46 protein-coding genes and 1 rRNA gene (1 of these 47 running past the window's edge) are annotated in these 57671 nt (G+C 59.9%); 18 read left to right on the top strand and 29 right to left on the bottom strand.

Annotated features, from left to right (window positions below; translation table 11 throughout):
• The 6 genes from relA to V6F91_RS25050 form a co-directional block, all read right to left on the bottom strand.
• Nucleotides 1-2142 carry the 5' portion of a GTP diphosphokinase gene (relA, locus tag V6F91_RS25075; RefSeq protein ID WP_090285304.1) on the bottom strand. 102 nt of this gene lie to the left of the window's left edge, so 2142 of the gene's 2244 nt are visible here — the first part of the coding sequence; the start codon lies at nt 2140-2142; its stop codon lies off the left edge, out of view.
• A 101-nt stretch (nt 2143-2243) separates the two neighbouring features.
• Nucleotides 2244-3620 carry a 23S rRNA (uracil(1939)-C(5))-methyltransferase RlmD gene (gene rlmD / locus V6F91_RS25070; protein WP_332769225.1) on the bottom strand — a complete coding sequence of 459 codons (1377 nt, stop codon included), beginning with the start codon at nt 3618-3620 and terminating at the stop codon, nt 2244-2246.
• Entirely contained in the window at nt 3620-4522 is a 903-nt protein-coding gene (gene cysM / locus V6F91_RS25065; protein WP_332769272.1) for a cysteine synthase CysM, read from the bottom strand. The genes rlmD and cysM overlap by 1 nt, the downstream gene beginning before the upstream one ends.
• A 35-nt stretch (nt 4523-4557) precedes the next feature.
• On the bottom strand, nt 4558-5655 hold the full coding sequence (locus V6F91_RS25060) for a PDDEXK nuclease domain-containing protein (RefSeq protein WP_332769223.1): 1098 nt from the start codon (nt 5653-5655) through the stop codon (nt 4558-4560).
• A gap of 184 nt (nt 5656-5839) precedes the next feature.
• Nucleotides 5840-7264, bottom strand: a complete 1425-nt coding sequence (locus V6F91_RS25055) for a sensor histidine kinase (protein WP_332769221.1) — start codon at nt 7262-7264, stop codon at nt 5840-5842.
• Nucleotides 7251-7973, bottom strand: a complete 723-nt coding sequence (locus V6F91_RS25050; protein ID WP_332769219.1) for a response regulator transcription factor — start codon at nt 7971-7973, stop codon at nt 7251-7253. Before V6F91_RS25050 ends, V6F91_RS25055 begins: the two co-directional genes overlap by 14 nt.
• 219 nt (nt 7974-8192) lie before the next feature.
• On the opposite strand from V6F91_RS25050, the gene V6F91_RS25045 reads away from it, so the two are divergent.
• Together V6F91_RS25045 and V6F91_RS25040 are read left to right on the top strand one after the other, a co-directional pair.
• Complete coding sequence (locus V6F91_RS25045; protein WP_332769270.1) at nt 8193-10946, top strand: response regulator; 2754 nt, start codon at nt 8193-8195, stop codon at nt 10944-10946.
• 80 nt (nt 10947-11026) lie between these two features.
• Nucleotides 11027-12016, top strand: coding sequence for a 2-hydroxyacid dehydrogenase (locus tag V6F91_RS25040; protein WP_332769216.1), 990 nt, complete (start codon nt 11027-11029; stop codon nt 12014-12016).
• A 10-nt stretch (nt 12017-12026) separates the two neighbouring features.
• Here the strand turns inward: V6F91_RS25040 and V6F91_RS25035 are convergent, their stop codons facing one another.
• Nucleotides 12027-12467, bottom strand: a complete 441-nt coding sequence (locus V6F91_RS25035) for a hypothetical protein (RefSeq protein WP_332769214.1) — start codon at nt 12465-12467, stop codon at nt 12027-12029.
• Nucleotides 12468-12600: 133 nt separating this feature from the next.
• Here V6F91_RS25035 and V6F91_RS25030 point away from each other — a divergent pair, with 133 nt between their 5' ends.
• The gene (locus V6F91_RS25030) at nt 12601-13035 is read left to right on the top strand and encodes a hypothetical protein (protein ID WP_203419085.1); all 435 of its coding nucleotides are present in this window, start codon (nt 12601-12603) and stop codon (nt 13033-13035) included.
• Nucleotides 13035-13439: an META domain-containing protein gene (locus V6F91_RS25025; protein ID WP_332769210.1), complete on the top strand. Its 405-nt coding sequence runs from the start codon at nt 13035-13037 to the stop codon at nt 13437-13439. Before V6F91_RS25030 ends, V6F91_RS25025 begins: the two co-directional genes overlap by 1 nt.
• A 206-nt stretch (nt 13440-13645) precedes the next feature.
• On the opposite strand, the gene V6F91_RS25020 is transcribed toward V6F91_RS25025, so the two are convergent.
• Nucleotides 13646-14113: a TlpA disulfide reductase family protein gene (locus V6F91_RS25020; RefSeq protein WP_258448342.1), complete on the bottom strand. Its 468-nt coding sequence runs from the start codon at nt 14111-14113 to the stop codon at nt 13646-13648.
• 113 nt (nt 14114-14226) lie between these two features.
• On the opposite strand from V6F91_RS25020, the gene arsC reads away from it, so the two are divergent.
• The 3 genes from arsC to V6F91_RS25005 are packed head-to-tail and all read left to right on the top strand — an operon-like array spanning nt 14227 to nt 15600.
• Nucleotides 14227-14580 (top strand): arsenate reductase (glutaredoxin), encoded by a 354-nt coding sequence (gene arsC, locus V6F91_RS25015; RefSeq protein ID WP_332769206.1) that lies wholly within the window; start codon nt 14227-14229, stop codon nt 14578-14580.
• Complete coding sequence (gene wrbA / locus V6F91_RS25010) at nt 14577-15173, top strand: NAD(P)H:quinone oxidoreductase (RefSeq protein ID WP_090285324.1); 597 nt, start codon at nt 14577-14579, stop codon at nt 15171-15173. Before arsC ends, wrbA begins: the two co-directional genes overlap by 4 nt.
• 1 nt (nt 15174) lies before the next feature.
• Nucleotides 15175-15600 carry a DUF2069 domain-containing protein gene (locus V6F91_RS25005; RefSeq protein ID WP_332769203.1) on the top strand — a complete coding sequence of 142 codons (426 nt, stop codon included), beginning with the start codon at nt 15175-15177 and terminating at the stop codon, nt 15598-15600.
• Nucleotides 15601-15685: 85 nt separating this feature from the next.
• On the opposite strand, the gene V6F91_RS25000 is transcribed toward V6F91_RS25005, so the two are convergent.
• Together V6F91_RS25000 and ttcA are read right to left on the bottom strand one after the other, a co-directional pair.
• Nucleotides 15686-16360 carry a DNA-3-methyladenine glycosylase I gene (locus tag V6F91_RS25000; RefSeq protein WP_332769201.1) on the bottom strand — a complete coding sequence of 225 codons (675 nt, stop codon included), beginning with the start codon at nt 16358-16360 and terminating at the stop codon, nt 15686-15688.
• Nucleotides 16361-16488: 128 nt separating this feature from the next.
• On the bottom strand, nt 16489-17313 hold the full coding sequence (ttcA, locus tag V6F91_RS24995; protein ID WP_332769199.1) for a tRNA 2-thiocytidine(32) synthetase TtcA: 825 nt from the start codon (nt 17311-17313) through the stop codon (nt 16489-16491).
• Nucleotides 17314-17599: 286 nt separating this feature from the next.
• Here ttcA and V6F91_RS24990 point away from each other — a divergent pair, with 286 nt between their 5' ends.
• Together V6F91_RS24990 and V6F91_RS24985 are read left to right on the top strand one after the other, a co-directional pair.
• The gene (locus tag V6F91_RS24990; RefSeq protein ID WP_090285332.1) at nt 17600-18202 is read left to right on the top strand and encodes a Yip1 family protein; all 603 of its coding nucleotides are present in this window, start codon (nt 17600-17602) and stop codon (nt 18200-18202) included.
• Nucleotides 18203-18332: 130 nt separating this feature from the next.
• Nucleotides 18333-18827, top strand: a complete 495-nt coding sequence (locus V6F91_RS24985) for a SprT family zinc-dependent metalloprotease (RefSeq protein WP_090285334.1) — start codon at nt 18333-18335, stop codon at nt 18825-18827.
• Nucleotides 18828-18945: 118 nt separating this feature from the next.
• On the opposite strand, the gene V6F91_RS24980 is transcribed toward V6F91_RS24985, so the two are convergent.
• Nucleotides 18946-20127, bottom strand: coding sequence for a CaiB/BaiF CoA-transferase family protein (locus tag V6F91_RS24980; RefSeq protein WP_332769195.1), 1182 nt, complete (start codon nt 20125-20127; stop codon nt 18946-18948).
• 145 nt (nt 20128-20272) lie between these two features.
• A complete protein-coding gene (locus tag V6F91_RS24975) occupies nt 20273-21607 on the bottom strand; it encodes a dicarboxylate/amino acid:cation symporter (protein ID WP_332769193.1) in 1335 nt (444 codons plus the stop codon).
• 345 nt (nt 21608-21952) lie between these two features.
• Here V6F91_RS24975 and V6F91_RS24970 point away from each other — a divergent pair, with 345 nt between their 5' ends.
• Nucleotides 21953-22951, top strand: a complete 999-nt coding sequence (locus tag V6F91_RS24970; protein WP_332769191.1) for an AraC family transcriptional regulator — start codon at nt 21953-21955, stop codon at nt 22949-22951.
• Between the two features lie 168 nt (nt 22952-23119).
• On the opposite strand, the gene V6F91_RS24965 is transcribed toward V6F91_RS24970, so the two are convergent.
• From V6F91_RS24965 to V6F91_RS24955, 3 genes are all read right to left on the bottom strand, one after another.
• On the bottom strand, nt 23120-24466 hold the full coding sequence (locus tag V6F91_RS24965) for an ATP-binding protein (protein WP_332769189.1): 1347 nt from the start codon (nt 24464-24466) through the stop codon (nt 23120-23122).
• Nucleotides 24463-25140, bottom strand: a complete 678-nt coding sequence (locus V6F91_RS24960; protein WP_332769187.1) for a response regulator — start codon at nt 25138-25140, stop codon at nt 24463-24465. Before V6F91_RS24960 ends, V6F91_RS24965 begins: the two co-directional genes overlap by 4 nt.
• A gap of 149 nt (nt 25141-25289) precedes the next feature.
• On the bottom strand, nt 25290-25895 hold the full coding sequence (locus V6F91_RS24955) for an outer membrane beta-barrel protein (protein WP_090285344.1): 606 nt from the start codon (nt 25893-25895) through the stop codon (nt 25290-25292).
• Between the two features lie 142 nt (nt 25896-26037).
• Here V6F91_RS24955 and V6F91_RS24950 point away from each other — a divergent pair, with 142 nt between their 5' ends.
• Together V6F91_RS24950 and V6F91_RS24945 are read left to right on the top strand one after the other, a co-directional pair.
• Nucleotides 26038-26829, top strand: a complete 792-nt coding sequence (locus V6F91_RS24950) for a dienelactone hydrolase family protein (RefSeq protein WP_332769183.1) — start codon at nt 26038-26040, stop codon at nt 26827-26829.
• 143 nt (nt 26830-26972) lie between these two features.
• Nucleotides 26973-27698 carry a 4'-phosphopantetheinyl transferase family protein gene (locus tag V6F91_RS24945; RefSeq protein WP_332769181.1) on the top strand — a complete coding sequence of 242 codons (726 nt, stop codon included), beginning with the start codon at nt 26973-26975 and terminating at the stop codon, nt 27696-27698.
• A gap of 101 nt (nt 27699-27799) precedes the next feature.
• On the opposite strand, the gene V6F91_RS24940 is transcribed toward V6F91_RS24945, so the two are convergent.
• Together V6F91_RS24940 and V6F91_RS24935 are read right to left on the bottom strand one after the other, a co-directional pair.
• Nucleotides 27800-29410, bottom strand: a complete 1611-nt coding sequence (locus tag V6F91_RS24940) for an ATP-binding protein (RefSeq protein WP_332769179.1) — start codon at nt 29408-29410, stop codon at nt 27800-27802.
• Nucleotides 29407-30129, bottom strand: a complete 723-nt coding sequence (locus V6F91_RS24935) for a response regulator (RefSeq protein WP_332769268.1) — start codon at nt 30127-30129, stop codon at nt 29407-29409. Before V6F91_RS24935 ends, V6F91_RS24940 begins: the two co-directional genes overlap by 4 nt.
• A gap of 856 nt (nt 30130-30985) precedes the next feature.
• Between V6F91_RS24935 and V6F91_RS24930 the strand changes: the two genes are divergently transcribed.
• Nucleotides 30986-33880, top strand: a complete 2895-nt coding sequence (locus tag V6F91_RS24930) for a ribonucleoside-diphosphate reductase subunit alpha (RefSeq protein ID WP_208940140.1) — start codon at nt 30986-30988, stop codon at nt 33878-33880.
• Nucleotides 33881-34052: 172 nt separating this feature from the next.
• Here V6F91_RS24930 and V6F91_RS24925 read toward each other — a convergent pair whose 3' ends face one another.
• The 7 genes from V6F91_RS24925 to V6F91_RS24895 all read right to left on the bottom strand — a co-directional run bounded on the left by V6F91_RS24925 (nt 34053) and on the right by V6F91_RS24895 (nt 44792).
• Complete coding sequence (locus tag V6F91_RS24925) at nt 34053-39191, bottom strand: calcium-binding protein (protein ID WP_332769177.1); 5139 nt, start codon at nt 39189-39191, stop codon at nt 34053-34055.
• A gap of 529 nt (nt 39192-39720) precedes the next feature.
• Nucleotides 39721-41055, bottom strand: coding sequence for a flagellar hook protein FlgE (gene flgE / locus V6F91_RS24920; RefSeq protein WP_332769175.1), 1335 nt, complete (start codon nt 41053-41055; stop codon nt 39721-39723).
• Nucleotides 41056-41086: 31 nt separating this feature from the next.
• A complete protein-coding gene (gene flgD / locus V6F91_RS24915; RefSeq protein WP_203419112.1) occupies nt 41087-41812 on the bottom strand; it encodes a flagellar hook assembly protein FlgD in 726 nt (241 codons plus the stop codon).
• 15 nt (nt 41813-41827) lie between these two features.
• The gene (gene flgC / locus V6F91_RS24910) at nt 41828-42271 is read right to left on the bottom strand and encodes a flagellar basal body rod protein FlgC (RefSeq protein WP_007937507.1); all 444 of its coding nucleotides are present in this window, start codon (nt 42269-42271) and stop codon (nt 41828-41830) included.
• Between the two features lie 3 nt (nt 42272-42274).
• The gene (flgB, locus tag V6F91_RS24905; protein ID WP_332769167.1) at nt 42275-42682 is read right to left on the bottom strand and encodes a flagellar basal body rod protein FlgB; all 408 of its coding nucleotides are present in this window, start codon (nt 42680-42682) and stop codon (nt 42275-42277) included.
• Between the two features lie 303 nt (nt 42683-42985).
• Entirely contained in the window at nt 42986-43813 is an 828-nt protein-coding gene (cheR, locus tag V6F91_RS24900; protein WP_016773612.1) for a protein-glutamate O-methyltransferase CheR, read from the bottom strand.
• A 46-nt stretch (nt 43814-43859) separates the two neighbouring features.
• A complete protein-coding gene (locus V6F91_RS24895) occupies nt 43860-44792 on the bottom strand; it encodes a chemotaxis protein CheV (RefSeq protein WP_090285360.1) in 933 nt (310 codons plus the stop codon).
• 82 nt (nt 44793-44874) lie between these two features.
• Between V6F91_RS24895 and flgA the strand changes: the two genes are divergently transcribed.
• The 4 genes from flgA to V6F91_RS24875 all read left to right on the top strand — a co-directional run bounded on the left by flgA (nt 44875) and on the right by V6F91_RS24875 (nt 47475).
• Nucleotides 44875-45636, top strand: a complete 762-nt coding sequence (flgA, locus tag V6F91_RS24890) for a flagellar basal body P-ring formation chaperone FlgA (protein WP_332769164.1) — start codon at nt 44875-44877, stop codon at nt 45634-45636.
• Nucleotides 45637-45797: 161 nt separating this feature from the next.
• Nucleotides 45798-46124, top strand: a complete 327-nt coding sequence (gene flgM / locus V6F91_RS24885; protein ID WP_090285364.1) for a flagellar biosynthesis anti-sigma factor FlgM — start codon at nt 45798-45800, stop codon at nt 46122-46124.
• A gap of 48 nt (nt 46125-46172) precedes the next feature.
• The gene (locus tag V6F91_RS24880; protein WP_332769161.1) at nt 46173-46640 is read left to right on the top strand and encodes a flagella synthesis protein FlgN; all 468 of its coding nucleotides are present in this window, start codon (nt 46173-46175) and stop codon (nt 46638-46640) included.
• An 88-nt stretch (nt 46641-46728) separates the two neighbouring features.
• Nucleotides 46729-47475, top strand: a complete 747-nt coding sequence (locus V6F91_RS24875) for a flagellar brake protein (protein ID WP_332769159.1) — start codon at nt 46729-46731, stop codon at nt 47473-47475.
• A 74-nt stretch (nt 47476-47549) separates the two neighbouring features.
• Here the strand turns inward: V6F91_RS24875 and V6F91_RS24870 are convergent, their stop codons facing one another.
• The 4 genes from V6F91_RS24870 to V6F91_RS24855 all read right to left on the bottom strand — a co-directional run bounded on the left by V6F91_RS24870 (nt 47550) and on the right by V6F91_RS24855 (nt 52738).
• The gene (locus V6F91_RS24870) at nt 47550-48935 is read right to left on the bottom strand and encodes an MFS transporter (protein WP_090285370.1); all 1386 of its coding nucleotides are present in this window, start codon (nt 48933-48935) and stop codon (nt 47550-47552) included.
• Between the two features lie 68 nt (nt 48936-49003).
• Entirely contained in the window at nt 49004-50245 is a 1242-nt protein-coding gene (locus V6F91_RS24865) for a glutamine synthetase family protein (protein ID WP_332769266.1), read from the bottom strand.
• A gap of 199 nt (nt 50246-50444) precedes the next feature.
• Nucleotides 50445-51137 (bottom strand): sensor histidine kinase, encoded by a 693-nt coding sequence (locus V6F91_RS24860; protein WP_090285375.1) that lies wholly within the window; start codon nt 51135-51137, stop codon nt 50445-50447.
• Nucleotides 51134-52738 carry a response regulator gene (locus V6F91_RS24855; RefSeq protein WP_332769155.1) on the bottom strand — a complete coding sequence of 535 codons (1605 nt, stop codon included), beginning with the start codon at nt 52736-52738 and terminating at the stop codon, nt 51134-51136. Before V6F91_RS24855 ends, V6F91_RS24860 begins: the two co-directional genes overlap by 4 nt.
• 301 nt (nt 52739-53039) lie before the next feature.
• Between V6F91_RS24855 and V6F91_RS24850 the strand changes: the two genes are divergently transcribed.
• Nucleotides 53040-57176, top strand: coding sequence for a CheR family methyltransferase (locus V6F91_RS24850; RefSeq protein WP_332769264.1), 4137 nt, complete (start codon nt 53040-53042; stop codon nt 57174-57176).
• Between the two features lie 409 nt (nt 57177-57585).
• On the opposite strand, the gene rrf is transcribed toward V6F91_RS24850, so the two are convergent.
• Nucleotides 57586-57671, bottom strand: a 5S ribosomal RNA gene (rrf, locus tag V6F91_RS24845); the annotation flags it as partial.

Here is a 57671-nt window from a genome sequence, read left to right as displayed (position 1 = left end):
CGACATCAGCGCAGTGTTGTCTTCCTTGTTCGAGCGGGTGTTGACCGCCAGCACGTTGATGCGCTCGTTGAGCAGCACCTGGGAGACGTCACGCAACAGACCGGAACGGTCGTAGGCGCGGATGACGATGTCCACCGGGTAGGTGAGTACCGGCACCGGCCCCCAGCTGACCTGAATGATCCGCTCCGGCTCGCGCCCGCCCAGTTGCAGCACCGAGGCGCAGTCCTGACGGTGAATGCTCACGCCACGCCCTTGGGTGATGTAGCCGACGATCGCATCGCCCGGCAGCGGCTGGCAGCAGCCAGCCATCTGCGTCATCAGGTTGCCGACGCCCTGGATCTGAATGTCGCCGCGTTTGCCCGGCTTGTAGCCGGTGGCCTTGCGCGGAATCAGTTCCAGCTGTTCGTTGCCGCGTTCCGGTTCGACCAGTTGCTGCGCGAGATTGACCAGTTGCGCCAGGCGCAGGTCGCCGGCACCGAGGGCGGCGAACATGTCTTCGGCGGTTTTCATGTTGGCCTTGTCGGCCAGCTTGTCGAAGTCCACCGCTGGCAGGCCGAGGCGCGTCAGTTCGCGCTCGATCAGGGTCTTGCCGGCTGCGACGTTCTGGTCGCGCGCCTGCAGCTTGAACCAGTGCACGATCTTCGCCCGCGCCCGCGAGGTGGTGACGTAACCGAGGTTCGAGTTCAGCCAGTCGCGGCTCGGCGTGCCGTGCTTGCTGGTGATGATCTCGACCTGCTCACCGGTCTGCAGGCTGTAGTTGAGCGGGACGATGCGCCCGTTGATCTTCGCGCCACGGCAGTTGTGGCCGATCTCGGTGTGCACGCGATAGGCGAAGTCCAGCGGCGTCGCGCCTTTGGGCAAGTCGATGGCGTGGCCGTCGGGGGTAAAGATGTAGACCCGGTCCGGCTCGATATCGACGCGCAGCTGTTCCGCCAGACCACCGATATCGCCCAATTCCTCGTGCCACTCGAGCACCTGACGCAACCAGGAAATTTTCTCTTCGTAGTGGTTGGAGCCGGATTTGACGTCGGTGCCCTTGTAGCGCCAGTGCGCGCAGACGCCGAGTTCGGCCTCTTCGTGCATCGAGTGCGTACGGATCTGCACTTCGAGAACCTTGCCTTCCGGGCCGATTACCGCGGTGTGCAGCGAGCGATAGCCGTTCTCTTTCGGGTTGGCGATGTAGTCGTCGAATTCTTTCGGGATATGCCGCCACAAGGTGTGAACGATGCCCAGCGCGGTGTAGCAGTCGCGCATTTCCGGAACCAGCACGCGCACTGCGCGCACGTCGTAGATCTGGCTGAATTCCAGACCCTTGCGCTGCATTTTGCGCCAGATCGAATAGATGTGTTTGGCCCGCCCGCTGATGTCGGCCTCGACACCGGTGGCCTGCAATTCGTCCTTGAGCTGGGTCATCACGTCAGCGATGAAACGCTCGCGGTCCAGCCGCCGCTCGTGGAGCAACTTGGCGATCTGTTTGTATTGATCGGGCTCGAGGTAACGGAAGGACAAATCCTCCAGTTCCCACTTGATATGGCCGATGCCGAGGCGGTGCGCGAGCGGCGCATAGATGTCGAAGACTTCGCGGGCGACGCGGTTACGTTTTTCGTCGTCGGCGGTTTTCACCGCACGGATCGCGCAGGTGCGTTCGGCCAGTTTGATCAGCGCGACGCGCACGTCATCGACCATGGCCACCAGCATCTTGCGCAGGTTCTCTACCTGCCCTTGCGTGCCCATCACCATCGACTGGCGCGGGCTGAGGCTGGCGCTGATGGCGGCCATGCGCTGCACGCCGTCGATCAGTTTGGCCACCACCGGGCCGAAGCGCTGGCCGACGGCGGCGAGTTCGATCTGGCCCTCGCGTACGCCGCGATACAGCACCGCAGCGACCAGCGAATCCTGATCGAGCTTGAGGTCGGCGAGAATCTCGGCGATTTCAAGCCCGGTGCTGAAACTGCCGGAGCCCTCGGCCCACAGATTCTTTTTCGCGTTGGATTGCTGCTCCGCCTCGCGAGCGAACTCGCAGGCTTCCTTCAAGGCTTCGCGATCCAGTGCCAGATCGACACTGACCGCGTGATCGAGCCAAGCCTCGAGATTGATACTGCCGTCGGTGTTGATCGGCTGGTGTGCTCTCACCTGTACCATGTCGCTTTACCTTCCCTACGACGCAGATTCAATGCGTCAAATCGCTGATCCTCATCGCCCGGTTGCGCTCGCGGGGCTCAGGCGAGCGCGGCACGGACAGATCAGACGGATTCAGACGAGCCGTCCTGGCTCGCTTCAAATAACGCCATGGCCTCGACATGTGCCGTCTGAGGAAACATATCGAGAATCCCGGCACGTTTTAACCGGTAGCCCTGCTTGATCAATTCGACCGTGTCGCGCGCCAGAGTTGCAGGGTTGCACGACACATACACCAGCCGTTTGGCACCCAGGCTCGCCAGCTTGCGCACCACCTCGAAAGCACCGTCACGGGGTGGGTCCAAGAGTACCGCAGAAAAGCCGTTTCCGATCCACTGGGCATCGTTCAAAGGCTGGGATAAATCGGCTTGAAAAAACTTTGTGTTATGCAAATTGTTACTGGCGGCGTTCGCTGCGGCGCGCTCGACCATGGTCTGCACGCCTTCGACCGCTACCACTTCACGCACGCTTTGGGCCAACGGCAACGCGAAGTTGCCGAGACCGCAAAACAGGTCCAGTACGCGTTCCTCCGGCCTCGGCCTCAGCCAGTCCAGCGCCTGGGCGACCATCGCTTCGTTGACGCCGGCATTGACTTGAACGAAGTCGCCGGGGCGATAGGCCAGATCGAGGTTCCATTGTTCCAGCCGATAGCCCAGCGCCTGGCTGGCGTCGACCGGTTGCGGCTCGCCTTCGCCATGCAGCCACAATTGCGCCTCATGGAACTGGCAGAAATCCTTGAGGATCGTCAGGTCCGCTTCGGACAGCGGCGCCATGTGCCGCAGCAGCACGGCCAGTGACGAGCCGCTGAACAATTCGACATGCCCCAGCGCTTGCGGCTTGCTCAAGCGCCGCAGCATCTCCGGCAATCGGGTCATGATCGGTTGCAAGGGCTGTACCAGCACCGGGCATTCGCTGATCGCGACAATGTCCTGACTGCCGGCGGCGCGGAAACCCACTTCAAGTTGCTTTGCCTTCATGTCCCAGCGCACCGCAATCCGCGCGCGACGGCGATAGCCGAATTCCGGGCCGGTCAGCGGAGCGGCCCATTCTTGCGGCTCAACGCCGGCAACGCGCGACAATTGCTCGGCGAGCATGCGCTGTTTTAGGGCGAGCTGTTCGTCGTGGGGCAGGTGTTGCACGCTGCAACCGCCGCAACGACCGGCATGCGTACACGGCGCCGGGCGACGCAAGTCGCTGGCCTTGAACACACGCTCGGTACGCGCCTCGACGACTTTACCGTGGGCGCCAAGCACCCGCGCCTCGACCTCTTCGCCGGCGAGGGCGCCGAGGACGAACCAGGTTTTGCCTTCGAAAAACGCGATACCGCGACCGTCATTGGCCAAGCGCTCGATGTTCAAGCGCTGCTTTTTACCGGTCGGGATTTGCGTGGCCTTGCTGCCGCCGGTGGGCTGGAAGCGCAGGCCTCTCTCGTGCTTGGCCATCAGTTGGGCGCGTCGAAAATGCCGGTCGACAGGTAACGGTCGCCACGGTCGCAAATGATCGCGACGATCACCGCGTTTTCAACTTCTTTGGACAAGCGCAGCATTGCTGCCACCGCACCGCCCGAGGACACGCCACAGAAGATGCCTTCTTCGCGGGCCAGACGCCGAGTAACATCTTCGGCTTCGCTTTGCGCCATGTCGACGATGCGGTCGACGCGGTCGGCCTGATAGATCTTCGGCAGGTATTCCTGCGGCCAACGGCGGATGCCGGGAATGGCCGAGCCTTCCATCGGTTGCAGGCCGACGATCTGCACGCTGTCGCTCTGCTCTTTCAAGTAGCGCGAAACGCCCATGATGGTGCCGGTAGTGCCCATCGAACTGACGAAATGAGTGATGCTGCCCTGGGTCTGGCGCCAGATCTCCGGACCGGTGGTGGTGTAGTGCGCTTCAGGATTATCACCATTGGCGAACTGATCGAGCACCTTGCCGCGGCCTTCAGCCTCCATGCGCTGCGCCAGATCGCGCGCGCCTTCCATGCCTTCTTCCTGACTGACCAGAATCAGCTCGGCGCCATACGCGGTCATCGCCGCTTTACGCTCGGCGCTGGAATTGTCCGGCATGATCAGGATCATCTTGTAACCCTTGATCGCAGCAGCCATGGCCAGGGCAATCCCGGTGTTGCCGGAAGTCGCCTCGATCAGCGTATCGCCAGCGAGGATCTGCCCGCGCAACTCGGCACGGGTGATCATCGACAGCGCCGGACGGTCCTTGACCGAACCCGCCGGGTTGTTCCCTTCGAGCTTGAGCAAAAGGGTGTTGCTGGTGGCGCCGGGCAGGCGCTGCAAACGCACCAGCGGCGTGTTGCCGACGCAATCGGCGATGGTTGGGTACTGCAGGGTCATGGCGTATTCGCAATCCAGACGTGCGGGGGCGCCTATCATACCGGCAAACCCGCGCAGGCCATATCACGCAAAGTGCGGTGCTTATGGTTTATGGGAATAAGCGCACCCAAGTCGGTGTTTTCTGTATGGGCGGTATCCAGTGCGTAAAACTCATGCAACTTGGCTTGCAGCAACTGCTTATCCGGCAAACAGGTTTGATATTGCGCAATCAGCGCAGGCGAGAGGCTACGATTGAGAGCGTACTCGACCACCTCGTCTTCCTTGCTCGCACAAAGCAGCACACCGATCGCTGGGTTTTCGTGAGGCTTGCGGACATTGCGATCCAGCGCCTCCAGATAGAAATCCAGCTTGCCCAGATACTCCGGCTCGAAACGCCCGACCTTCAGCTCGATAGCGACGAGGCAATTCAGTCCTCGGTGGAAAAACAAAAGGTTCAGCGCGAAATCCCGACCACCGACCTGCAGCGGATATTCGGAACCGACAAAGCAGAAGTCCCGACCCAGCTCAATGAGGAAATCCTTCAGCCGTGTCAGCAGCCCTTGGTGCAGATCGGTTTCAGAATGAGCAGAGGGCAGATCGAGAAATTCGACCATGTAGGAATCGCGGAAGATCTCGAGCGCTGCCGGGTGGGCTTGTTCAAGTGCGGCGGAGGCTTTTGCCGGATCGGTGACGCTTCGCTCAAACAGCGCTGTTTTCAGCTGCCGCTCCAGCTCACGTCTGGACCATTGCTCTCGAACGGCCATTCGTACGTAAAACGCGCGTTCCTCGGGTCGTTTGCACTGGCTGAAGATGACCAGATTGTGCGACCAGGATAATTGTCGCACCAGTGGTGCGACTTTCTCTTCGGCGTGATAAGTCTCATAAAACTGGCGCATTCGAAACAGGTTCGAACGAGTAAAACCGCGCAACCCTGGTTGTGTCAGGGCCAAATGATCGGCCAATTGACCCACCACCGAATCCCCCCACTCCGCCCGCGCGATCTTGAGGCTGATATGCGCCCCTACCTGCCAATAAAGCTCGATCATCTGAGTATTGACCGCCTGCATGGCCTTGTGTCTGGAACTGTGAATCAGCGCGAGCACTTCATTGAAACGATCGCCATCTGAGCTGCCGGTTAGGCTGGATGCATTCATGCGCAATTCCTTGAAGGTTAGGTGAAGCACGAGCCTAAACCGTTCAGGAAGCCTGAAATGACCGCTGGTGCCGCTTGGGAAATGTCACACAGAAAAAGGAGAGCGCTCTGTCAACCCAGCGGTATTGAAGCTATGGATGGACTACATCGCGAGCGGGCTCACTCCTACAAAAGAATTATGTTGTTCACACAACCTGAGGCGACCCGAGTTCCACTGTGGGAGCGAGCCTGCTCGCGAAGGCGTCAGAACTGGCGACACCATCATCCGCCAGCAAGCGCAAATTCAACCGCAACCCCGCCCCGCTGTTCTGCGCCCAAATACTTCCGCCCTGCCGCTGCACCGCATTGCGCGCAATGCTCAAGCCCAAACCAAACCCGCCATCCCCGGGTCTCGATCCGTCCAATCGGATGAACGGCGAAAAGATTCGCTCCAGATCCGCTTCAGCCACGCCGCCGCCCTGATCCTCCAGCCACAAATGCCAATAATCGCCATCACGCCGGCCAGCGAGCCGGACGATGCCGCCCTCGGGCGAGTGCCGAATGGCATTGCGCAGAATATTCTCCAGCGCCTGCGCCAGGGTATTCAGATGGCCACGGACCCAGCACGACGCATCGACCGAACATTGCAATTGCAAGCTCGGCCAGCCGCTCTCATAACAGGCGTTGTCCGTGAGCATTTCCCAGAGGGCCTGAATCTGGATCGCTTCGTCGGGCAGTGGCGTGCGGTCAGTGTCAAGCCAGGCCAGCTGCAAAGTGTCTTCGACCAGCCGCTGCATGCCGTCGACCTCGCGACCGATGCGTTCGCGCAACTGCGGCAGCCCTTGTTCACCTTCACTGGCGACGCGCAGGCGGCTGAGCGGTGTGCGCAATTCATGAGACAAATCGCGCAGTAATTGTTGTTGCAGGGCAACGGTGGTTTGCAGGCGTTCGGACATCGAATCGAATGCGCGGGCCAGGTCACCGAGTTCGTCGGGGCGCTGGGTCATGCCACTCGACAGGCGCACATTCAATTGGTCGGCGCGCCAGGCGTTGGCCTGTTCGCGCAGGTTATTCAGGGGCACCACCAGCAAGCGGTACAGGCCCACGCACAGCAACAAGGTGAACAGACCGGGAATCACGCCATTGGTGATGACGCGCCAGAACACCCGGTACTTGCCCGGCACGAAGCGCTCCGGCAATTCGATGACGAGGATGCCAGCCGACGGCTCGTTGGGAAACGGCACACGCAGCCACGGCCGGCCCTTTTTGTGGATAGGCCAGTCGAGGCCGCGCAGAAAGGTCAGGTGCTGCACTTCCGCCTCGTTCAGCGGCTCGCTGCTCAGCGACTGCAAATTGCCACCAATCACGCCAACCCAACTGGCCTCGCGCAATTCCATGCTTTGCAGCCAGTCATCCACGCCATTGCGCCCGCCGTGTTGCCACGCCTGCTCCGCTTGGGCGGCATAGCGACTGAGCGTGCCGCGCGCTTCGTCGGAGAGGAACTGATTGCGCTCCTCCATGTAGCGACCCCACGACCAGCTCAGCCAGATCATCAACAGACAGAACGCCACCAGCAGCAGAGCCAGTTTCCAGAACAGCGAATGCCGCCCCGGCAGCTCAGAGCGTTTCATCGGCGCCACTCAATACGTAACCCTTGCCCCAAACGGTGCGCACTTCGCGCTCGGTATAACCGATGGCCTTGAGTTTGCGGCGGATCTGGCTGATGTGCATGTCGAGGCTGCGGTCGTGGGCGGCATAGCCGCGTTGCAGCACATGCTGATAAAGGAAGGCTTTGCTCAGCACCTCCTCGTCGTTGCGGTTGAGGGTGTCGAGCAAGCGGAACTCGCTACGGGTCAGCCCGGCGGCCTGCTCGCGGAAAAACACCTCGCATTGCTCATCGTCGAAACGCAGCGCACCGCTTGCCGCTGGCAGCGCAGCCGTCGCCGGACGACGATCGAGGGCGACGCGGCGCAGGATCGCTTCGATGCGCACATGCAATTCGGCCATGCTGAACGGCTTGGGTAAATAGTCATCGGCGCCGAGACGAAAGCCGCTGATGCGATCGGCTTCAGCGCCGAGGGCCGACATCAACAGCACCGGCGTCGAATGGCTCTGGCGCAATTGCGTCAGCAGCTTCAAGCCGTCCAAGCCGGGCAAAAGAATGTCCATCAGCACCACGTCGAACGGTTGGCGCTGGGCGATGCTCAGGCCTTCCTCGCCATTCTGGCACCAGGTCACCTGAAAGCCGCTGCGGCCCAGATGTTCATGCACATAGGCACCGAGTACCGGATCGTCTTCGATGGAAAGAATGCGTGGCTGGCCAACGGAAACAGGAGTCATGAGTATCTGCAAGTAATTCTCAGTTGAGCGCGATTATTCAAGATTGCCGGGCCCGCGGCAACTCAAGGATCGGCCACCAGACCAACGCGCCTGTGCGGGCGTCGCGATCGCGCACACATTTTTCCGAAGATTGCCCGCGAGCAAATCGCTACACTGCGCCCATGTCGCGTGCCGGATGCACGCATGAGTCAACAGATCAGCGGGATGCAGGAGACAGGCGTGCTCAAGAAACTGGGGATCAAAGGTCGGGTATTGTTGCTGACCTTGTTGCCGACCAGCCTGATGGCGCTGGTGCTGGGCGGGTATTTCACCTGGACGCAGCAGTCCGACCTGCAGACCCAATTGATGCAGCGCGGCGAAATGATCGCCGAGCAACTGGCGCCACTGGTCGCGCCGGCCATGGGCCACGGCAACAACGAACTGCTTGAACGCATCGCCACGCAATCGCTGGAACAACCCGACGTGCGCGCGGTGACATTCCTCGCCGCGGATCGCTCGCCACTTGCCCACGCCGGCCCGACCATGCTCAATCAGGCGCCAAGCGGCGACAGCTCGCAACTGCAACGGCGCAGCGGCAATGACGCCACACGCTATCTGATGCCGGTGTTCGGCAAACACCGCAATCTTGCTGGCGAGCTGATCCCGGAAGAGTCCGACCGCCTGCTCGGCTGGGTCGAGCTGGAGCTGTCGCACAACGGCATGTTGCTGCGCGGCTATCGCAGCCTGTTCGCCAGCTTGCTGCTGATTGCCGCCGGGCTGGTCGGCGCGGCGCTGCTGGCGTTGCGCATGGGCCGCACGATCAATCGCCCGCTCGGGCAGATCAAACAAGCTGTCGCCCAGCTCAAGGACGGTCATCTGGAAACCCGCCTGCCGCCGCTCGGCAGTCAGGAGCTGGATGAACTGGCCTCGGGCATCAACCGCATGGCCGGCACCCTGCAAAATGCCCGCGAAGAATTGCAGCACAGTGTCGATCAGGCCACCGAGGACGTGCGGCAGAATCTGGAAACCATCGAGATCCAGAACATCGAGCTGGACCTGGCGCGCAAAGAGGCGCTGGAGGCGAGTCGGATCAAATCGGAATTCCTCGCCAACATGAGCCACGAGATCCGCACGCCGCTCAACGGCATTCTCGGCTTCACTCATTTATTGCAGAAAAGCGAACTGACCCCGCGCCAGCTCGATTATCTGGGCACCATCGAAAAATCCGCCGACAGCCTGCTGGGGATCATCAACGAGATTCTCGATTTCTCGAAAATCGAGGCCGGCAAACTGGTGCTCGACCATATTCCGTTCAACCTGCGCGATCTGCTTCAGGACACCCTGACCATTCTTGCCCCGGCGGCGCACGCCAAGCAGCTGGAACTGGTCAGTCTGGTCTACCGCGACACGCCACTATCGCTGGTCGGCGATCCGCTGCGGCTCAAGCAGATCCTCACCAACCTGGTCAGCAACGCAATCAAGTTCACCCGCGAAGGCACCATCGTCGCCAGGGCCATGCTTGAGGACGAACACGAAGACAGCGTGCAACTGCGCATCAGCATTCAGGACACCGGTATCGGCTTGTCCAATCAGGACGTGCGCGCGTTGTTCCAGGCCTTCAGCCAGGCTGACAACTCGCTGTCGCGCCAACCCGGCGGGACGGGTTTGGGACTGGTGATTTCCAAACGTTTGATCGAGCAGATGGGTGGCGAGATCGGCGTCGACAGCACGCCGGGCGAAGGTTCGGAATTCTGGATCAGCCTGAGCCTGCCGAAAACCCGCGACGACGCCGAAGACATGCCCGCCGCGCCCCTGCTCGGACGTCGCGTCGCAGTGCTGGAAAACCATGAACTGGCGCGTCAGGCCCTGCAACATCAACTGGAAGATTGCGGCCTCGATGTCACCCCGTTCAATACCCTCGAAAGCCTGACCAACGGCGTCACCGGCGCGCACCAGACCGATCAGGCGATCGATCTGGCGGTCATCGGCATCACCAGCAACGACATGCTGCCCGAGCGCTTGAACCAGCATATCTGGGACCTCGAACACCTCGGCTGCAAGGTGCTGGTGCTGTGCCCGACCACCGAGCAGACCCTGTTTCATCTGTCGGTGCCGAACCCGCACAGCCAGTTGCAAGCCAAACCGGCGTGCACGCGCAAACTGCGACGGGCCTTGTCCGATCTGGTCAACCCGCGCCAGCCACGTCATGAACCGGGCGAACCGCTGTCGAGCCGGGCGCCGAAAGTGCTGTGTGTCGACGACAACCCGGCCAACCTGCTGCTGGTGCAAACGCTGCTCGAAGACATGGGCGCCAAGGTCCTTGCGGTGGAAAGCGGCTATGCGGCGGTCAAAGCGGTGCAGACTGAATCGTTCGATCTGGTGCTGATGGACGTGCAGATGCCGGGTATGGACGGTCGCCAGAGCACCGAAGCGATCCGTCAATGGGAAAGCGAGCGGCACAGCACGCCGTTGCCGATTGTCGCCCTCACCGCCCACGCCATGGCCAATGAAAAACGCGCGCTGCTGCAAAGCGGCATGGACGACTACCTGACCAAACCGATCAGCGAACGGCAACTGGCGCAGGTGGTGCTGAAATGGACCGGTCTGGCCCTGCGCAATCAAGCGCCGGAGCGCGGCAGCGACAGCGCTGCGAAGAGCAATGAATTGCCGGTGCTCGATCACGAAGAAGGTTTGCGTCTGGCCGCCGGCAAGGCCGACCTGGCTGCGGACATGCTGGCAATGCTGCTTGCCTCGCTGGAAGCCGACCGCGAAGCCATCCGCGCCGCTCGCGACAGCCACGATCAGAACGCGCTGCTTGAACGCGTGCATCGCCTGCACGGCGCCACCCGTTACTGTGGTGTGCCGCAATTGCGTGCGGCCTGCCAGCGCAGCGAAACCCTGCTCAAACAGGACGACCCGAAAGCCACTCTGGCGCTGGATGAACTGGAACGGGCGATCAACCGACTCGCGGCGCAGGCGAAGATCAGCGCCTGATCCACGGCAATACCCGGCAGCGTGGTCAGCGCTACAGTGACTGCCGATGATTCACCCTGTCGATGTTCAAGGAGGATTGCATGCGCACCATCGTTTTCAGCAGCCAGACCTACGACCGCGACAGTTTCCTTGGCGCCGACTGCCCGGCGGGGATTGAGCTGCACTTCCAGCCGGCCCGGCTGAGTCTCGACACAGTGGCACTGGCTGATACGCATGAGGTGGTTTGCGCATTCATCAATGACGACCTCAGCGCGGCGGTGCTGGAACGTTTGGCCGCCGGCGGCACACGCCTGATCGCCTTGCGTTCGGCGGGTTACAACCATGTCGACCTGATCGCTGCCAAACGCCTCGGACTGGCCGTGGTGCGAGTGCCGGCGTATTCGCCGCATGCGGTTGCCGAACATGCGGTGGCGCTGATCCTCGCCCTGAACCGACGCTTGCACCGTGCCTATAACCGCACCCGCGAAGGCGATTTCAGCTTGCATGGCCTGACCGGTTTCGATCTGGTGGGCAAAACCGTAGGGATTGTCGGCACCGGGCAGATCGGCGCGACGTTTGCGAAAATCATGCACGGCTTCGGCTGTGAATTGCTCGCTTACGACCCGTATCCGAATCCCGACGTGCTCGCTTTGGGCGCGTGTTATCTGAGCCTGCCGGAACTGCTCGCGCAGTCGCGGATCATCAGCCTGCATTGCCCGCTCAATGAGCAGAGCAAGCACCTGATCAACCATGATTCGCTGGCGCATATGCAGCCCGGCGCCATGCTGATCAATACCGGGCGCGGCGGTCTGGTCGACACACCGGCGCTGATCGACGCGCTGAAGGACGGTCAACTCGGTTATCTGGGGCTGGATGTGTATGAAGAAGAGGCGCAGCTGTTTTTCGAGGACCGCTCGGACCTGCCCTTGCAGGACGATGTGCTGGCACGCTTGCTGACGTTTCCCAACGTTATCGTCACCGCGCATCAGGCCTTTCTGACGCGCGAGGCACTGGGTGCGATTGCCTCGACAACGCTGCACAACATCGCGACCTGGGCGGCAGGCACGCCGCAGAACCAGGTCGAAGGTTAGGCCGGGCCGGTTACTTCGGCGACAGCGAAGACGCCAGGATCAGCAAGGCCAGCCAGCCGAAACCGAACAGCCGCTGTTTCGCCGAATGGCCGTTGCGCAGCAGAAACCAGACAAACACCATCGGCAGCAGAAACACCATGATCTTCAGCCAGCCTTCCACCGGGCGGCTGCCGTCAGGGTTGGCGGTCTGTTCAAGCGCTTGCTCGGCCTGCTGACGACGGCGCCGTCCGGCCGCGGCCGGCATCACCTTGGGTAACGGCTCGGGCGTCGGCGCAATCGATACTTCGGGCACGGCTTTGTTACGTGGCAGGCTGCCAAAGGAAATCGTCGAGCTGGCTGCCGGTTTCGCCTGCATGGCGGCGTGTTCGGCCATCGGCGCCCCACAATGAATGCACACCAGCGCTTCGGAACTGATGCTCCGCTTGCATTCATAACATTCGATCAGCGCCATGTTCCGTTCCTTCAGATTCGGGGCCGGCAGTTTGCCATGAGTGCTGCCTGATTTGAACCGGATCGAAGGTCGCATGCGCGCATCATTCTGCAATCGAGCCCGTGCTAGCATGTCGCGCATATTTGGAGGACCCATGGTCGAACACGATTTCCGCTACACCCTGATGAACCCGCAACACACCCTCACCGAATGCCGCGCCCTCGTACCGGGCCGCTATCAGGTCACCGGCAACGGTGGCTCGATCCGCATCGGTGATGTCCTGCTGGTGACCCTCAAAGGCAGCAAGGATTTGTCCATGCGCCTGACCGTCGACACCGTCCGCCACCTGATCAACCCGCCGGGCCAATGGACCGCGATGACCACCGGCCCGCTGTTCGGCGAACTGGCGATCCACACCTGGCAGGTCAACTGCGACAGCTGCGGCAAAGCGCTGAGTTTTGAATTCGCGGTCGACGCCAAACTCGGCAAGACCGCAGAAAAACCCGCCGCTACCGCGCGCATCGCCGAGCTGGGCTGGCAAGCCGTGGGCGACAAGCACCTGTGCCCGAAATGCCAGGAGCCCGCGTGATGAAACGCTTTGCCCTGGCCGCTCTGGTCGGTATCGGTCTGGCGGGTTGCGCCGCCGAGCCTGTGCAATTGCAACACAACCGCAGCTACATTCTGGAATGGATCGGCGAGCGCCCGCTGATGGATTACAGCCATCTGACCGTGACGCTCGGCGACGATGGCCGCGCCTACGGCAACGGCGGCTGCAACCATTGGTTCGCGCCGTACACGCTGGAGGGCGACAAGCTGTCGTTCGGCAAGATCGGCAAGACCCGCAAACTCTGCGCCCCGGCGTTGATGGAGCAGGAAAAACGGTTTTTGCAGGCGCTGGAAAAGGTCGAGCGCTGGGACATCTCGCCGATCGAGCAGATGCGTTTCTGGCCGGCCGAAGGCAAGCCGTTGCGCTGGTGGCTGGAAGAGGGTTGAGCCTCAAGACTGCCAAAGCCCTCACCCTGGCCCTCTCCCAAGGGGAGAGGGAACTGATAGGGGGATGCTCAGGATTGGCGCCGACATGAACGTTATCTGGTGAATCCATAATCGACTCGGTGTCTCAGGTCGATGTAATTCGCCAGACACCTCGGTCGGCCCCCTCTCCCCCCGGGAGAGGGCTGGGGTGAGGGGCTTCTGGCGGCTTACTTCGTCGCCTGCAACGCCTCGAGTTTGGCCATCACCCCCGCTGCCGTCTGCTCACCCAGCAACTGCTCCCGCACCTTGCCCTTGTCGTCGATGATGTAAGTCACCGGCAATGCCTCACTGCGCGGCAATTCGAACAGCTCTGCCGGATCCTGCGCCAGCACGGTGAACTTGATCCCCAGTTTTTCACTGGCCTCTTTCAGCTCCGCGCCTTGCACGTTGTCGAAGTTGACGCCAAACACCCCCACGTTCTTGCTCTTGAGTTCGTCAGCCAGGTGATTGAGTTCAGGAATCTCCGTGCGGCACGGGCCGCACCATTCGGCCCAGTAGTTGAGCACCACCCAGTGTTTGTCGAGACGCTCGGATGCGACCTTCTGGCCGTTCTGGTCGATCCCGTAGTCATTGCCGCAGCCCCCCAGCATCAACGCCCCGATTACCGTCAATGCCGCTGCCAATCGCCGTGTCATGTCGTGTTCCTTGAGAAAATTCGAAGGCGCCTGCGACCCATCGCCTCTGACGGTTCTGGATTGCGCGCTGCACAGTTAGAATAGCCGCCACTTTACGCCAGAAGCGACCCGCCATGACCGATCTGACGCTTTATCACAATCCGCGCTGCTCGAAATCCCGCGGTGCGCTGGAACTGCTCGAAGCCCGCGGCCTGACGCCAACCGTGGTGCGCTACCTCGAAACCCCGTTGAATGCGGCGCAAATCAAGGCGCTGCTCGGCAAGCTCGGGATCAGCGCACGGCATTTGCTGCGCAGTGGCGAAGATGAATACAAAATGCTTCAGCTCGCGGATGAAAGCCTCAGCGAAGCACAATTGATCGACGCCATCGCTGCGCATCCGAAACTGATGGAACGGCCGATCCTTGAGGTCGGCGACAAAGCGGTCATCGGCCGTCCACCGGAAAACATTCTGGAGTTGCTGCCGTGAGCGCACCGTACATTCTGGTTTTGTATTACAGCCGCAGCGGCTCGACCAACGAGATGGCCCGGCAGATCGCTCGCGGTGTCGAGCAGGCCGGGCTGGAGGCGCGACTGCGCACGGTGCCGGCGATTTCCACCGAGTGCGAAGCCGTGGCCCCGGACATCCCCGCAGAAGGCGCGCTCTACGCGACACTCGATGACCTGAAAAACTGCGCCGGTCTGGCATTGGGCAGCCCAACGCGATTCGGCAACATGGCCGCCCCGCTGAAATATTTTCTCGACGGCACCAGCAACCTTTGGCTGACCGGCGCTCTGGTCGGTAAACCGGCCGGCGTGTTCACCTCCACCGCCAGCCTGCATGGCGGTCAGGAAACCACCCTGCTGTCGATGATGCTGCCGCTGCTGCACCACGGCATGCTGATCACCGGCCTGCCGTACAGCGAATCGGCGCTGCTGGAAACCGAGGGCGGCGGTACGCCTTACGGTGCCAGCCATCATGCCGGCGCCGATGGCAAGAGCGGTCTCGATCAGCATGAAGTGGCGCTGTGCCGCGCCCTCGGTCTGCGTCTGGCGAAAACCGCACAGAAACTGGTGGGCTGAGATGGCGAGGAAGCCGAAGATCCTGCCCTCAATCGAGTGGCTGGAACCGCGGGTGAAGGCGATGCGGGTGCTCAGCCTGCTGAGCTTTTTCGCCCTCGCCGGCCTGCTCGCGGCGTATTACCTGTGGTTCGCCGACCTGCACGGCGCGCGACCGTGGGTGATTCTGCTGGTCGAACTGATCCCGTGGCTGGTGCTCGCTCCGGCGATGATCATGGGCAGCGCCCGTGGCCATTCATGGATGTGTTTTGTGGTGAATCTGTATTTCATCAAAGGCGCACTGGCGGCGTATGACCCGAACCGGCAGTGGTTTGGTCTGCTGGAAATGGCGGCGAGCCTGGCGCTGTTCTGCTCGGCACTGCTGTATGTGCGCTGGCGTTATCAGCTCAATCGCAAGCTGGCGGGCGAAAGCGAAATCGCCGTCGCCTGAAAAACCGCTTTCGCGAGCAGGCTCACACATTTGAAATGCATTCTCTTGTGGGAGCGAGCCTGCTCGCGAATGCAGCGACGCGGTCTTAATGGTTCACGGTGTAGGCGAGCATCATCGAAATCTGGCTCATCGGCCGCCCGCCGCTCTGTTCGTGCCACTGATTGAACGCGTTCTGCACCGTCGCCAGATCGCGCAGGCTGGTCGGTACCTTGTCGACGATCTTCTGTGCATTCAACGCCGCCACCACGTCATAGCTCGGCACAAAAGTGTCCTTGCCAACCATGCGCAAAAAACGCGGCGCCGACAGCCCGCCCAATTGATGGCCGTGCTTTTTCAGGTAGGTCCACAGGCCGACGATATCGGTCACCGGCCACTCGGCGATCAGCGCACCGAAGCTGCCCTTGTCCTGTTCCACATCGAGAATGAACTGCGCATTGCGCGGCACGCTTTTCAGCTTGCCAAGGTGGCGGATGATCCGTGCGTCCTGCATCAGGCGCTCAAGGTGCTCGGCGCTCATCAGCACGACTTTTTCCGGATCGAACTTGAAGAACACTTCTTCGAAGGCCGGCCATTTCGCGTCGACCAGACTGTGCTTGAGGCCGGCACGAAAGACCCGCAGCGCCATGGTCGAGAGGTAGCGGTCGTCGCTGATCTTGCGCAATTGTGCAGGAGTTTTCGGAACAGGCAGATGGGCTTCCAGTGCAGCCGCCGAACCGAAACGGTTCAGACAGTATTCGTGCAGCCACTTGTAATCGCGCATGCCCTCTCCCGGGAATTGAAAGAAAATCCATTGTAGGAGTGAGCCTGCTCGCGATGGCGCTGTGTCAGTCGATATCAAAATATCTGACAGACCGCTATCGCGAGCAGGCTCACTCCTACAGGTTTTAATTAAAGGTTTACGACGTTGACGAAGCGCGACGCCGCGCGCTCGTCGATCTTCAGGCTGGTGAAGTCGAACAGGTTACGGTCGGCCAGTTGCGACGGGATGACGTTCTGCAGACTGCGGAAAATGCTCTCGGTGCGCCCCGGGGTCTTGCGCTCCCAGTCCTGAAGCATTTCCTTGACCACCTGACGCTGCAGGTTTTCCTGCGAACCGCAGAGGTTGCACGGGATGATCGGGAATTGCTTTAAGTCCGAGTAGGCCTGAATGTCCTTCTCGTTGCAGTACGCCAGCGGACGAATCACCACGTTGCGCCCGTCATCGGCGCGCAGCTTCGGCGGCATGGCCTTGAGGCTGCCGTTGAAGAACATGTTGAGGAAGAACGTCTCGACGATGTCGTCGCGGTGATGACCGAGGGCCATTTTGGTCGCGCCGATTTCATCGGCAAAGGTGTACAGCGTGCCGCGACGCAGGCGCGAGCACAGCGAGCAGGTGGTCTTGCCTTCCGGAATCAGCTCCTTGACCACCGAGTAGGTGTCTTTTTCGACGACGTGGTACTCGACGCCCAGTTCTTTCAAATAGGCCGGCAGCACATGCTCGGGAAAGCCCGGCTGTTTCTGGTCCATGTTCACCGCGACGATCTCGAACTTGATCGGTGCAACCTTCTGCAGGTGCAGCAGCACGTCAAGCATGGTGTAGCTGTCCTTGCCCCCGGACAGGCAGACCATGACCTTGTCGCCGTCTTCGATCATGTTGAAATCGGCGACTGCTTCGCCGGCCAGGCGGCGCAGGCGCTTTTGCAGTTTGTTCTGGTTGACCGTAAGAGTGCCCATGACGCGAAATCCGTGAGGTGTGACGAAAGGCCGGCATTTTACGCAAAAACCCCGTCGCTGTGGGGACGGGTTGTCGGTCGCCACAGTGCACTTCACACAGACCCCGAGGCGATTATCCGCCCGGTTTACAGCGCGATTTGCTCTAAGCCCCTGATACCGGTGCGGTTCAGTCCTTTCTATACTGCGACATAAGGTCGCATACGTCTGAAGACCTGTATTTGCTCGGCCGCCTGGCCCGTAGGCGCTCCGTTGGGGGGCGATGGCAATATCAAGAGGAGTGAATGGCATGATCCATCACGTAGTGGGACTGTTTACCCACCCCGATCAGGAATGGAAGGAAATCCGTGGCGACCAAGAGGAAAGCATCAGCCACATGTACCTCACGCATACGCTGATTCTGGCGGCGATCCCCGCCGTCTCGGCGTTTATCGGCACCACCCAGGTCGGCTGGGTGATCGGCAACCGCGCGCCGGTGATGCTCACGTTTGAAAGTGCGCTGTGGATGACGATCATGTCGTACCTGGCGATGCTCGGTGGCGTTGCGGTGATGGGCGCCTTTGTCCACTGGATGGCACGCACGTATGACGCCAACCCCAGTCTGGCCCGTTGCGTGGCCTTCGCCACTTACACCGCGACGCCGCTGTTCGTCGGCGGGCTTGCAGCGCTGTATCCGCACATGTGGCTGGGGATGATCGTCGGCACGGCGGCCATCTGCTACACGGTGTACCTGCTGTATGTGGGCTTGCCGACATTCATGAACATTCCTCCGGACGAAGGTTTCCTGTTTTCCAGCTCAGTGCTGGCGGTGGGCCTGGTGGTGCTGGTGGCGATCATGGCGTTTACCGTGATCGTCTGGGGCCTGGGCGTTGGCCCGGTGTACACCAACTGACGATATTCGCCGGGTGAGCGAGGCCGCCGCAAGGCGGCCTTGCCATTTGGGCGATGACCATTCGGCAGCTCGGCGATTCGCAAGCGCCCGGGGTTGCGGCATACTCGGCGTCTCTGGAGATCCATCAAGCATGCCCGAGCAACTCAATACCCGCGTCGAAGATTGTTACCAACTCGCTGAATCCTTTTTCAAACGTTCCTTCAAACGCCCCGTCGTCAGCCTCAAGCTGCGCGGGCAGAAAGCCGGCGTCGCGCATCTGCACGAAAACAAGCTGCGCTTCAATCCACAGCTCTATCGGGAAAACACTGAACACTTCCTCAAGCAGACCGTGGCCCACGAAGTAGCGCATCTGATCGCTCATCAACTGTTCGGCGACCGCATCCAGCCCCATGGCGAAGAATGGCAATTGATCATGCGTGGCGTATACGAACTGCCGCCGGATCGCTGCCACACCTATGAAGTCAAACGCCGCAGCGTGACCCGCTACATCTATAAATGCCCGTGTCCCGAGAGCGATTTCCCGTTTACCGCGCAGCGCCATAGCCTGGTGCGACAGGGGCGACGGTATTTCTGCCGGCGCTGCCGCACCACGCTGGTGTTCAGTGGTGAGATGCGGGTGGAATGACAGTTTTGCAGTGTATCGACTGGCCCCATCGCGAGCAGGCTCGCTCCCACAGGGTTTTCGTGAATGTCGCGGATCCATTGTGGGAGCGAGCCTGCTCGCGAAAGGGCCGGCACAAACACTAGAGAATCACCTTGGCGGAACGCAGCCCCGCAATCCGCTCAGCACTAAACCCCAACTCCCTCAGCACCTCATCCGTATGCTGCCCCAGCGCCGCCCCCACATGCCGCGGCGCCGGCAACGCTGCAGAAAACTTCAACGGACAGGCCATCTGCGCCTGCGCCGTACCCTCCCCACGCGGCACTTGCGTCACCAGTTCGCGTGCTTGCAACTGCGGATGACGTACAGCCTCACCGAGGCTCAACACCGGCTCGACACACGCATCGACCCCGGAGAACAACTCGCACAACTGCGCAAAATCATGCTTTTCAAATTCAACCCGCAACGCCTCCTTCAGCGCCTGCTGTTGTTCAGCTTTGGGTGACAAGCCCTGCGCCGCCAGTTCCGGTCGGCCCAGCGCTGCACACAAGGCTTGCATGAATGCCGGCTCCAGACTGCCGACCGACATCCAGCGCCCGTCCCGCGTGCGGTAATAGTCGTAAAAGCTGCCGCCATTGAGCATCTGATCTTCGCGCCCCGGCTCATCTTCGCAGGCCAGATAACCGGCGCCGGCCATGGCGTTCAGGCTGAACGCGCAGTCGGTCATGCTCACATCGACATGCGTGCCCTGCCCGGTTTGCTGGCGGGCGATGACCGCTGCGAGCAGGCCGATCACCCCGTGCAGCGAGCCACCGGCGATATCCGCCACTTGCATGCCCAACGGCAGCGGCCCGCTGTCGGCGCGTCCGGTGTAGCTGGCCAGCCCCGCCAGCGCCAGATAATTGATGTCGTGGCCGGCGCGGTCCTTATAGGGCCCGGTCTGGCCATAACCGCTGATCGACACGTAGATCAATCGCGGATTGAGCGCTTTCAGCGCCTCATAACCCAGGCCCAGACGCTCCATCACACCGGGGCGGAACTGTTCGAGGACGATGTCGTACTCGTTCAATAACCCGCGAATGATTTCCAGCGCCGCCGGCTGTTTCAAGTCCAGCGCGAGGCTGCGCTTGTTGCGGTTCAGGTAGGCGTGGCTGGCTGACACGCCGCCATCGTGCGGCGGCAATACGCGCAGCAGATCCAGGCGCGTCGGTGATTCGATGCGCAGCACCTCGGCGCCCATGTCCGCCAGCAATAACGAGGCGAACGGCCCCGGCAGCAGCGTCGAGAAATCGAGAACCTTCAGTGAGGCCAGCGGTGCGGACATGGGTGAACTCCTTGGTCGATGCACTCAGCCTAGGCAGCGATCAGCGCTGCGGCAATCACCGAAAATGTCAGCGGGTATGACCGTTGCGCTCAAAACGCAGGCATGAAAAAACCCGCCGAAGCGGGTTTTTCCAGGCAAGCGATGCTTATTTCACACTGCTTGGGGTTGCGCCTTCAGCCACTCCCAGGTCGTCTTCAGGACGGGTATCGGCGATACCGCGACCACCCGAAGCCAGTTCGGCTTGCAGTTGGTCGGTGTCCAGCTCCTTGACCCACTTGGCAACCACGATGGTCGCTACAGCGTTACCAACCAGGTTGGTCAGTGCGCGGGCTTCGGACATGAAGCGGTCGATACCGAGGATCAGCGCCAGACCGGCCACCGGCAAGTGCCCAACTGCCGACAGAGTGGCAGCCAGCACGATGAAGCCCGAACCGGTCACACCGGCTGCGCCTTTGGAGGACAGCAGCAGTACCAGCAGCAGGGTGATCTGGTGAGTGATGTCCATGTGCGTGTCGGTCGCCTGAGCGATGAACACCGCAGCCATGGTCAGGTAGATCGAAGTACCGTCGAGGTTGAACGAGTAACCGGTCGGGATCACCAGACCGACAACCGATTTCTTCGCGCCCAGACGCTCCATCTTGATCAGCATGCGTGGCAGCGCCGATTCCGACGAGGACGTGCCCAACACAATCAACAGCTCTTCACGGATGTAACGCACCAGCTTGAACACGCTGAAACCGTGAGCACGGCAGATCGCACCCAGCACCACGACCACGAACAGCACGCAGGTGATGTAGAAGCAGATCATCAACTGGCCCAGTTGCACCAGCGAGCCGACACCGTAGGCACCGATGGTGAAGGCCATCGCACCGAAGGCACCCAGCGGTGCCAGTTTCATGATCATGTTGATGATGTTGAACATCACGTGGGCGAAGCGATCGATCATGTCCAGCAGCGGACGACCGTACGAACCCAGGCGATGCAGGGCGTAGCCGAAGATCACCGAGAACATCAGCACTTGCAGGATGTCACCGGTGGCGAAGGCGCCGACGATGGTGTTCGGGATCACGTTGAGGAGGAAGCCGACGATGCTCTGGTCTTTACTGGCCGTCACGTAGGTGGCGATTTTCGAAGCGTCGAGGGTGGTGACGTCGATGTGCATGCCGGCGCCCGGTTGCACGACGTTGACCACGACCAGACCGATCAGCAGGGCAATGGTCGAAACGATTTCGAAGTACAGCAGCGCGTAGCCGCCGGTCTTGCCCACCGATTTCATGTTCTGCATGCCGGCGATGCCGCTGACAACGGTACAGAAGATGATCGGGGCGATGACCATTTTGATCAGCTTGATGAACCCGTCACCCAGCGGCTTGAGCGCCACACCGGTCTGTGGGTAGAAGTGACCGAGCAGGATGCCGATGGCGATGGCAACGATCACCTGGAAATACAGGGATTTATACAGTGGCTGACGAGTCGTCATTGCAGTTTCCTCAAGCGTCCCGCGACAACATCCATCTGTTGGACACGAAACCTTAATTGCGAACCCTCCTGCACTGGAGGGATTTGTTGTTGGAGCGGCGTTTTCCTACGGGATAAATGCACGCTTCTGTCGCTTGTATCGCAAACGCCGTGCCAGATTGGTGCGATGGGCAGCCAGCCTTTTGATATCAGGGCTCAGGGAGATGTTCATGTCACCGAGCGGTGACCTGTGCATGGCGGATTTCCGCCAACTAGCCCACCCTCGTCCTGCAATTTGGCGGAAATCCGCCTTGTTGCGCATTGGGCTCGCCGCTACCATCGGTCGCCTGAACAGGATCTGCCGCTCATGCGTGAACGCACCATCGCCAGTCATTTCGCCCGTGCCGCCCTCGGCGGCGCGCGCCGCCAAGGCTTTGATTATTCAGGCCTGCTCGAACAGTTGGGGATCAACCCGGAACTGCTTGAAGAACCACGTGCGCGCCTCGCACCGGAACAATTCGCCCGTTTGATCCAGGGCCTGTGGCTGGCGCTGGATGACGAATACCTCGGATTTGGCAACGCACCGAGCAAGCCCGGCAGTTTCGCCATGATGTGCCACGCCTCGATTCACTGCCGCAATCTGGAGAAGGCGCTGCAGCGCGGCCTGCTGTTTTACAGCCTGTTCCCGGACGCGCCACGGCTGACGTTGAGTCGCGAAGACGAATGGGTGCGTTTGAATCTCGATGACGCGCGGTTGTGGGATCCGGATCACTTTCTCACTGAAAGCCTGCTGGTGATCTGGCATCGCCTCGGCAGTTGGTTGATCGGCCAGCGGATTCGCCTCGAACAGGCGACTTTCAGCTACCCACGCCCCGGCCATGGCGCTGAATATGACTTGCTGTTCCCTTGCCCGCAGAGCTTCGGTGCCGAATACAGCAGCCTGCTGTTTCACAGCCGCTACCTGTCGATGCCGTTGTTGCAGGACGAGCGCACGCTCAAGCATTTCCTCGAACGCTCACCGGCGGACCTGCTTTCACGCCCGGACGACGGCGACAGCCTGAGCAGTCGCCTGCGCCGCTTGCTCAGCCGCGACAGCAGCAACTGGCCGGACCTCGACGCGGTGGCGACGCACTTGCACATCAGCCCGCAGACCTTGCGCCGGCATTTGCGCGAGGAAGGCACCAGTTTTCAGGAGTTGAAAGACCAACTGCGGCGGGATATCGCCATCTACCACCTGGGGCGCGCGGATCTGTCGTTGCAGCAGATTGCCGAGCAGTTGGGATTCTCTGAGCCGTCGGCGTTTCACCGGGCGTTCAAGAAGTGGACGGGGCTGACGCCGGGGGCTTATCGGGCGCGGGAGTTATAAGTGGAAAAATCAAAGGCCCCTCACCCTTGCCCTCTCCCAAAGGGAGAGGGGACTGATTGGGGATTGAATCCGAATGCGCAGCCATCGCCCAGGTCGATGATTTTCGCCAGACACTTCGGTCAGTCCCCTCTACCCCTGGGAGAGGGTTAGGGTGAGGGCAAGCTCCATTCACACCGCCGGAAAGTGAATCCTGAACGCCGCTCCGCCCATCGGCGAGTCGCCCAGCGCCAGCCGGGCGTTGTAGCTTTCGATGATGTCCTTGACCACCGCCAGCCCAATGCCCTGCCCCGGATGTTGCGCATCCAGACGCTCACCGCGCTCCAGAATCCGCGCGCGCTGATCCGGCGGCACGCCGGGGCCGTCGTCCTCGACGCACAGCTCGACCCCGGCCAGTGACTCGCGCACGCTGATGCGCACTTCGCCCAGACACAGGCGATAGGCGTTTTCCAGCAGGTTGCCGAGCATTTCCAGCAAGGCGCCCTGCTCGATCGGCACGTAGCAATGTTCCGGCAGATCAAAGGTCACGCGCACATGTTTGTCGCGATAGACCTTGTCCAGCGTGTCGCACAGGCTCTTGAGCACTGGTTGCAAGCGCACCTGATGGCGCACCAGACCGCTTTTGCGCAGGCTCGCCCGTTGCAGCTGATAGCTGATCTGCTGGCTCATGCGTTCGATCTGACTTTGCAGCACCCACGCCTGATCGCGCTTTTCCGGGCGCTGGGCCATGTCTTCGCTGACCCCTTGCAATACCGCCAGCGGGGTTTTCAGGCTGTGGGCCAAGTCATCCAGTGAGTCGCGGTAGCGGCTGCGCTGCTGACGTTCGCTGAGCAGCAAGCGGTTGAGCGAGCCGGTCAGGCGCAGCAGTTCGCGTGGATGTTTTTCGGTCAGGCTCTCGCGGGTGCCGCCCTCGATTTCGTCGAGCTCCTGGCTGAGGCGGCGCAAGGCCTTGAGACCCCAGGTCAGGCCGATCCACAGCAGCGCCAGCAACACCAGTAATGCCGCGCCAAAGCCCAGATAGAGATTTTCGCGCAGGCCTTCGAGGGTGGTTTCGTATTCGCGCACCGGTTGCAGGGCGACGATGCTGAACGCGGCGCTTTTGCCGCCGAGCAATTTCACTTCAACGTCGTAAACGAAGAACTCCTGACCATTGCTTTCGCGAATCCGCGCGAATTCGTTGCCGAGGCCGTCATAGCGCGGTTTGTAGTTGATCTGTTCTTCCTGAGTGGCCTTCGAGCGCCAGACCAGACGCCCTTCGCGATCGTAGATGTAGCCAAGCAAGCGGAAGTCCGTGAGATTGAAGCGCTCGTCCGGCAACTGCGAAGGCATCACCAAATGACCATTTTCCACCCGTGCGGCGGAGATCAACGTGGTGACGTCGGACGCCAGGCGTTGCTCGATCGAATCCTGCAAGGCCAGGCTGAACGCGCCCTGCATCGCCGGGAGCAAGGCGAGCATGAACAACACCGCCAACGTGGTGGCGGCGAGCATCAAACGTACGCGAAGAGAACGGATCAAGTGCAGCGCTCATTGAACAGATAGCCGAGGCCGCGCACGGTGTCGATCGGCTTGAACCCGGCCGGGCCTTCGAGCTTGCGGCGCAGACGGCCGACCAGCACTTCGATCACGTTCGGATCGCGTTCGTCGTCGTCCGGGTAGAGCTGTTCCATCAGGCGATCCTTGGGCACCACCTGCTGGTGGTGGCGCATCAGGTATTCCAGAATCCGGTATTCGTAGGCGGTCAGCGCCAGCGGTTGTTCGTCGAGGCTGGCCTGTTTGCGATTGAGGTCGAGCAACAACGGCCCGGCAACGATGGTCGACTGGGTGAACCCGCTGGAGCGCCGCAACAATGCGTTGAGGCGTGCGTCGAGCTCTTCGAACTGGAAAGGCTTGACCACGTAATCGTCGGCACCGGCGGCCAGGCCTTCGACCTTATCCTGCCAGTTGCCGCGCGCGGTAAGAATGAGGATCGGGAAGCTCTTGCCGCCCGAGCGCAACTGGCGGATCAGGTCGAGCCCGCCCATGCCCGGCAGGCCGAGGTCGATCACCGCCAGGTCGAAGTTGTACTGGCCGGTCTGATACAGCGCCTCCTCGGCATTGGCCACGGACTCGACCACATGACCGCTCTCAGTGAGGCGGGTTTGCAGGTGATGGCGCAACAGCGCTTCATCTTCGACGACCAACAGTTTCATAAAACTCTCCAGATCACTCGAAACATCCACATCCAACTGGGGGAGCGAGCTTGCTCGCGAATGCGGTTATTCAGTCAACGATGATGTTGAATGAAAGATCGCTTTCGCGAGCAAGCTCGCTCCCACAGGGTCCCGGGACAAATCGCTCCTTAGAAATAGTAGTTGGCCGACAGGTAAGTCTGTGCACTGCTGGTCAAGTCCAGCGAGCCCTGCTTGCTGCCGCCGCTCTCTTTCATCTCGGTGCTGGCGTTGCTGCGCAGGTAACGGTAACCGAGTTCGACGGAGGTGTTCTGCGAGACTTGCTGCAACACACCGAGCTGACCGCCGACGGCGTAACCGATGTCACTGTCGCGGCTGTAGCCTGGCGAGTCCTGAGTCAGCTTGGTCAGACCGGCCGTGGCGCCGCCGAACAGTTTGGTGCTGCCGCCCACCGGGTAGAACAGATCGTAGCTGCCCAGCAGATTTTCCTGGCGCAGTTTAATGCCATTGTGCGAGCCCGACACGTTGTCGTAAGTGGCGTAGTAGCGGCCCTGGCTGTTTTGCTGACCGAGGCGCACGCCGTAGGTGTTGTTGCCGTCGATGGCACCGGTGGCGTTCGGGTGATCGAGGTTGTTGTTCAAGGAGCGGGACTTGTCGATCTTGTCACTGGTCTGGCCGAAGGTCAGGCCGGCGAAGTTCGAAGACGTGTCGGCCTGGGCCGCGATACTGGCGCTCATGACGCTCAAAGCCAGCAACAGTTTGTTCAAACGAGTCATGGGTAGTTCCTCTTGCACAGTGCTGTTGGGGTATGGCGCAAGAGTACTGAGCGCCCCCTGTACCGGCCCTGAACCGTCTCTGAACCTGACCTGAATCAAATCGACTAGGCTGTTCTGACCACTTTCGCGAAGGAGACCGATCATGCGCGTGTTACTTGCCCTCACTTTGCTGGCCGTCAGTAGCCTCACTCAGGCGGCGATCAAGACCGAAGAAATCCCCTACCAGAGCGCCGACGGTACAAAACTGATCGGTTACTACGCCTATGACGACGCCATCAAAGGCAAGCGCCCCGGTGTCGTCGTGGTTCACGAATGGTGGGGGCTGAACGATTACGCCAAGCGCCGCGCGCGTGATCTCGCCGCGCTGGGCTACAGCGCGATGGCGATCGATATGTACGGCGACGGCAAAAACACCGAACACCCGAAAGACGCGATGGCGTTCATGCAGGCGGCGACTCAGGATGCGGCGGCGGCCAGCAAACGCTTCGAGGCAGGGCTGAACCTGCTGAAGAAACAAGCGCAGACCGACGCGGATAAAATCGCTGCGATCGGCTATTGCTTCGGCGGTGCCGTGGTGTTGAACGCGGCGCGTCAGGGTGTGCCGCTGGCGGGTGTGGTGAGTTTCCATGGCGCCCTGGCCACCAAGACCCCGGCAACGCCCGGCAGCGTCAAAGCGAAGATTCTGGTCGAGCACGGTGCACTGGACAGCATGGTCACCGCCGACAACGTTACCGCGTTCAAGGCGGAAATGGACAAGGCCGGGGCCGACTATAAATTCGTCAGCCTTGACGGCGCCAAGCATGGCTTCAGCAATCCGGATGCGGATCGCCTGAGCCATGGCGAGCATGGCGGCCCGGATATTGGTTACAACAAGGCAGCAGACGAAAAATCCTGGGCGGACATGCAGGCGTTTTTCAAGCAGATATTCATCTGACCCGGCAATGACCGAGGCGCGGCCATCGCGAGCTGGCTCGCTCCCACAAGGATGATCTGTGCGGCGGTTGGGGAGCGAGCCTGCTCGCGCAGGCTGCACCGCCGTTCTCGACCTTGCCTCGACTAACCGGCAAAATGCCCGCCATGAATTTCATCCCCGCCCTTCCCGCTTGCTGCACCGCGCTCGACAGCCATTGGCCGTTGCCGACCGTGTTGCCCGACACCGTGCTGATCAGCACGCAATTCGATCCGGCCCAATTGCTGGCTGATGATTTTCAGCGCAGCGCGATCGTGGCGCCGCCGAGCATTCAACGCTCGGTAGCCAAGCGTCAGGCCGAGTTTCTCGCCGGGCGGATTTGCGCCCGGGCGGCGCTGCAACAATTGCAAGGCAACAGCGCGGTCCCGGCGATCGGCGAAGATCGCGCACCGGTGTGGCCGGCGCACATTTGCGGTTCGATCACCCACAGCACCGGCCACGCCGCAGCGATTGTTGCCAACAAGCAGCACTGGCGTGGCTTGGGCATGGATCTGGAAAACCTGCTGAGCGATGAACGCGCCGAGCGTCTGGCCGGGGAAATTCTCACGCCAGCGGAAATGCAGCGCATGGCCACCGGTTCGCAGGATTTGCGGGCGCTGTGGGTGACACTGACGTTTTCGGTCAAGGAAAGCCTGTTCAAGGCGCTGTACCCGATCGTGCAGCAGCGCTTTTATTTCGAGCATGCCGAAGTGCAGGAATGGACCGAGGCTGGCGCGGTGAGGTTGCGCTTGCTGACGGATTTGTCCAGCGAATGGCGCAACGGCACGGAGCTGGAAGCGCAGTTTGCGGTGCTGGATGAACAGGTGTTGAGCCTGGTCAGCATTCCTGCCTGAAGATGTGCATTGCCTGGCCCGCCCCTTCGCGAGCAGGCTCGCTCCCACATTTGAAATGCAGTCCCCTGCTCGCGAAGGCGGCATCAAGGCCACCACACAACCTACCGGCGCTCCTGATTCCTCGGCCAGCTCAAACTGAAACACGCCCCACCCAGACTCTTGCTCTTGCCGATGATCGCCCGGCCGTCATGCCAGTGAATGATTCGCCGCACGATCGACAAGCCCAGCCCATGCCCGCCCGACGCCCGCGTGCGGCTGTCATCCAGGCGCAGGAACGGCGTGAAGATTCGCTCCCAGGCCACTTCCGGCACACCCGGGCCGTCATCCTCGACATCGACCCGGCAGCGTAATTGCCCGACCTGATAACTCACCGTCACATTGCCACGGGCGTGGCGCATGGCGTTGCTCACCAGATTCTGCAAGGCGCGGTGCAGATAACGCGGCTCGGCCTCGACCCAGGCATCGTCATTATCGGCGGCGGACAGGCACAAACCGCGCTGCACGGTGACTTCGGCGCGCAGTGGCGCCAGCTCTTCGATCACTTGATTGACCAACGCATCAAGGTCGACACGCTGGAAGGTCAATGCTGGCGAACCTTGCTCCAGCCGTGCATAGGTGAGCATTTCATCGACCAGCTTATCGAGGTCCTCGATGTCGTGGTCCATGCCTTCGCGGTACTTTTCCAAAGCTTGCGGCGTGGTCGCCGAGCCGATCATCTCCAGACCGAAACGCAAACGCGCCACCGGCGTGCGCAATTCGTGTGACACCGCGCGCACCAGTTCGCGCTGGATCGCCAGCAACTGTTGCAGATGCTCGGCCATGCCATTGAACGCCGAAGCCAGGCGCCCGACCGAGTCGGCACCGCGCGCCGGCACCCGGGTTTCGAGGCTGCCCTTGGCGATGCGCGTGGCCGCCGCTTCGAGACCGCGCAGACGCCGCTCGAGCTGGCGCACCAGCAGATACACGATCAGCCCGATCAAGGTCAGGCCCAGCGCGGCGATCAGCACCAGCCATTCCGGCGGGTACGGGTTCATCTGATACAACGGGCCGATTTCCAGCACCCACGGCGTGCCGACCATGCCGGCGAACACGCGGATCGAATCGCCGCCCTTGCCCAGCGCCATCACCGTGTCGCCCTCCGAAACGCGACGGCTCTGGTCCTCGTCCATGTCAGCGTCGTTCACCGTGACCAGGCGCAAGTCAAACCCAAAGCCCTTCTCTTCCTTTATCTGCGCCAGACGTTTGGGCTGCTCGGCAACCGGCACCCTTACCAGTTCATCGGCCAGCAGATAGATTGTCGCCCGCGCCAGTTGCTCGCTGATTTGCTGCACCTCACCGGTGAGCACCAGTTGTTCCTTGTCGCTGACCAGTCGATAGACCCTGGCCGCATGCGGCCCGGTCTGCTCGACCAGCGCCTGCCCGCGCTGCACTCGGGTGCGCTGGGTCAGATCGAGGTCCGTTTCGGTAAATTTCTTCAGCGCCAGCGGGATGCCGAGCAAACGCTCCCACACCAGCAGCGCGCGATGGCGCTCGGTTTCGTTCATCGGTTGCAGATTGTCGGCCATCAGCGAAAACGTGCCGTGGGCCAAACGTTCGCGGTATTGCTCGCTGCGCACCTGATTGAGCAGGTGCAGCGCCAGCACGCCGAGCACAGCGACCAGAATCAGCGCGGCGCACATCCCGCCATAGATGCGCAGAAAGATCGAGTTCACAACGCAAGGTCTACGCAGGCTTCGGGAACGAACAGATAGCCTTTGCTGCGGATGGTTTTGATCAGGCGCGGATGGTCGGGGTCGTCGCCGATTTTCGGGCGGATCCGCGAAATGCGCACATCGATCGAGCGGTCCTGGCCGTCGTAGCCGATGCCGCGCAATGCGGTGAAGATTTCTTCGCGGGACAGGATGCGCCCGGCGTTGGCGACCAATAGCCAGAGCAGGTCGAATTCGGCGCTGGTCAGCTCGATGCCGTGGTCATTCAGCCAGGCCTCGCGCAAGGCGTTGTCGACCACCAACGGCCCGAATTGCAGACGGCGGGATTTTTCCGCGGCAGGCTCCGCGCTGTCACTGCGTCGTAGCAAGGCCTGGATTCGCGCCAGCAACAAGCGCGGGCGCACCGGTTTGCACACGTAATCGTCGGCGCCAAGGTCCAGCCCTTGAATCTGATCGGCGTCGTCGGTGCGCGCGGTGAGCATCAGAATCGGCCCGTCGTACTGACTGCGCACCTTGCGACAGATGCTCAGACCGTCTTCACCGGGCAGCATCAGATCGAGGATGACCAGATCCGGCTGTTCCTTGATGATCCGCGCCGCCGCCAGCGCGCCATTGCCTTCGATATTCACGCGCAATCCATTGGCTTGCAGGTAGTCACGCGTCAGCTCGGCCAGACGCTGGTCATCCTCGACGATCAATACCTCAAAGGCTTGTTGCTCCACCGGTGACCTCTGCTGGCTGTTGTTATTGATAATGGAGGATCTCATGACTAACACGGGACCTGTAGGAGTGAGCCTGCTCGCGATAGCGGTGAATCAGCCAATAAGGGTGCTGACTGGAAAGACGCTATCGCGAGCAGGCTCACTCCTACAGGTTTTTCGCCATCCTCCCGTCTTTTTGTCATGTTCGAGGAGGATAAGAATGCCTGCGCACCCAGCGCTTGTATAAACGCCGATCATCCGGAAAACAAGTCGGTAAATGCGTTCGGACCAGGCGAAAAATTGTGGTAGGGTTCGCGCCCTTAAAAAACCGCTGAAGCGTTTTTTCCGGGTAAAAAAACAGTGACAAACGGTCTGGCTCAGCGGGTTCGCGGCCTACACGCGTTTTCCCTGTTTCTTACACAATTTACGCACAGGCTTATCCACAGCTCGTACGTTGCAAGCCCCCTCAAAACGCATTATCTTGTAGCACGGCGAAAACAGAGACCCTACATGTAGGGTTTTTGCCTAAAGCGCCCAACCACATTTCAGACCTGAAACTCAAGCGCTTTATTGCGAGTTTCCGGTTGAACGAAGCAAGTTTTTCAAAGCCCAAACCGCGCTTGCGGATGGCACCGTTTTTTTAGTTCCAGGCGGACAAAACGGTATGGGTGTTGCAGTCATTACTGTCACCCGGGAAGGAATCCGGTTTCGGGCATTGTCCCGCAGCCAGAACTTCGGCAGGGACGCGGCGTTGCAGCCTTTTTCGTCTGTTCCGAAGTGGTAATTGCCGACGTTGGTCGGTTGCAGTGCTTCGGTACAGAACGGTGAGCACCATGACGGTGCCAAACAAACATAGAGAATGTGGAGACCACCCCCCATGCAAACCGACACAACTCGCGAGAACCCGCAGGGCACCTTGCCGCAGGCCGCCGATTCGACTTCGGATCTGGCAGCTACCGCGCCTGGCCAGCTGCGCGTGATCAAGCGTAATGGCACTGTCGTTCCTTACACCGATGACAAGATCACCGTCGCTATCACCAAAGCGTTTCTCGCAGTTGAGGGCGGCACCGCTGCCGCTTCGTCGCGAATCCATGACACCGTGGCCCGCCTGACCGAACAGGTCACCGCAACCTTCAAGCGTCGCATGCCATCGGGCGGCACCATCCACATCGAAGAAATCCAGGACCAGGTCGAACTGGCCCTGATGCGTGCCGGCGAGCAGAAAGTGGCCCGTGACTACGTGATCTACCGTGACGGTCGTTCGAAAGAACGCGCTGCCCACGCGCCGGCCGAAGCCGCCGTCAACGCACACCCATCGATCCGCATCACCCGCACCGATGGTAGCCTGGCGCCGCTGGACATGGGCCGCCTGAACACCATCGTCACCGAAGCCTGCGAAGGCCTGGAAGAAGTCGACGGCGACCTGATCCAGCGCGAGACCCTGAAAAACCTCTACGACGGCGTGGCCCTGACCGACGTCAACACCGCACTGGTCATGACCGCACGTACCCTGGTCGAGCGTGAGCCGAACTACTCGTTCGTCACCGCCCGCCTGCTGATGGACACCCTGCGCGCCGAAGGCCTGGGTTTCCTCGGTGTCGCCGAAAGCGCCACTCACCACGAAATGGCCGACCTGTACGCCAAGGCATTGCCGGCTTACATCGCCAAAGGTATCGAGTTCGAACTGCTGAACCCTGTGCTGGCCTCCTTCGACCTGGAAAAACTGGGCAAGGCGATCAACCACGAGCGCGATCAGCAATTCACCTACCTGGGCCTGCAGACCCTGTACGACCGTTACTTCATCCACAAGGATGGCGTGCGTTTCGAACTGCCGCAGATCTTCTTCATGCGCGTGGCCATGGGTCTTGCAATCGAAGAGAAGCAGAAAGAAGACCGTGCGATCGAGTTCTACAACCTGCTGTCCTCGTTTGACTACATGGCGTCGACTCCGACCCTGTTCAACGCCGGTACCCTGCGTCCACAGCTGTCGAGCTGCTACCTGACCACCGTGCCGGATGACCTGTCGGGCATTTATCACGCGATCCACGACAACGCCATGCTGTCGAAATTCGCCGGTGGCCTGGGCAACGACTGGACCCCGGTGCGTGCCCTGGGCTCGTACATCAAGGGCACCAACGGCAAGTCGCAAGGCGTCGTGCCGTTCCTCAAAGTAGTGAACGACACGGCTGTGGCCGTGAACCAGGGTGGCAAGCGCAAAGGCGCTGTGTGTGCCTACCTGGAAACCTGGCACATGGACATCGAAGAGTTCATCGAGCTGCGCAAGAATACCGGTGACGATCGTCGTCGTACCCACGACATGAACACCGCCAACTGGATCCCTGACCTGTTCATGAAGCGCGTCTTCGATGACGGCAAGTGGACCCTGTTCTCGCCATCCGAAGTACCGGACCTGCACGACCTGACCGGTAAAGCCTTCGAAGAGCGCTATGAGTACTACGAAGCGCTGACCGAATACCCCGGCAAGGTCAAGCTGTTCAAGACCATCCAGGCCAAAGACCTGTGGCGCAAGATGCTGTCCATGCTGTTTGAAACCGGCCATCCATGGCTGACCTTCAAAGACCCGTGCAACCTGCGCAGCCCGCAGCAGCACGTCGGCGTGGTCCACAGCTCGAACCTGTGCACCGAGATCACCTTGAACACCAACAAGGACGAGATCGCCGTTTGCAACCTGGGCTCGATCAACCTGCCGAACCACATCGTCGACGGCAAGCTCGATACCGCCAAGCTGCAACGCACCGTCAACACCGCCGTGCGCATGCTCGACAACGTGATCGACATCAACTACTACTCGGTGCCGCAAGCGAAGAACTCCAACTTCCGCCACCGTCCGGTCGGTCTGGGCATCATGGGCTTCCAGGACGCTTTGTACCTGCAGCACATCCCTTACGGTTCCGACGCGGCCGTCGAGTTCGCCGACAAGTCGATGGAAGCGGTCAGCTACTACGCGATCCAGGCCTCCTGCGACCTGGCCGACGAGCGCGGTGCGTACGAGACGTTCAACGGTTCGCTGTGGTCCAAGGGCATCCTGCCGCTGGATTCGCAACAGATCCTGATCGAACAGCGCGGCCAGAAGTACATCGATGTCGACCTGAACGAAACGCTGGACTGGGCACCGGTTCGCGCCCGTGTGCAGAAAGGCATCCGTAACTCGAACATCATGGCCATCGCACCGACCGCGACCATCGCCAACATCACCGGCGTATCGCAGTCGATCGAACCGACCTACCAGAACCTGTATGTGAAATCGAACCTGTCGGGCGAGTTCACCGTGATCAACCCGTACCTGGTTCGTGACCTGAAAGCGCGCGGCCTGTGGGACTCGGTCATGATCAACGACCTGAAGTACTACGACGGTTCGGTTCAGCAGATCGAGCGCATCCCGCAAGAACTCAAAGAGCTCTACGCGACCGCGTTCGAAGTGGACACCAAGTGGATCGTTGACGCCGCCAGCCGTCGTCAGAAGTGGATCGACCAGGCCCAGTCGCTGAACCTGTACATCGCCGGCGCCTCGGGCAAGAAGCTCGACGTGACCTACCGCATGGCCTGGTACCGTGGTCTGAAAACCACCTACTACCTCCGTGCCCTGGCCGCGACCAGCACCGAGAAGTCGACCATCAACACCGGCAAGCTGAACGCTGTTTCCAGCGGCGGCAACCACGGCGATGATTCGGTCCTGGCCGCTCCGGCAGGTCCGGCACCAGTGCCAAAGGCCTGCGCGATTGACGAGCCGGATTGCGAAGCTTGCCAATAAGCTGAGCTGACTCAGGCGTTGCGAGGCGCCTGAGACTTCCAGACAAAAGAAAAACCCCCGACAGACTTCTGGTTTGTCGGGGGTTTTCTTTATCCGTAACAAATATCGAAGCCGAAAAAAACGGCGAAACCTGAGTTCAGGCTTCACCGTTATCTGGGTTACAACGCCTTCGTCAAACTGCGAATGACTCCGTCATTGCCTGCCCTACGACAGGAATAGTGAAAGACTCACCGTTGTTGGTGTAGAACTTCTCAATGGTGTTGGCGCCGGCATTCCAGTCTTTGAGGAAGACACCGGAGTTGAGATTGCCACTTTCGACATCGGCGCGGTTGAAAATGTAGACCCCCAAATCATTCGATTTGAGTACAACATCATTGAAAGTCTGAATATTCCTCAGGGTAACAGTGTCAGTACCGGTAACCCCTTCATCGAGAATCGCCACCATGGTTTTCGAGGCGACGAAATACTGATCGCTACCTTCACCACCATAGCCATCACCTGAAGCGCTCAGATAGAGTTTGTCATTTCCTGCACCGCCATGTAGTTCATAACCATTGCCGATGGCTATCAACTCGTCATCGCCGTCGCCACCGTCTGCAATCGCGGACACGACAGTAATCCGATCATTACCGCCGTCACCGTAGTAAAGCGATCCTGCATCAAATACGAAACCTGCAATGTAGTCGTTACCGTTGCCACCATGAATGATGTCTGCCTGGTTGTCGGAAGCAGGCTGGCCAGTTAACGCCCCCGTAATGGTGAAGCTATTGCCGTACAGAATGTCGTTGCCGTCACCACCGTCAATAATGTCGTTTCCGTCTCCGCCTTCGATCATGTTAGCTAGCGCGTTACCCGTCAGCGTATCGCTGAATGCAGAACCGACCAGGTTGTCGATGTTGCTCAACACATCCCCCTCGGCATCACCTCCGATGCCTGCACCGGTCAACAGGTTGACCTGTACGGCTGCCGAACTGTTGACATACCAGGCCGCATCGCCGCGTCCGACGCCGAACAGCACATCTGCACCGCCTCCACCCACGAAGCTTTCAGCTGCTGCAGTGCTGCCGGTAAAGGTGTCCGCATAGTTGGAACCCAGGAAAGCCTCGATTGAGGTATACACGTCACCTGCTCCCACACCCGTCAAAGGCGGAGCGCCGAGATTGAAGGTGACACCTTCGGTTTCATAGGCAAAGCTGAGGAAGTCGACACCGGCACCGCCATCGAAGCGATCTGCACCCGCGCCGCCGATGAAAATATCGCCAGCATTGGAGCCGTTTATCTGCTCAATACTGCTGTAGGTATCCCCTGCTGCCGAGCCTCCATTGGCAACGCCAGTTTTGGTGCTGACAATCGCCATGCCGCCATCGGCATAACTGGCAATGTCGAAGCCTGCACCGCCAATCAGTTGATCCGCCCCTAACCCACCAAACAGGACGTCATTGCCTGCCCCTCCGGTGATGATGTTGTCGCCTGCATTGCCGTGACCGGTAAAGTTGCTCGTTCCCGTATAACTCAACCGTTCCACTTCGGCGTTCAAGGTGTAACTGACTTGATTGGTGCGTACCTCATCGTCACCCTCTCCCGCCAGCTCAGTAACCAGAACCGAACCGGTGCCCGTGGCAAAGTAGATGTCATTGCCCAGTCCGCCGCTAAAGGTCATCGTACCGGCAGTGACTGTGAACTGATCGCTCAGAGCAGTCCCGACAATGTTCTCGAAATTGCTGAACACATCGCCTTGTGCATCACCGCCAACCCCTGATCCCGCATTGTTGGCGACCGTCACGACAACAGCTTGGGCAGAGCCGGAATAGTCCAGCTTGTCAGCGGTGCCGCCCGCGCCGTCAAACACATCGGCCTGAGTACTTGCAACGAAGGTGTCGTTGGAAGACGAGCCCCTGAACGTCTCGATTCCGGAAAAGGTGTCCCCGGCGGCAATCCCGGTGTGTACGCCGGTTTTGAAGTTCAGCGTCACGCCGGCGCCACTGTAATCGTCCTCGTAACTGACAGTGTCATTCCCGGCACCGCCGATCAATTGATCGGCACCGCCACCGCCCATGAGTACGTCATTGCCGCCACCGCCAGTGATGACGTTATCACTGGCGTTACCCCGGCCCGTGAAGCTGCCTATCCCTGTTCCGGTATAGGTCAGGCGCTCTACGCCAGCGCTTAACGTAGCGCTGGCCTGGCTGGTGCGCACTTCATCATAGCCACCGTCGACGGTCTCGATGACAGTCAACGCGCCTGTGCCGTTAACGATGTAGACATCGTTACCTGCCCCCCCGGCGAACGTCATCGAGCCCGCCGCGAGGGTGAACTGATCATCCTGAGCTGTACCGATGATGTTCTCGAAGTTGCTGAACACATCACCCTGAGCATCGCCGCCCACTCCGACGCCGCCGCCATTGGTAACGGACAGGGTGATGGCTTGGGCGGAACTGGAGTAATCCAGTTTGTCGATGCCGCCAGCGCCATCAAGGGTATCGACCGCAAGACTGGCGACAAACGTATCGCCATTCGCTGAACCGCGGAAAGCTTCAATGCCGAAGAAGGTATCACCGGCGGCTATCCCTGTATGAACGCCGTTCTTCAGGTCGACGGTTACCCCTGCTTTAGTGGGGTCATCCTCATAGCTGACAGTGTCTAAACCACTCCCGCCGATGAACTGGTCAGCGCCCGCTCCCCCCATGAGCACATCGTTACCCGCACCGCCGGTGATGACGTTGTCACTAGCATTGCCCCGCCCGGTGAAGTTGCCGCTGCCGGTATAGGTCAATCGTTCGATTTCCGCACCCAGCACACCACTGGCCTGACTGGTACGTATCTCATCATTCCCCCCTCCCGCAACTTCGATGGCGTTGATCACCCCGGTGGCATCGACGACGTAAACGTCGTCGCCCGCCCCGCCACTGACGGTAATTGTTCCAGCAGTCGCTGAGAACCGGTCTGCATAGGCCGAGCCACCAATCCACTCCATATTGCTGAACTGGTCGCCTTGCGCGTCGCCACCCGAGCCAGTGCCGGCACCGTTGGCAATGGAAAGGCTGATGGCCTGGGACGAGTCCGCGTAATCCAGCTTGTCCAGACCGCCCGCGCCATCCAGTGTGTCGGCTCCAGTACCGGCGAAGAAAGTATCGCCGTAGGCCGAACCCCGGATTGCCTCGACGCTCTCGAAAGTATCTCCCTGAGCCATGCCCGTGTGCACGCCGGTCTTCAGATTGAGGGTCACACCAGCACCGGTCCTCTCATCTTCGTAGCTGGCAGTGTCCATACCGGCGCCGCCGACAAGCTGATCTGCCCCTGCTCCGCCGATCAACACATCGTTGCCGCTGCCGCCGGTAATAACGTTATCACCAGCATTGCCCCGCCCAGTGAAGTTGCTGGTACCGGTGTAAGTGAGCCGTTCAACGTTGGCAGCCAGCGTCATGTCGACGTTATTGGTGAAGAGTTGGTCGATACCACCGCCAACGGTTTCAATGATGGCGCCGTTGGCATTGTTGTTGAAAACGTAAACATCGTCGCCCGCACCGCCGTTGAGCACCAGTCCACCACCGGTGAGGGTGAATGTATCGTTGAATACCGTGCCGATGATGGTTTCGACATTGGTGAACGAGTCACCCTGGGCATCACCGCCAGAGCCGGTACCGGCTCCAGCAACGGACGAAAGAATGTTGATGGCCTCGGTAGAGGTCGAATAGTCCAGGGTGTCGCTACCCTGAAGTCCTTCGAAGGCATCGGCAGCCGCGCCGCTGACAAATGTGTCTGTGTAGTTCGTTCCCTTGTAGAGTTCGATACCGGAGTAGCTGTCTCCCAAGGCAATGCCGGTATTACTGCCGGTCTTGAGATTGAGCGTCACACCGACGCCATTAACAACATCTTCATAACTGGCGGTATCGAAGCCGGCTCCACCATTCAATTGATCTGCACCTGCCCCCCCGATCAATACGTCGTCACCCGTGCCGCCCGTAATGATGTTGTCACCAGCGTTGCCGGTGCCCTTGAAGCTCCCGGCTCCCGTAAAAGTCAGGCGTTCGACATTTGCCGCCAGATAGGCGGTGTTTTGTGTGGTGCGCACCTCATCATCGCCGCCGCCTGCCGCTTCAATGATGCCAGCGTTAGTGTTGCCGCTGATTATGTAAACGTCGTTACCCGCTCCGCCGTTAAGTGTCAGTCCACCGCCGGTGAGGGTGAAGGTATCGTTGAACGCTGAACCGACAATGGTTTCAACATTGGTGAACGAGTCCCCCTGTGCATCTCCGCCACTACCGGTACCTGCACCGCCAACGGAGGACAGAATGTTGATGGCCTGATCCGACGTCGAATAGCTGAGCGTATCCGCGCCCTGCAGACCGTCGAAGCTATCGGCTGCCGCGCCACTGACAAAGGTATCGCCGTAATTCGTACCTTTGTAGAGTTCGATGCCGAAGTAACTGTCGCCCAGCGCAATGCCTGCGTTGACCCCGGTCTTGAGGTTCAGTGTCACGGGAACGCCATTGACCACTTCTTCATAACTTGCGATATCGAAACCGGCCCCCCCCGACAATTGGTCGGCACCTGCGCCACCAGTCAAGACATCGTCACCCGCCCCTCCGGTGATGAAATTGTCGCCGGCGTTGCCAACGCCTTTGAAGTTACCCGTGCCGGTAAAGGTCAGACGCTCGACGTTTACCGCCAGATAAGCAGTGTTTTGCGTGGTGCGAACTTCATCGTCACCGCCGCCTGCTGCTTCGATGATGCTGGCGTTGGTATTGCCATTTATTATGTAAACGTCGTTGCCGGCCCCGCCGTTAAGCGTCAGCCCACCGCCGGTGAGGGTGAAAGTATCGTTGAATGCCGAACCGACAATGGTTTCAACATTGGTGAATGAATCGCCTTGGGCGTCCCCACCGGTACCCGTGCCGGTAGCCCCGACAGAGGAAAAAATATTGATAGCCTGGTCAGATGTTGAGTAGCTAAGCGTGTCATTTCCCTGAAGACCGTCAAAGGTGTCGGCTCCGGAACCACTGACAAAAGTGTCCGCCCAGTTCGTACCCCGAAACACTTCGATATCGGTGAACGTATCGCCTTTGGCGGCGCCGGTGTGCACACCTGTCTTGAGATTCAGCGTTACCGAAATGACATTGGTCACATCCTCATAACTGGCTGTATCAACTCCCGCGCCGCCGTTGATCTGGTCGGCTCCTTCCCCACCCATCAATACATCGTTACCGGCGCCGCCATTCAACACGTCATCCCCGGCATAGCCCCGAATCTGATCATCACCAGCGGTACCCACCAGGGTATCCGCAGCGTTGGTGCCATATATAACTGCCATTACATCTTCCTTGTGTGTGTGTCGGAAACTGCGCTAAGACGCCAGGCACTCCGGGGTCGTCCCTCTCTGAGCATGCACTGGGCATTGTTACGTGTTGTGTTGAGCAGGCAAGACAGCGCCTTCGATGCGGTGCGGCGAACAACGGTGCGCACACGCGACACCGGCGACCAGCCCGATAGGGAAAGAAATCTGATAACGCAGGAAGGAATCACCGACTCTGCCTGCTCGGCGGGGGTATGGCTTGTCAGTTGCAGCACCTGGATCGGCGCACGGACAGCTTTGAGATTGTTCACAGGTACTCCATCCGTAGAGCTTTTGATGACTTCCATATCGGCGCAGCCTACTGCCACACCGTGACCCACACCGGTCGAAAGTTTGACGGTGGCTGCGCTTAGTCCGCAGATGCAGCAATTTCCACACCATCCCAGACGACGAACGGTAAAAAAATTGATGCGCAGCGTGTTACCGCGCACAAAAAAACCGACGCCTCAGGACGTCGGTTTTTAGTGATGCAGAGCCAATAGATAAATCAGGTCATCTGAATAATGGTCTGCATAATCGTGCTCTGCGTCGAAATGGTCTTGGCGTTCGCCTGATAGTTGCTCTGACCCTTGATCAGATCAACCAGCTCATTGGTCAGGTTAACGTTCGACTCTTCCAGCGAGTTGGACACCACCTCACCCAACGTACCGGTTTTCGGTGCGTCGTAGCCTGGAATACCCGAAGCGAAAGTCTCTTTCCAGCTAGTGCCACCGACAGCCTGCAGGCCCTGTTCGTTGGTGAAACTGGCCAGTGCAACCTGACCAATCGCCTTGCTCTGATTGTTGCTGAAGTTGGCGAACAGCGTACCGGTGCCATCGATCGTCAGGTTGGTGATCTGGCCGGTGGCGTAACCATCCTGAGTCGGAATCGTGCGCGAAGTATCAGCGTTGTACTGAGTGGTCTTGGCCATCGAAATGGTCACGCCATTCGGGTTAGCCGAAGCGCCATTAGGCGTGAAATTACCGTTGGTCACGGTGCCTGGCACCCAGTTCTTCAGGGTCAGGTCACTGCTGATAATTGGATTGGTCGGGTCTGCCGGATTAGGCGTACTGACCTGAAGCAACTTGCCGGAACTGTCGAACGTCAGTGTCGAAGCCACTGGTGGAGTCTTGGTCGGATCGCTACCGGTCGCATCCGGGTTACGGCCATCAACCAGGGTGTACACCTTCCAGACGTTATCACCAGTCTTCACTACATACTGATCCATAACATGCGAGTTGCCCTGCGTGTCATAGATCGGGGTGCTGAACGATTTGGTATAGGTCTCAGGCTTGGACGGGTCGAACACCACGGGGGTGGCGCCCGTGTCGATGATTTTAGTGGCGGACGAATTCAGGTTGATGCTGGAAGTCACCGCCGAAGTCGACTTCGGTGCCAGGTTCGAGGTGTCGATCTTCAGATCGGTCAACACGCCGTTGATGATCTTGCCGTTGGCATCCACACCGTAACCCTGCAGACGCGAGGTGTAGTCGGTGTTGGTGATGTAACCGGCATTGTCGACCTTGAAGGTACCGGCACGGGTGTAGGACACCGAACCGTTGTTGCTCATGGTGAAGAAACCGGAACCGTTGATACCCATGTCCAACACGTTGCCGGTGTTGTTGATATCGCCCTGGGTGAACTGCTGGGAAACGTTGGCCAGGCGCACGCCGTTACCGATGACTTTGCTGCCGCTGCCCAGACGAGTCGACGAATAGACGTCTTCGAATTCTGCGCGCGAGGATTTGAAACCGGCGGTGGCGACGTTGGCGATGTTGTTGCCGGTCACGTCCAGTTGCTTGTTGGCTGCATAGAGACCGCTAAGGCCGATATTGAAAGACATATTCCACTCCTTTATGCCGGGTTAGTCGGCTCTATATACCAATGGTTTGAACTTTGGACAGGGCAACGGTGCCCTTGCCGGCCAGGTTGAGCATCAGCTCGCCGCCGGTCTGGCTGATCGTCACGCTGTTGACGGTCGCTGGCAGGTAAGTCGCCAGGTCCGTCGCGGTGCCGTTGATCGGTGCGTTGGCCTTGAAGGTGTAAGTGCCAACCGGCACCACGGTGCCTGCGGTGTCCTTGCCATCCCAGGTGAAACTCGCGTCGCCGGCGGCGCGGCTGCCCAGATCGATGGTGCGAACGGTTTTGCCGTCCTTGTCGGTGATGGTCACGGTGCCACCGGCAATCGACGAAGGCACGGTGACCGAACCGGTCAGGCCTTTGCTCGGGTCATCGAGCTGTGCGGTGTTGGTCTGCACGATCACGTTACGGCCAACCAGCGACGAGGCTTGCAGCGCCTGCGACGAGTTGTAGTTGCCGGCCAGGCCACTCACGGTGGAGTTCAGCGTGGTGATGCCTTCAAGACTGCTGAACTGCGCCAACTGCGCAACGAATGCACTGTTGTCCTGCGGGTCGAGCGGGTTCTGGTTTTTCAGCTGGGTCACCAGCAACTGCAGGAACGCATCCTTGCCCAGCGCTTGTCCGCCGGTGCTGCTGTTGGTCGCCGAAGCAATGCCATCGGTGGTCGAACTGGTCTTTTTCGACGAGTTCGCCAGGATGTCATTCATGCTCAGGGAGCTGGTGGTATCGGTAACGCTCATGGCAGTCGCCCCTTATTACTGACCGAGGGTCAGCACCTTCTGCATCATGGTTTTGGCGGTGTTCATCATTTCGGCGTTGGTCTGGAACGAACGGCTCGCGGAAATCATGTCAGCCATCTCTTCCACCACGTTGACGTTCGGGTAGTAGACGTAGCCCTTGGCGTCGGCCGCTGGATGGTTGGGCTCGTAACGCGCTTCGAGGTTGCTCTGGTCTTCGACCACACCGAGCACCTGCACGCCTTGGCCTGCTGCATCCTGATTCTGAAACAGCGAATCGCTGCCGCCGCTCTGGCCGCCCTGGAACATGGTAGCGAACACCGGGTGACGGGCGCGGTAGGTCTGGTCGATGCTCGACGAAACGGTCTCGGCGTTGGCAATGTTCGACGCCACGGTGTTCAGACGCGTGGTCTGGGCGCTCATGCCGCTGCCGGCAATGTTGAAAACGCTGGACAGGGACATGGATTACTCTCCGCGCAGGGCTGACACCAGCCCTTTGAATTTGCTGTTGAGCAGGGTGAAGCTGGCCTGGAAGCCGACGGCGTTTTCCGCGTAGTTGGACTGTTCCAGTTGAGCGTCCACGGTGTTCTGGTCGATCGAAGGTTGCATCGGCGTGCGATACATCAGCGACTCGTCGCCATTGCCCAGACCTTCAGCCTCGATGTGACGGCTGTTGGTCTTGTTCAGCGCGATGGTGCCGTTGGCGTTTTTCTGGGTCTGAGCTTCGAGTACTTTCGAGAAGTCCAGATCCCGCGCCTTGTAGTTCGGGGTATCGGCGTTGGCGATGTTGTTAGCCAGCACTTCGGCACGCTGGGCGCGGAAGCCCAGAGCCTTTTCGTGAATGCCGAGCGCTTTGTCGAAGCTGATGCTCATGTCGGGAACCTTCAGGTGACCGGTTTTTCGTAACTGAGCTTTAGCAAGCGTCGTGCCAGATTGAAAAACTCCCGGTTTCCGTGGCTTTGCGGGCGATCGGCAAAGCGGCAATGCCAGAAAAGCGGCAACCGCCTTCCGCCAGATGCCGCTTTTCTGCCGCTTGGTTGCCTCTTAAGCAACTACACACTTGTGGGAGCGAGCAGGCTCGCTCCCACAGGGTTATTGGTGTCAGGAACAATTACGGCAGGCACAAAAAAACGGCAGCCCCATGAGGGCTCCCGTTTTTTGGTATTGCCGCGGCAATCACTTGGCCTTGTAAATGATCCCCGGACTGCACTGAACCATCTGGTAATGGTCCGGCAAACCGTTCAGCGCTTCGGAAGCGCCAAGGAACAGATACCCGCCCGGCTTCAACGTGCTGTGAATGCGCAACAGGATGTCCTTCTTCACTTCGGCAGAGAAGTAGATCAGTACGTTGCGGCAGAACACGATGTCGAACTTGCCCAGCGCGGCATAACTGTCGAGCAGGTTGAACGAGCGAAACTCCACCCGGCTCTTGATCGGTGCCTTGACCACCCAGCGCCCCGGCCCTTTCGGGTCGAAGTAGCGCTGCAGGCGCTCCGGCGACAAACCGCGGCCGATGGCCAGGCTGTCGTACTCGCCGGTCTTGCAGTTGTTGAGCATCAGGCCCGACAGATCGGTGGCGACGATCTGCACGCCCATCTTCAACTGGCCGAGGTTGCTACGCTCGAACTCGTCGATCGACATCGACAGCGAGTACGGCTCCTGACCCGACGAGCAGGCCGCCGACCAGATGCGCAAGCGCTGGTTGGGGCTGGCCTTGATCGCTTCCGGCAGTACCTTGTTCTTCAACACTTCAAACGGATAGGTGTCGCGAAACCACAGGGTTTCGTTGGTCGTCATGGCATCGACCACCTGCTCGCGCAAACCGCTGCGCGGCTGGGTCTGGATGCGCTGCACCAGCTCACCCAGGGACTTGATGCCTTGCTGCTCCATCAGTTTGTTGAGACGGCTGGAGACCAGATACTGCTTGTTTTCACCGAGCAAAATGCCACAGGCCTTTTCCAGGAAGACCCGGAACTGTTCGAAATCCAAATTACCCGTAGACAATGGTGCCGCCTCTTAAATCGTGTTGATCACCAGGGACAGTAGGTCCCTAGCTGATATCTGCTGCTTTGATCCGGTCGACTACCCGGGATGCCAGGTCATCAGGACGGAATTTGGCCAGGAAGTCGTCGGCGCCGACTTTCTTCACCATCGCCTGATTGAATACCCCCGACAACGAAGTATGCAGGATGATATGGAGCTTTTGCATGCGTGCGTCGCCGCGGATTTCCGCCGTCAGGGTGTACCCGTCCATCTCCGGCATCTCGATGTCGGAAATCATCATCAGGAACTCTTCTTCCGGCTTCTTGCCTTCGTCGACCAGCTTGCGCAGGTAATCCAGCGCCTGCTTGCCGTCATTCAGCGCCACCACTTCGACGCCGATCGTCTGCAGGCAACGGGTCACCTGCTTGCGCGCCACCGACGAGTCATCGACCGTCAACACCCGCAGCGACAACGCCTTGGTCTGGGTCTCGACATCGACCACGCCCACCGAAATCGCTTCCGGCGTCGGTGCGACTTCAGCCAGCACTTTTTCGACGTCGATGATTTCGACTAACTGATTGTCCACCCGCGTCACAGCCGTCAGGTAGTGATCGCGACCGGTGCCCTTGGGCGGTGGATGGATCTCTTCCCAGTTCATGTTGACGATGCGCTCCACCGAGCGGACCAGGAAACCCTGGGTCTTGGTGTTGTACTCCGTGATGATCACGAACGGACTGTTCTTGTCTTTCAACGCTCCGGAACCGGTCGCCATTGCCAGATCGAGGATCGGAATGGTCGCCCCGCGAATATTTGCCACCCCGCACACCACAGGACTGGACTTGGGCATCAACGTCAGCGACGGGCATTGCAACACTTCCCGTACCTTGAACACGTTGATGCCGTAGAGCTGTTGGCCGTCGAGACGGAACAACAACAGCTCCAGGCGATTCTGCCCTACCAGTTGCGTGCGCTGGTTCACCGAATCCATTACACCCGCCATGCCCAGACTCCTACATCAACGCCAAGTGTTGTTGCGACGCACATTCATTGCTAAACGGCACGGCGCTTGCTTTTTAACCCGTATGAACATTCAAACGACATTTTCCCGACACCTGACAGCGCCTCTTCGCAGAGTGCTTGCCAGTGCGTGCGCCATTGGCTGCTTGTTCTTTGGCAGTCCTGCCAATGCTGATGCGGTTACCTTGCCTGACATGCTTATCGGCGTCACTCAGGGCTTTCTTGAGTTCACCGTAGAAGACTATCTGACGAGCAGTCAAACCGAAGGCCGTTATGAAATCGAAGTCAACCAGCTCGACCCACGCATGCGCATGCCGATGTGCGACAAGGAATTGACAGCGACGCTGGAGAGTCCGGCACGCCCTTTGGGCCGGGTCACGGTGAAGGTTCGCTGCGAGGGCGCATCGCCCTGGACGGTGTTCGTACCCGCTCAAGTCCGGCTGTTTCGCGAGATTGTGACGAGCACCCGAGCGCTCAAACGCGCCGGCATTATCGAACCGCAGGACGTGACCTTGCGCGAGCGCGACGTCAGCCAGATCAACCAAGGCTTTTTGACTTCGGTGGACGAAGCGATCGGGCAGAAATTGACCCGACCAACGGTCGCCGATCAGGTCATCACCCAGGTCCATCTGGAACAGGCGGAAGTCATTCGCAAGGGTGATCAAGTGGTCATCACTGCACGCAGCGGGACACTGGCCGTGCGCATGCCGGGCGAAGCCCTGGCCAATGGCGGTCTGAAAGAACAGATCCGGGTAAAAAACCTCAATTCACAACGGGTGATCAAGGCGCAGGTCACCGCGCCGGGACAAGTGGAAGTGGCCATGTAAACGCCCTGTGAGAAAACTGGCGCGGACCTCCCAGCTTCCCTAAACTGTGTCGCAGCAGGACATGCCGCGATGCAGCCCGGCGCATTGGAAAAATGTGCCTAAAGTTTTTCAGGGGATAGCCGAAAACATGGCAAGCGTCCAAATTCCCAGAGGTTTTTATCATGGTCATCGATTTCAGCCGTTTGAACAGTTCCTCGTCACTGACAGGCAGCACACGTACCAGCAACGCCAAGGAAAGCGCTGAAAACAGCCCCTCCGCGCCGCTGAATACCCAGGCCGAACAAGCCAATGCCGCCAAAAGCGGGGAGTCGGTACACCTCAGCAATGAGGCTCAACAGTTGCAGAAGGTCACTGACAAGCTGCGCGATCAGCCTGCTGTCGACAAAGCCCGTGTGGCCGAGTTGAAAGCCGCGATTGCCGATGGCAGCTATAAAGTCGACAGCAACCGTGTAGCCAGCAAACTGCTCAACTTCGAAGCCCAGCGCTAGGCTTTTGCCGGCGCCAGGCTTTTGGACGCTTAAACCCCAAGGCCAGCCATGCACGACACTACTTTATTGCAACTGATCGACGACGACTTTGCTCCAGCGCAAGAATTGCTGGAGTTGCTGCAAACCGAATCCCTCGCGTTGCACGGTCGCGATATGCCGCTGCTGGAAGAAATTCTGGCGCGCAAGCAGGCGTTGATCATTCTGCTGGAACAGCATGGCCGCAAGCGCAGCGAAATCCTCGCCAGCCTCAATCTGCCGACCGATCGCAATGGCCTGCAACAACTGGCCGCGCAATCGAGCATTGGCGAGCAGTTGTTGCGTCAGGGCGATGCCCTGACCGATCTGATCGCGCAATGCCAGGCGGCCAACGTCAAGAATGGCCAGTCGATCCGCATTCAGCAGGCCACCACGGCCAATCAGCTGAAAATCCTCACCGGCGGCGAACCACCAGCGTTGTACGACGCCAGCGGCACCTTTGCCAAGCCCGCCAAACCGCGTCCGCTCAGCCAGGCATGAGCCGTTGATGCGCCAGCTCTATCAACCCGCGGAACATGCTGGCAAAATGCTGGCTAGTCGTCATATTTTGTCTGGAGATTGATAAACCGTGTCCAACGCCCTCAGCGCGGATGATGCTCCGCAGCCCCCTAAGGTGCTCACCACGCCACTGGAAATCTCCAGCAACCTGCGCCAGCTGCAGGACAGCCACGATCCGCTGATCATCACCTTCCACGAGCGCAGCCAGCGTTTTCAGAGCTACCTGATCAAAGTCGACCGCGACAGCGCCTCGATCGCTCTGGACGAAATGATCCCGCGCGATGGCGAACGCTTCCTGCTCGCCGGCGAGCCGTTCAAGGTGGAAGGTTTCCATGACGGCGTACGCATCGCCTGGGAATGCAACGGCACGCTGAACATCGAAGAATCCGCCGGCGACCGCTTCTACACCGGCGAGCTGCCGACCGAAGTGGTTTACCACCAGCGCCGCAACGCCTTCCGTGCCGCGCTGAAACTGACCGATCTGGTCAGCGTTGAACTGGGTGGCGAAAAACTCAAGTCGCCGATCCATGGCAAGCTCCTGGATATCTCCGCGACCGGTTGCAAGTTTCGTTTCGAAGGCGACATCACCGACCGCCTGCAACTGGGCCAGGTCTACGACCGCCTGATCGCCCCGCCGCTGTTCGGCAACCAGCCGACCGCCGTCGAGCTGCGCTACCTGCACTTCGAAGAAAAGCTCAACATCACCTTCGCCGGCCTGCGCTTTCACAACATCAGCGGACCGGCCGCACGCAACGTCGAGCGTTTCGTTTATCAGCTTCAACGTGAAGCGCGGCGGTTTGATAAAGACGATCTCTGAGCCGTAGCGACCCACAAAAAAGGGCAGCCCCTCACGGGACTGCCCTTTTTCATGCGCGAGTGTTTGTCTTCGATTCAGGGCCGCGCGCCACTGATATCCGGCGCAGGCTTGTCATCTGCGCTGCTCACATCATCTTCGGCCGTGGCTGGCTGCGGCTCGGCAGGCTCGGGTTCAGGCTCTGGACTGGACGGCGCCGGGTCCTGAACCATCTGCTCCTGCACCACTTGCTCGTCGACCCGAGGGTCGAGCGCCGCCACCAACGGTGAACTAGACATGCTGTCCGGCATGGCAACGTGATGCAGCGGCGCATCATCGACCTGATGCAGATTGGTCACGGCTTTCGGCCGAATCCGCCATACCAGCACCAGGGCAAAGAAGCTGAAAAACGCATACAGACTCTGGCTGCCAAGAAACTTCATCAGCACGCCGGCCAGCAGCGGCCCGATGCTCGCGCCCACACCGTAGGTCACCAGCAGCATCGCCGTCAGCGACACCCGTCGATCGCCCTCGACATGGTCGTTGGAAAACGCCACGGCCAGCGGATACAGACAGAACTGCACCAGCGAACACAGGAACCCCACCACAAACAGCACTTCCAGCGGCACCTGCGGCAACACCGCCAACGGCAGCGCCGCGACTGCCAGAAACCCGGCGAAGCAGCGAATCAGCAGCGCCCGGTCGTAGCGATCGGACAACCAGCCGAGCGGCCATTGCACCAGCAAACCGGCAAAAATGCAGCTACCCATGAACAGACCGACCTGCTCGGTCGACAGCCCTTGCTGCGAGGCATACAACGGCGCCAGACCGTAAAACGAACCGATGATCAGACCGGCGCCGAGCACCGTGCTCAACGATTGCGGCACGCGCTTGATAAAGAAGCGTGGCTCCATCGGTGCCGGATGCAGCGGGGCCGGGTGAATCCGCCGGGTCAGCGCCACCGGCACCAGACACAGCGCAAAGCACAGCGCGACCAGCATCAGCAGCTCCAGCCCCAGGCCCGGATGCATGACCAGAATCAACTGCCCGAGCACCAGCCCCAGATACGACGCGATCATATAACCGCTGAATACCAGGCCGCGCTGATTGGCGTCCGCCTGCTCGTTGAGCCAGCTCTCGATCACCATGTACTGGCACATCATGCCGAGGCCGACGATCGTCCGCAGCACCAGCCACGCCGGCAGCCAATCGACCAGACCATGACCCAGCACCGCCGCACCGACGATCCCGGCACACGCCGAATAAGCGCGAATGTGCCCGACCCGCGCGATCAGCCGGTGACCGATCTTGCCGCCCAGTACCAGACCAAAATAGTTGGCGGCCATCAGCGCACCGACCCACAGGCCGTCAACGTTGTCCGCGGCCAGACGCAAGGCCAGATAGGTAGAGAGAAGGCCCGAGCCGATCAACATCATCAGCGAGGCGAAATACAGCGCTCGAAAGGATTTCCAGATTTGGCGCATCGGCGTTCCGAGCGGCTCCTTGCAGTAGATTTCGGGCTAACAAGCGCTAGCCCGATGGCGACAGTACGTCAGGCCTGGGCTGCTAGAACACGCCGTTCCCAGGGGGTGATTTCATCGAAGAAGCTGGTCAACTCCAGGGTCTTCGAAGCGATGTAGCCTTCGATGAACTCGGCTCCGAACAGTTCCCTGGCCAAGTGGCTACGCTTCAGACGTTCGAGAGCGGCATGCAAGGTACACGGCAACGCAAGATTGTCCGGCACGGCAAACTCGCCCTGAATCGCCTCGCTGGGCTCGAGTTCCTGCTCGATGCCATGCAAACCCGCGGCCAGACTGGCGGCAAGCGCCAGATACGGATTCGCATCGGCGCCCGGCAAGCGGTTTTCGACCCGACGAGCGACCGGTGAACTGGCCGGAATGCGCAGCCCGGCCGCACGGTTATCATGGGACCAGCAGGCATTGTTCGGCGACGCATAGGGATGGCAGAGGCGCTGATAGGAATTCACGTTGGGCGCAAACAGTGCGGTGAAGTCCGCCATGGCTGCCTGCTGGCCGCCGATGAAATGGCGGAACATCGCAGTCGCCTCGCCGCTGGCGTCACTGAAGACGTTCCTGCCGCTGCCGATTTCGACCACGCTCTGGTGAATGTGCATCGAGCTACCCGGCGTATGCGCCAGCGGCTTGGCCATGCACACCACGGTCAGACCGTGCTTGAGCGCGACTTCTTTGAGCAGATGCTTGAACAGGAATGTCTGGTCGGCCAGCAGCAACGGATCGCCGTGCAGCAGATTGATCTCGAACTGGCTGACGCCCATTTCGTGCATGAAGGTGTCGCGCGGCAAGCCCAGCGCGGCCATGCATTTATAGACTTCGCTGAAGAACGGTCGCAATCCGTTAGTGGAGCTGACGCTGAACGCTGACTGGCCATCTTCGCGACGACCGTCGAGCCCGACGGGCGGGCGAAACGCTTGGGTCGGATCGGGGTTGGGCGCGAAGACAAAAAACTCCAGCTCGGTCGCCACCACCGGCGCCAATCCGCGCGCGGCGTACCGAGCGATGACACGTTTGAGCAGACCGCGGGTCGACAGCGGCGAGCTTTCGCCGCTCAGCTCGTCAGCGTCGCAAATCGCCAGGGCGCGCGGCTCGTCACTCCAGGGCAGGCGATGGATCTGGGTCGGTTCGGCGACGAGGGCGAGGTCGCCGTCGTCGCTGCCGTAAAACCGCGCCGGTGGATAACCGCCCATGATGCATTGCAGCAGCACACCTCGCGCCAACTGCAGACGCCGCCCTTCGAGGAAACCCTCGGCGGTCATCACTTTGCCCCGCGGCACGCCATTCAGATCCGGCGTTACACATTCAATCTCATCAATGCCCGTCAGTCGCTGTGCGAGTGAGCGCTGGCCATCGGTTGTCATGACGCAATCCTTGTTATTGTGCGAGCCGCGAACGGCGACCCGTACAAAATAGGCTCCGGCTGTTCGGAATATCAAGCAGCGTCAGCAAAAACCATTGTTATGGCAGATACAGGCTGAACACCCCGCCGCCGAGCGGCCCGCCGTTACTGATTTCCGTGCGCCCTTCCACACCGTTGCGCTGATGCAGCGCCGCGATGCGATTGGCAAAGTACAGGCCGAGCCCGGTACTGCCGCTGCTGTGATTGATGCCTTGCACGTAATCGGCCTGACGCTCGAGCATCTCGCGCGGATAACCGGCGCCGTCATCGTTGATGCTCAGGACCAGTTGCCCTGCCTCGTCGCTGACGGTGATCAGCAACGACTCCCGCGCATAGCGAATGGCGTTGTTGATGCAGTTGCTCAGCACCGAAGCGATCAGCTCGCGATCGAAGAAACCCAGCGGGCTCAGCGGATCGACTTCATAGGTGGCGATGATGCCACGGCTGGCGAACACCTCTTGATGCGCGGCCAGTTGCGCCTCGATGAAATCGTCGAGTTCGTGGTACGCCGGTTGCAGCGGCAGCTGATTGACGCCGAGCTTGTACAGCCCGAGCAACTGCACAAGCATGCCGTTGAGGTGGGCGAACTCGAAGTCGATCACGCCCTGCTCCGCGCCCTCGCGCTGCGCTTGCGGCAGACGCGCCAGCCATTGGCTGTGCGCCTGCATGAGCATGGCCAGGGAGTTTTTCATGTCGTGAACGGTGGAGGCGATCACCGTGGAAAAATCCAGCGCCTGCTCGTCTTGGTTCATTCGCCAAACGCCTTGCTTTTGAGCTTCTGATAACGCGCAAACCGCGCGTCGGTGTCGGGCATCAGGCCGACCATTTTCAGGCAGGCCCGACATTCTTCCAGCTCCGCCGACGGCACACTGGTGTCGGTGCCATGCAACAGCGACTGGGCCAGGTTCAACGCGATGCTGAGGTTCTTCGGTTGCATCTTCAACGCCTTGCGGAACACCTCGCGGGCTTCCACCAGGTTGCCGGTCTTGTACACCCGCACGCCTTGACGGTTGAGGTCGGCAGCGGCGTTGCTGGAGCTGAGAATGGTCGGATCATCGGTGAGCTTGGCGATGTCTTTCATCACCGCCGGGTCATCACCGTAGATTTCCGCACAGCTCTTGAGCATCGAGGTGCCCGCCTCGGCCTGACCGAGCATCTGCAACTGCTTGGCCACCAGCAACGCCGCTTCCGGGCTCATGAACTGTTCCATGCCATCAAGGCGCATCAGCGCTTGCTCGGTGAGTTTGTCGGCGGTTTCCGCGTCGTTGAGCAGCAGACTGGTGGCCTTCATCAGCCGCGCACGAATCTGCAGGCCGGGGTCACTCGGGTTTTCTTTGGCGACAGCGCTGAGGGTGGTGTTGATCTCCAGTCGCGTGCGCGTATCGAGGCCACGATCACTGCCCTTGCTGATCAGCGCATGCGCCAGACCGAGATTGCTTTCCGGGTCCTTGAAGCGCGACTGCGCGCCTTGCGACACGGCCTGACGATAGGCGCGCGAGGCCGTTTCGAAATCTTCGTTGGCCATCGCCAATTTGCCCAGCAAGGCCTGACGACGCACCGCCAACGGTGACAGGCGAATCGCTTCTTCCAGCACCCGTTGCGCGCCTTTGCTGTCGCCCTCGGCCACCAGCACATCGGCCATGCCGTCATACAGCGCCGGCATCATCGGGAAGACTTTCAGGGCTTTCTCATAGATTTCTTTGGCCTGTGTCACCTGGCCACGCTTGAACAACAGCTTGCCCAGGCCGGCAAACGCCCACGGCAACGGCCGATCGGCAATGATGCCGTCATAGAGGCGTTCCAGCGCTTCGTTCTGATTCATGTCGCGTAGCGCATCGGCACGATAGCGAAGGCACAGCGGCGAATAGCGGATGTCCTGCTTGCACAGGGCGATGCAGGCGTTGAGCACCTCGACCGGTTTGCCACGGTCGAGGGCTTGCAGAATCGGTTTGAGCAGGGTTTTGCGCTGCTCCAGGCGCTCCAGGCGCTGGGCCAGGCCGGAGCGGTTGAATGGTTTGGTCAGGTACGCATCGGGCTCGTGTTCCAGCGCACTGAGCACCATCGCCTGACTGGTCTCGGCGGTGACCATGACGAACACCGCTTCGTGACTGATGAGCTTTTCCGACATCAGGTCTTCGAGCACTTGCTGGCCGTTTTTCTTGCCGTCGCCGAGATGGAAATCCTGCAGAATGAAATCGTAGGATTTCTGCGAGCACATCTTCAGCGCCTGTTCACCCGTGTCGGCGGTATCGACATCCTTGACACCCAGCTCACGCAGCATCGAACGCACGGAACTGCGGAAATCCGAAAAATCATCGACGATCAGAAAGCTTTTTTGGTGATACGACGACATCGACGATTTCCAGGCAAATGAAGAGAGGGCAATTTCGGGCGCGCAGATGATAGCTGCCGGCCAAATGCTATCAAGCGATTTCGCGCGACGTTGCTGTCACCGAACGGGTTATCGGCCGCTCCCTCGAATCTCTTGAAGATTGTTGGTGCGTTTAGGTCAAGAGCGAGGTCAACACAAAACAACCAGCACGCCATTCGAACTGCGGCAGGAAAAAAGTCGGAAACAGGATTATCCTGCGCAGTTACCCATGCGTTTTTTGATCCACCGCGACCCCATCCGTCGCCTTCTCAAGGCCGAAGTCATGACCTCGAAATCACCCTCCTCGCCCTCTGCTCCCGAGCGCCGAGGCCTGAGCCCCAGCCACCTGGACTTCCCAGTGGTCGGCATCGGCGCCTCCGCTGGCGGCCTGCAAGCGATCAAGCTTTTTTTCGAGCACATGCCGCAAGACACCGGTATGGCCTTCGTGATCATCCTGCATTTATCGCCGGATCATCAGAGCGTCGCTGACAAGATCATTCAGGAATCGACGCGAATGCCGGTGCTGCAGGTGACGCAGCCGGTGCTGATCGAGAAGAACAGCGTGTACGTCATCTCGCCTGCGCAATCGCTGTCGATGAACGATGGTTATTTGCGCGTGAGCGCCGCCGCCACACAATCCACCCGACATTCGGCAATCGACCTGTTCTTCCGCGATCTCGCCGATGTGCATCGCGAGCGGGCGTTTTGCGTGGTGTTGTCAGGCACAGGCTCAGATGGCGCAGTGGGTTTGTCGCGGATCAAGGAACAGGGCGGCGTCACCCTCGCGCAAGTGCCAGAGGACGCCGAATACGACGGCATGCCGCGTGCCGCGATCGAAACGCGGATGGTCGACCTGGTGCTGCCAGTGGTGGAGATGCCGCAAAAACTGATGGAGTTGTGGAGCAATTCGCAGAACATCACCTTGCCCAGCGCCAATGACCCCGACATCAAAGTGCAATCGCCGTCCAGCGATCAGGAAGCCGCGATTGCCGAACAGCGTCTGCACGACATCCTGATCTATCTGCGCGCCAGTACTGGCCACGATTTCAAGCATTACAAGCGCGCCACCGTGCTGCGCCGCATCGAGCGGCGCATGCAGGTTACCGGTCAGTCCGACCTCAGCGCCTATTACGATTACCTGCAAAACACCGCAGACGAAGCCAAGGCACTGTTGGGCGACATGCTGATCGGCGTCACCAACTTCTTCCGCGACCGCGAAGCCTTTGAAGCGCTGGAACGCGAAGTACTGCCGCAATTGGTGCAGTCGGTATCCAGCTCGGCGGAAAAAGAGGAATTGCGCGTCTGGTCCGCCGGTTGCTCTACCGGTGAAGAAGCCTACAGCCTGGCGATCCTGCTTGACGACCAAATGCAAGTCGAAAACAGCAAAGCCAACCTGCAAGTGTTCGCCACCGATATCGACGAACGCGCCATCAGCTTCGGTCGCGCGGGTACTTATCCGCAAGCGATCATCACGGACGTACCGCCGCAACGCCTGCGCCATTATTTCGTTAAAGACGATGAACATTACCGCATCCGCAAGGAAATCCGTGAAAAGGTTCTGTTTGCCAAGCACAGCCTGTTGTCCGATCCGCCGTTTTCGCAGATCGATCTGATCACTTGCCGCAATTTGCTGATCTATCTGGATCGCGAAGTGCAGCGCGAGATCCTGCAGATGTTCCACTTTGCCTTGCGACCGGGTGGCTTCCTGTTCCTCGGCACTTCGGAAAGCGCCGATGCCTGCCACGAATTGTTCACCCCGGTGGACAAGCGCAACCGCATCTTCCGCGCCAAGACCGGCACGCCGAGCAGCCGTCGCACGCCAACCATGCCGCGTGGCGGTTATATGCGCAGCAGCATTACGAGGCCGGAAGTGAAGACCAGCGAACAACCGAAGTTGTCATTCGCCGACATTCATCGACGCGCGATCGAGCGTTCGGCGCCGCCGAGCATCATTGTCGACAGCAACGCCGATATCCTGCACATGAGCGAAAGCGCCGGGCGCTTTCTGCGACATGTTGGCGGCGAGCTGTCGCGCAACCTGCTGACGCTGATTCTGCCGGAGCTACGCCTGGAGATCCGCACCACGTTGTTTCAGGTGCAGCAGAGCAACCTGACCGTGCGCTCGCGGGAAGTGATCCTCAAGCGCGAAGAGCGGCAATTCCGCATCGATCTGATCGCTCAACCGTATAAAGACGACGAGTCGGACAGCGAATGCGTGCTGGTGATCTTCGAGGAGACGGAAATCGATCCCGCCGAACACGCAACCACCACCATGTTGCAGACCGAGAGCCAGGTGCTGTCAAACCTCGAGCGCGAACTGCAACGCACCAAGCTGCACCTGCAGGACACCATTGAACAGTCGGAAGTCTCCAGCGAAGAACTGAAAGCGTCCAACGAAGAGATGCAGGCGATCAACGAGGAGCTGCGCTCGGCCACCGAAGAATTGGAAACCAGCAAGGAAGAGCTGCAGTCGATCAACGAAGAGCTGTTGACGGTCAACTACGAGCTGAAAACCAAAGTCGAAGAAACCGACAAGATCAACGACTACCTGACCAACCTGATCGCCTCGACCGACATCGCCACGGTGTTTGTCGATCGCAGCATGCGCATCAAATGGTTCACCCCGCGCGCTACCGATATTTTCAGCATGCTGCCGGTCGACACCGGACGCTCGCTGCTCGATATCACCCATCGGCTCAACTATGCCGACCTCGCCGACGACGCCGCGCAAGTGTTCGAGTCGCTGAACATGATCGAGCGTGAAGTGAACAGCACCGACAACCGCTGGTACATCGCCCGGTTGCTGCCGTATCGCTCCAGCGAAGATCATATCGACGGTACGGTGCTGACCTTCATCGACATCACCAAACGCCGCGCCGCCGAAGAAGAGTTGCGCCTGGGCGAAGAACGCATGCGCCTGGTGGCCGAGAGCACCCGCGACTACGCGATCATCATCCTCGACGAACAAGGCGCGATCACCAGTTGGAACAAAGGCGCCGAGCTGATCTTCGGCTACAGCAAAGCCGAGGCCGAGGGTGCTTTCTACGATTTCATCTTTACTGCCGAAGATCGTGCTGCCGGCATGGCCGAGAACGAATTGGCGACTGCCCGCACCCACGGCCGCGCCGAAGACGAACGCTGGCACCAGCGCAAGGATGGCAGCCGCTTCTTCTGCAGCGGCGAAGTCACCTTGCTCAGCGGCGACTACCTGCAAGGTTATGTGAAGATCGCCCGCGACCTGACCGGCCATAAACGCGCGCAGGACGAACAAAGCCAGGAACTGGCGCAGACGCGCAACACGGTGTCTCTGCGTGATGAGTTCTTCGCCGTCATGTCCCATGAACTCAAGCATCCGCTGAACCTGATACAGCTCAACGCCGAGCTGTTACGGCGCCTGCCGGTCATCCGTACCGCAGGGCCGGCAACGAAAGCGGTCAACACCATTTGCGATGCGGTCAACAGTCAGGCGCGGATCATCGATGACCTGCTCGACGTGGCGCGAGTGCGCACCGGTAAGCTCAAGCTGCAACTGACACGGGTTGATCTGAGCGCGGTAATGCGTGATATCCATACCGTGGTGATCAACGAACAGCATGCGACGCGCGTTGATCTGCACTTGCCCACCGATCCACTGATCATTCATGCCGACCCGACGCGGGTGGAGCAGATCATCTGGAACCTGGTGAACAATGCGCTGAAATTCACCCCACCGACCGGGCGAATCGAATTGATCGCCAGTCGTAGCGCGCAAATGGCCCGTCTGGACATCAAGGACAACGGCGTCGGCATCGCTGCGGAAAATCTGGAACATGTGTTCGATCTGTTCGGACAGGCCGAGAAACAACACACCAATCATCAGCGTGAAGGTCTGGGGATTGGTCTGTCACTCGTCAGGCAACTGACCGAAGCGCAACACGGCTCGGTACTGGTGACATCCCCGGGGCTGGGTGCCGGTTGCACCTTTACCGTGTGTTTGCCGTTGGCTATTGATGTGGTCGAAGAAGCCTCGCCACAAGAAGTCGAAGTAGCGTCCGGCAAACTGGATGGTTTGAGCATTCTGTTGGTGGATGACTCACCGGAAGTGCTCGAGACGCTGAAAATGTTGCTGGAAATGGAAGACGCGGACGTTACTGCATTCGACCATCCTGTCACCGCACTGAAAGCAGCTGAAAGCACGCGCTTTGATCTGATCATTTCCGATCTGGGCATGCCGGTGATGAGCGGCTACGAACTGATGAGCGCGCTGCGCAAGCTACCCTTGGTGAAAAATGTACCCGCCATCGCCCTCACCGGTTATGGCACGCAAAGCGATATGCAGAAGTCTCGTGAGGCGGGTTTCGACCAGCACCTCGGCAAGCCAGTGGCCTACGACGACTTGATCGAAACCATCGACGCGCTGCGCCGCTCGCAATTGCTTTAGTGGTACTCATTGCAGATAGGCGCGCTGGAGGCACACGCGACGGTCGATCGCCCGCTGTAGGCGCGCCTTGCTCTCGGCCCAGATGCCTGGGTCGACACGCCTCAGGCGCATCAGATCGAGCATGGCGTTCTCGGCAACCAGATATTCTGACCGGACATCCGACGCCTTGAGTTTTTAGGCGCTCGTATTCGCTCATTTCCATACGCCGGATGGCCACCACGAGGGATCAGTCACCACTGCACTCAGGTGACCTGGGTACGATGCGGGGCGGCGAATTCTTGTTGATCGATAACGATCTCCCGGGTCGGCAGGCTGTAGCAGCCGGACGGCGTCGGCGAATGCTGTAAGAACTTTCTCGCAGGCAAAAAAAAACCCCAACTGCTTTCGCAATTGGGGTTTCGGAATTTAATCTTGACGATGACCTACTCTCACATGGGGAAACCCCACACTACCATCGGCGATGCATCGTTTCACTGCTGAGTTCGGGATGGGATC

The sequence above is a fragment of the Pseudomonas koreensis genome, from assembly GCF_036668835.1.
GTDB classification, from domain to species: Bacteria; Pseudomonadota; Gammaproteobacteria; order Pseudomonadales; family Pseudomonadaceae; genus Aquipseudomonas; species Aquipseudomonas koreensis_I.
This window is presented reverse-complemented; position numbering and strand designations above follow the sequence as displayed.

What these genes read in the sequence shown, in the direction of transcription:
- rlmD (WP_332769225.1), bottom strand. Translation starts at nt 3,620, where the DNA reads ATGGCCAAGCACGAGAGAGGCCTGCGCTTCCAGCCCACCGGCGGCAGC.
- cysM (WP_332769272.1), bottom strand. Translation starts at nt 4,522, where the DNA reads ATGACCCTGCAGTACCCAACCATCGCCGATTGCGTCGGCAACACGCCG.
- V6F91_RS25060 (WP_332769223.1), bottom strand. Translation starts at nt 5,655, where the DNA reads ATGAATGCATCCAGCCTAACCGGCAGCTCAGATGGCGATCGTTTCAAT.
- V6F91_RS25055 (WP_332769221.1), bottom strand. Translation starts at nt 7,264, where the DNA reads ATGAAACGCTCTGAGCTGCCGGGGCGGCATTCGCTGTTCTGGAAACTG.
- V6F91_RS25050 (WP_332769219.1), bottom strand. Translation starts at nt 7,973, where the DNA reads ATGACTCCTGTTTCCGTTGGCCAGCCACGCATTCTTTCCATCGAAGAC.
- V6F91_RS25040 (WP_332769216.1), top strand. Translation starts at nt 11,027, where the DNA reads ATGCGCACCATCGTTTTCAGCAGCCAGACCTACGACCGCGACAGTTTC.
- V6F91_RS25035 (WP_332769214.1), bottom strand. Translation starts at nt 12,467, where the DNA reads ATGGCGCTGATCGAATGTTATGAATGCAAGCGGAGCATCAGTTCCGAA.
- V6F91_RS25030 (WP_203419085.1), top strand. Translation starts at nt 12,601, where the DNA reads ATGGTCGAACACGATTTCCGCTACACCCTGATGAACCCGCAACACACC.
- V6F91_RS25025 (WP_332769210.1), top strand. Translation starts at nt 13,035, where the DNA reads ATGAAACGCTTTGCCCTGGCCGCTCTGGTCGGTATCGGTCTGGCGGGT.
- V6F91_RS25020 (WP_258448342.1), bottom strand. Translation starts at nt 14,113, where the DNA reads ATGACACGGCGATTGGCAGCGGCATTGACGGTAATCGGGGCGTTGATG.
- arsC (WP_332769206.1), top strand. Translation starts at nt 14,227, where the DNA reads ATGACCGATCTGACGCTTTATCACAATCCGCGCTGCTCGAAATCCCGC.
- V6F91_RS25005 (WP_332769203.1), top strand. Translation starts at nt 15,175, where the DNA reads ATGGCGAGGAAGCCGAAGATCCTGCCCTCAATCGAGTGGCTGGAACCG.
- V6F91_RS25000 (WP_332769201.1), bottom strand. Translation starts at nt 16,360, where the DNA reads ATGCGCGATTACAAGTGGCTGCACGAATACTGTCTGAACCGTTTCGGT.
- ttcA (WP_332769199.1), bottom strand. Translation starts at nt 17,313, where the DNA reads ATGGGCACTCTTACGGTCAACCAGAACAAACTGCAAAAGCGCCTGCGC.
- V6F91_RS24990 (WP_090285332.1), top strand. Translation starts at nt 17,600, where the DNA reads ATGATCCATCACGTAGTGGGACTGTTTACCCACCCCGATCAGGAATGG.
- V6F91_RS24985 (WP_090285334.1), top strand. Translation starts at nt 18,333, where the DNA reads ATGCCCGAGCAACTCAATACCCGCGTCGAAGATTGTTACCAACTCGCT.
- V6F91_RS24980 (WP_332769195.1), bottom strand. Translation starts at nt 20,127, where the DNA reads ATGTCCGCACCGCTGGCCTCACTGAAGGTTCTCGATTTCTCGACGCTG.
- V6F91_RS24975 (WP_332769193.1), bottom strand. Translation starts at nt 21,607, where the DNA reads ATGACGACTCGTCAGCCACTGTATAAATCCCTGTATTTCCAGGTGATC.
- V6F91_RS24970 (WP_332769191.1), top strand. Translation starts at nt 21,953, where the DNA reads ATGCGTGAACGCACCATCGCCAGTCATTTCGCCCGTGCCGCCCTCGGC.
- V6F91_RS24960 (WP_332769187.1), bottom strand. Translation starts at nt 25,140, where the DNA reads ATGAAACTGTTGGTCGTCGAAGATGAAGCGCTGTTGCGCCATCACCTG.
- V6F91_RS24955 (WP_090285344.1), bottom strand. Translation starts at nt 25,895, where the DNA reads ATGACTCGTTTGAACAAACTGTTGCTGGCTTTGAGCGTCATGAGCGCC.
- V6F91_RS24950 (WP_332769183.1), top strand. Translation starts at nt 26,038, where the DNA reads ATGCGCGTGTTACTTGCCCTCACTTTGCTGGCCGTCAGTAGCCTCACT.
- V6F91_RS24945 (WP_332769181.1), top strand. Translation starts at nt 26,973, where the DNA reads ATGAATTTCATCCCCGCCCTTCCCGCTTGCTGCACCGCGCTCGACAGC.
- V6F91_RS24930 (WP_208940140.1), top strand. Translation starts at nt 30,986, where the DNA reads ATGCAAACCGACACAACTCGCGAGAACCCGCAGGGCACCTTGCCGCAG.
- V6F91_RS24925 (WP_332769177.1), bottom strand. Translation starts at nt 39,191, where the DNA reads ATGGCAGTTATATATGGCACCAACGCTGCGGATACCCTGGTGGGTACC.
- flgE (WP_332769175.1), bottom strand. Translation starts at nt 41,055, where the DNA reads ATGTCTTTCAATATCGGCCTTAGCGGTCTCTATGCAGCCAACAAGCAA.
- flgD (WP_203419112.1), bottom strand. Translation starts at nt 41,812, where the DNA reads ATGAGCGTTACCGATACCACCAGCTCCCTGAGCATGAATGACATCCTG.
- flgC (WP_007937507.1), bottom strand. Translation starts at nt 42,271, where the DNA reads ATGTCCCTGTCCAGCGTTTTCAACATTGCCGGCAGCGGCATGAGCGCC.
- flgB (WP_332769167.1), bottom strand. Translation starts at nt 42,682, where the DNA reads ATGAGCATCAGCTTCGACAAAGCGCTCGGCATTCACGAAAAGGCTCTG.
- V6F91_RS24895 (WP_090285360.1), bottom strand. Translation starts at nt 44,792, where the DNA reads ATGGCGGGTGTAATGGATTCGGTGAACCAGCGCACGCAACTGGTAGGG.
- flgA (WP_332769164.1), top strand. Translation starts at nt 44,875, where the DNA reads ATGAACATTCAAACGACATTTTCCCGACACCTGACAGCGCCTCTTCGC.
- flgM (WP_090285364.1), top strand. Translation starts at nt 45,798, where the DNA reads ATGGTCATCGATTTCAGCCGTTTGAACAGTTCCTCGTCACTGACAGGC.
- V6F91_RS24880 (WP_332769161.1), top strand. Translation starts at nt 46,173, where the DNA reads ATGCACGACACTACTTTATTGCAACTGATCGACGACGACTTTGCTCCA.
- V6F91_RS24870 (WP_090285370.1), bottom strand. Translation starts at nt 48,935, where the DNA reads ATGCGCCAAATCTGGAAATCCTTTCGAGCGCTGTATTTCGCCTCGCTG.
- V6F91_RS24865 (WP_332769266.1), bottom strand. Translation starts at nt 50,245, where the DNA reads ATGACCGCCGAGGGTTTCCTCGAAGGGCGGCGTCTGCAGTTGGCGCGA.
- V6F91_RS24860 (WP_090285375.1), bottom strand. Translation starts at nt 51,137, where the DNA reads ATGAACCAAGACGAGCAGGCGCTGGATTTTTCCACGGTGATCGCCTCC.
- V6F91_RS24855 (WP_332769155.1), bottom strand. Translation starts at nt 52,738, where the DNA reads ATGTCGTCGTATCACCAAAAAAGCTTTCTGATCGTCGATGATTTTTCG.
- V6F91_RS24850 (WP_332769264.1), top strand. Translation starts at nt 53,040, where the DNA reads ATGACCTCGAAATCACCCTCCTCGCCCTCTGCTCCCGAGCGCCGAGGC.